The following is a 57,118-nucleotide window of genomic DNA, read 5'->3' on the forward strand; positions in this document are numbered from 1 at the left end:
AGGAAAAGCCGGAGCAGCCGCCGCCTTCGACGGAGATGCGCAGCGAATCGGCGTCGGCGTTCTTCGCCAGGATCGCGGCGATCCGCCGGGCTGCGGCTTCGGAAACGGTCACGGTGTGATCTGTGGTGTCGCTCATCTGGCCGTTCGGCGCGTCGTCGAGGCGCACCGCTCCTTGTTCGAGGGCTGACACTTAAGTATGGACGCCGGGTTGGCCGGTCAATCGGAACGGATCGTTTCGCGATGGATGAAACCCAGGGAGCACGCGACACGGCCTTCGCGCGGATCGGCATGGGCGGGATTTCGCGCGCGCCCTATGCGGTGCAGCCGGAGGACACGCGCGGCCGCCTCTACCCCGAACCGGCCAGCCGCACGCGCACCCCGTTCCAGCGGGACCGCGACCGGATCGTCCATTCCACCGCCTTTCGCCGGCTGAAGCACAAGACCCAGGTGTTCGTCGCGGACGAGGGCGACCATTTCCGCACCCGGCTGACCCACACGATCGAGGTTTCGCAGATCGCCCGCGCCTTTGCCCGGGCGCTGCGCCTCGACGAGGACCTGACCGAGGCGATCGCTCTCGTCCACGATTTCGGGCACACGCCCTTCGGTCATGCCGGCGAGCGGGCGCTCGACCGGCGCATGGCGGCCTACGGCGGCTTCGACCACAACGCCCAGTCGCTGCGGATCGTCACCACGCTCGAACATCGCTACGCCGAATTCGACGGACTGAATCTGGCCTGGGAGACGCTGGAGGGGCTGGTCAAGCACAATGGACCGCTGATCGGGCCGCGGGCCGAGCACGGCACGCTGCTGCCCAGGCCCATCGCCGATTTCGACGCGCTGTTCCCGCTCGACCTCGACGGCTTCGCCAGCCTGGAGGCCCAGGCGGCGGCGATCTCCGACGACATCGCCTACAATACCCACGATCTGGACGATGGACTGCGCGCCGGGTTAATCGACGTGGAGGATTTGCGCGAGCTGCGGCTGGCGGGCGCGATCCTGGAGGAGGTGGAGGCGGCCTATCCCGGCCTCGACCGCACCCGCACCGGCCACGAGATCCTGCGCCGTCACATCACCCGCATGGTCGAGGACGTGATCGGCACGGCGCTCGCCGGCATTGCCGAGATCAATCCGGCGAGCGCCGCCGATATCCGCATGGCGGACCGGCCGATCGTCCTGTTTTCGCCGGCGATGCGCGAGGCGGTCGACGAGACGCGGCGCTTCCTGTTCGAGCGGGTCTATCGCAACGAGAGCATCATGCAGGTGATGCGCACCGCCGAGGGGATCGTCGACGCGCTGTTCAACCGGCTGATCGCGCGCCCGGACCTGATGCCGGGCGACTGGAGCCGCGACGCCGACGGGCTGCAGCCCGAGAAGCTTGCGCGGCGCGTGGCGGATTACCTCTCCGGCATGACCGACACATTCGCCATGGCCGAGCATCGCCGCCTGTTTGACGTCACCCCGCAATTGCGCTAGCCGGCTTTCCTTCTTCAAGGCACGCAGCATGCGTGACGCCCGGCCGTCAGAGCGTCCGGGGCGCGCCGCCACGGCGGCCGCCGGAACCAGTCGAGGTCCAGGATGAACATCTTCGCCGATTTCGAATCGCGCGTGAAGGCCGCCGTGGAAGCCGTTCTTTCCGATGGCGAAACGGGCGTTCCGGATCTGGCGCGCGTCACCGTCGAGCCGCCACGGGATGCCGCCCATGGCGATCTGGCCACCAATGCGGCGATGGTGCTGGCCAAGCCGCTGGGCATGAAGCCGCGAGACCTGGCGACGCGCATCGCGGCGCATCTTGCCCGCGACCCTGACGTGGAAACCGCCGAGGTCGCGGGACCGGGCTTCATCAATCTCAGGCTCCGACAGCCCTTCTGGATCGCGCATCTGGCGGACATTCTTGCCGCTGGCGGCGATTTCGGCCGCGCGCCGGCCACCGGACGGCGGGTGAACGTCGAATATGTCTCGGCGAACCCGACCGGGCCCATGCATGTCGGTCATTGCCGCGGAGCCGTGGTGGGCGATGCGGTCGCCAGCATCATGGCCTTCGGCGGTGACGCGGTGACCACCGAATACTACATCAACGATGCGGGCGAGCAGGTAAACGTCCTGGCCCGCTCGGCCTTCCTGCGCTACCGCGAGGCGCTGGGCGAGACCATCGCCGAGATCCCGCCGGGCCTGTATCCCGGCGAATATCTGAAGCCCGTCGGCGCGGCGCTGAAGGCCGAGTTCGGCGACCGGCTCCTGGCGATGGACGAGGCGGAGTGGCTGCCGCTGGTGCGCGAGCGCGCGATCGACGCGATGATGGGAATGATCCGCGCGGATCTGAAGCTCCTCGGCATCGAGCAGGACGTGTTCTTCTCCGAACGCAGCCTGCATGCCGACAATGGCGGCAAGATCGCCGCGGCGATCGCCGACCTGCGCGCGCGCGGCTACGTCTACCAGGGCTCGCTGCCGCCGCCCAAGGGCCAGGCGCCGGAGGATTGGGAGGATCGCGAGCAGACGCTGCTGCGCTCGGCCGACGTCGGCGACGACCAGGACCGGCCGCTGGTGAAGTCCGACGGCCGCTACACCTATTTCGCCGCCGACGTCGCCTATTTCCGCGACAAGTTCGAGCGTGGCTTCGAGGAGATGGTCTACGTCCTGGGCGCCGACCATGGCGGCTACGTCAAGCGGCTGGAGGCGGTGGCCAAGGCCGTGTCCGGCGGCACGGCGAGGGCGGAGGTGCTGCTCTGCCAGCTCGTGAAGCTCTACCGGAACGGCGAGCCGGTCACGATGTCCAAGCGCTCGGGCAATTTCGTCACGCTGGCGGACGTCGTCGAGGAAGTGGGCCGCGATCCGGTCCGCTTCATGATGCTGTTCCGCAAGAGCGACGCGCCGCTCGACTTCGACTTCCAGAAAGTGACCGAGCAGTCGAAGGACAATCCGGTCTTCTACGTGCAGTATGCCCATGCGCGTGCCGCGGCGGTCTTCCGCCAGGCGGTGGAGGCTGGTCTGACGCTGCCGGAATTTGCGGGAATGGACGCGGAGGCCCTGAACTGCCTGACCGACGAGGGCGAGATCGGCCTGATTCGCAAGCTCGCGGAGTTCCCGCGGCTGATCAAGTCGGCCGCCGATGCCAAGGAGCCGCATCGGCTGGCCTTCTATCTCTACGATCTCGCATCCTCGTTCCACGCCCAGTACAACCGTGGCAAGGACCTGCCGGAATTACGGTTTGTTAACGCTGATGAGAGCAATATCACCTTTGCCCGACTGGCCCTGCTGAAGGCCGTGGCGCTGGTCCTGGCAACCGGACTCGGCCTGATCGGGGTCGACGCTCCGGAAGAAATGCGCTGACCGATCACGCTTTGGTCAAGTTCGTCCCCTAGCGCTCGATCAGGGGCCGGACGCCTCCGGAGCATGGAAACAGGCGGGGGTGTGGATGTCGACGGGGGACATGAAGGGTGCTGGTTCGAAGGCGGACCAGCTGACGACGACGCCTGACGACGATCCGTTCGCGGATCTGGCGCGGCTGATCGACGAGCCTTGGGGCAGTGGGCTGGCGGTTCGCGCCGAGCGCGACCCTGTTGCCGCTCCGATCGGCGAATCGACCGTCTTCGACGAAGAGGCGCTCGCCGGCGTTCTCGACGAGGAATTCCACCGCAGCTTCGAGATGCATGACGACGTCGCCACGCCGGCGACCCCTGCGGATCCATTGCCCCGCGAGGCCGATACCGCCGCCAATTCCTACGCGAATTGGCTGGCACCGCGCTCTGCATCCGCGGCGACCGCCACATCCACCGCATCGGCGCGCACACCGGCATCACCTACTGCGGCCGAGGCGCCTCTCGACGACGCGATCGACAACGAGCTCGAAGTGGCGCTGCGCGGGCTGTCGGCCCCGGCCAATCCCCGTGGCACGCCGCTGCATCAGAGCGAGGCCTTCGTCCCGGCACGCATCGAGCCACTGCCGGTTCCGCAGCCCAGGACCAAGCCACTCGACGATTTCGACGAACTCATCGCCAGCGAACTCGCTGCGATGACAACGGCGCCGCAGGTCCAGCGCGTCAACGAAGCGTGGGACGGCGCCGATTCGCGTCCGGCCGCGGCCGCACCACAGTATCATCATGCCGGGCTTGCCCAGGACGACAGCCAGGCGTTCGGCGTCGAGCCCGTCGGCCATCAGTCCGGCGAGCGCCGTCGCGGCGCAGCGCATCGAGCCACCGCCGGCATGCTGGCGGCCGGGCAGGGACGGTACTCGCCCCGCTCGTTCGGCTTTGGCGCCAGCGTGCTGGTCATCGCGCTTCTGGGCGGAGCCGGTGCCTATTACGTCTTCGGCAACGGCGGGGTCGCCGGCTCCGACGAAGTGCTGATCGTGCGCGCCGATACCGAACCGGTGAAGGTCGCGCCGAAGGATCCGGGCGGCCGCGCCGTGCCGAACCAGAACAAGGCCGTCTACGAACGCGTCCAGAGCGCGGACGTCGACGTCAAGCCATCCCAGACGACGCTCCTGTCGGCGGCCGAAGAGCCGCTGGAATTGCCCTCGCAGCAGGCGCCCAACGATCTGCCTGGCGTCGATCTCAGCCCGATCGGCACGGCACGGGCCGCGGCGAACGGTGCCGGCGAGGAATCCGTGCGCGTCGCCGACGCCTCGGCTGCCGCCGAGCCGATCGCCGTCCTGACGCCGCGCCGGGTGCGCACGCTGACCGTCCGGCCGGACGGAACGCTGGTCACCGAGGAGACCGTCCCCGAGACTTCCATGGCGGATCTGCGCGGCGAAAATCCCGCCATGATCCCCGCGGTCTCCCGGCCGGTCGATCTGGCGGCCGGCACAGCCGACACGGCGGCCGCCGATGCTGCGGCCGAAACGGCCGCGGCCGGGCAGCCCGCGCCGGGCATGCCGGTTCCCGCACTCAAGCCTGTTCGCGCAACACCGGAACCGGTTCGCACTGCAGCGCTGGCGACCGCGCAGCCCGAGCCGCAGGCGCCTCCGGCCGCCGTCGCGCCCGAGCCAGCCATCGCGCCCGAACCGTCCGTCGATCCCGTGACCGAGACGGCGAGCATCGCGCCTCCTCCACCCCCGGCCCAGGCAGCGCCCGCGGCACCCGCTGCCGGCGGCTACTACGTCCAGATCTCCTCGCAGCCCAGCGAGGCGGCGGCGCAGGAATCGTCGCAGGCCCTCGGTCAGCGTTATGCGAGCGTGATCGGTGGACGGAACCTCGTCATCCAGTCGGCCGACATCCCGGGCAAGGGCACCTATTACCGGGTGCGCGTCGCAGCGGGATCCAAGGACGAGGCGGCGAGCCTGTGTTCACAGCTGAAATCAGCCGGCGGCAGCTGCTTCGTGGCGCGCTGAGCGCCGCGGGTTTCGCCAGCGTCGCATCGATGAGCCGGTCCTCCAGCGGACCGGCTCCTTTTCCCCATCACGCAGGCCAACGTCCCGGTTCCGACGCGGGACCATCCGTGCCTGCACAGGAGACCCGAATGAGCGGATCGAAGGCGTGGATTGCCGCGCCGGCCGGGCTACGCCTGACCGCCGACGAAATCGCCTTCTTTGCCGATGAGCGTCCCTGGGGCTTCATCGTCTTCGGCCGCAACATCTCAGACGCGTCGCAACTCACTGACCTGACTGCGCAATTGCGCGAAGTCGGTGGCCGCGCCTCGACCCCGATCTTCATCGACCAGGAAGGCGGGCGGATCAACCGCCTCAAGCCGCCCATGGCGCCGGCCTATCCGACGCCGGCCGATCTCGGGCGCCTGCATGCCATCGACCCGGAGGCCGGTGCGCGCGCGGCCTGGCTGCAAGGGCGACTGCTGGCCGCCGACGTCATGGTCTACGGCATCAATGCCGACTGCGTGCCGTGCCTGGACGTGCCGGTGCCAAGGGCCGATTCGGTGATCGGCGACCGGGCCTATGGCCGCGATGCCGAAACCGTTGCGATTCTCGGCCGGGCCGTGGCCGACGGGTTCATGGCGGGTGGCGGACTGCCAGTGATGAAGCACGTGCCCGGCCATGGCCGCGGCAATGCCGACAGCCATTACCGCCTGCCGGTGGTCACGACCGGCCGCGCCGAACTGTCGCGGACCGACTTCGCGCCCTTCAAGGCGCTGAACAGCCTGCCGGCGGCAATGACCGCGCATATCCTCTACACCGACATCGATGCCGAGCGACCCGCGACCCTGTCACCGGTGGTGATCGACGACGTCATCCGGGGCGAGATCGGCTTCGACGGCCTCCTGATGAGTGACGACATCTCGATGAAGGCGCTGCAGGGCGATCTCGGCGATCTCGGCCGCGCGTGTCTCGGTGCCGGCTGCGACGTCGTGCTCCACTGCAATGGCGACATGGCCGAGATGCGTCAGGTCGCCGGCGCCGCGCAGCCGCTGGCTGGCGAGGCCCTGCGCCGCGCGGCTGCCGCGGAAGCCTGTATCGCACCGGTCGTGCCTGCCGACGAGGTCGCGCTGCGCGGCGAATACGGCGCACTGTTGGCCCGCGTCGTCTGAAGCGGTTGCCGTCGCAGCGGCAAAGGGTTAGCCAGAGCGCAGAAGGTGTGGCGCCTGCGCCCGCCGACCAGACTGACGGGCTGTCCCACGTGCATAACCGGACCCGCGACGCCGTCGCGCCATCTCGACACTCCTCGGCCAGGACCAGCGCCGGCGTCAGCTTCGCTGCACGGCTGGCTTTCGAGAACGTGTCCCATGCGGTCGGCCATACGCAGATCCTGAGCGACATCAATCTCGCCGCCGAGCCCGGCGAAATCCTGTGCCTCCTTGGCCCCTCGGGCTCCGGCAAGACCACGCTGCTGCGGATCGCCGCAGGTATCGAGCGGCAGACCGCCGGGCGTCTGATCCTCAACGGGCGCGAGATCGCGGGCGAGGGCACATTCGTGCCGCCCGAGAAGCGCGGCATCGGCCTGATGTTCCAGGACTTCGCGCTGTTTCCGCACATGACCATCGCCGAGAATGTCCGCTTCGGCCTGACCGCGCTGTCGGGCGACGCGGCCAAGAAGGAAGCGATGGCGGCGCTGGAGCGGGTCGGCCTGAGCGACGCGGCCGGGCTTTATCCGCACACCTTGTCGGGCGGCGAGCAGCAGCGCGTGGCGCTGGCGCGCGCCATGACGCCGCGCCCGACGGTGCTGTTGATGGACGAGCCGTTCTCGGGCCTCGACAGCCGGCTGAAGGACGTGGTGCGCACCGATACGCTGCAGATCCTGCGCGAGAGCCGGGCGACGGCGATCATCGTCACCCACGACGCGGAGGAGGCAATGCGGATGGGCGACCGGATCGCGCTGTTGCGCGACGGCCGCCTCGTCCAGCTCGGCACGGCCGCCGAACTCTACAGCCGGCCGGCGAGCCTGTTCGCCGCAGGGTTCTTTTCCGAGCTGAACGTGATCGATGGATCGGTGCGGGGCGGCCGGGTCGTCACGTCGCTCGGTCCCGTCGCGGATTCCCTTCTGCCGGACGGCACGGCGGTGACAGTGGCCCTGCGCCTGACGGGGCTGAGGCTCCAGGAACGCACCGAAGGCGTGTTCGGCCGCATCGTCGCGCGGCGCTTTCTCGGCAGCGTGGACCTGATGACCGTGGCCATCGAAGGGCTCGATTATCCGCTGCGCTCGCGCATGCGGGCAGGAATCGTCGAGCCGGGACGGAAGGACGTCGTTGTTTCCGTTGATCCGCAAGACGTTATCGTGTTTGAAAAGTCGGCGGACGATCGCTAGCTTGGGTATGGGCGAACGCCTCACGCGTTCCAGGGAGAATTTATAATGGGTAGCTTCAGCATCTGGCATTGGCTCATCGTCCTTGCGGTCGTGCTGCTGCTCTTCGGTCGCGGCAAGATTCCGGAACTGATGGGTGACGTGGCCAAGGGCATCAAGAGCTTCAAGAAGGGCATGTCCGAGGACGAGACCGAGACGGCAGCGCAGGAACGGCGCTCGCTGGACCACGCCGAAGGCGACGTGGTGGCCCGCGACGTCAAGCGGGAGAAGACGGTCAACTGATCGCCTGCATATGAGGTCATCGATGACGACGGTGCGCCGTCGTCATCAGGTCGGTTCGCTGTTTCCGAGACGCTGAAATGTTAGATATCGGCTGGTCCGAACTCATGGTCGTGGCGATCGTTCTGGTGATCGTCGTGGGGCCAAAGGATTTGCCGCGCATGCTGCGGACCTTCGGCCGCACCAGCAAGCAATTGCGTTCGATGGCCGGCGATTTCCGCCGGCAGTTCGACGACGCGCTGCGCGAGGCCGAACTTGACGAGGTCAAGAACACGGTCAGCAAGGTGCGCGATCTCGATCCCACCAAGGACGTTCGCGCGGCGATGAACCCGATGAAGGCGGTCGGGGACGAAATCCGCTCGTCCCTCAAGGCAGCGACGAAGGCGCCCGAACCGAAGGTTCCCAGTGCCTCGGGCGCCGCGGTAGCGGCCGCACCGGACAAGGTCGGAGTGACCCAGAGCCCCGCGACTGCCGAAGAGCCGGCCCCGAGTGCGGCGGCATCGGCCGGCAAACCCGCTGAAGCGAAAGAAAAGAAGAGCGAGGACGCGGCGTGAGTCGGAAGGACACCGAGATCGAGGCTTCCTCGGCTCCGCTGATCGAACATCTCATCGAGCTGCGGACACGGCTGATGTGGAGCATCGGCGGCTTTCTCCTCGCTTTCATCTTCTGCTTCTTCTTCGCCAAGCAGATCTTCAATTTCCTCGTCGTGCCGTACCAGACGGCGACGATGTGGGCCGGCGTGCACAACAAGCAGGTCGAGCTGATCTACACCGCGCCGCAGGAATTCTTCTTCACCCAGGTGAAGATCGCCGCCTTCGGTGGTTTCTTCCTGGCCTTCCCGCTGATTGCCACGCAGATCTACAAATTCGTCGCACCGGGCCTCTACCGCGAGGAAAAAGGCGCGTTCCTTCCCTTCCTGGTGGCCACGCCGCTGCTGTTCCTGCTCGGCGCTGCGCTGGTCTACTATTTCTTCACCCCGATGGTGATGTGGTTCTTCCTGTCGATGGAGCAGACGGGAACCGGTGGCCAGGCGGCGATCCAGCTCCTGCCACGCGTGTCGGAATACCTGTCGCTGATCATGACGCTGATCTTCGCCTTCGGCCTGGTGTTCCAGCTGCCGGTGGTGGCGACGCTTCTGGTGCGCGCCGGGATCACCTCCTCCGTGGGACTGGCGGAGAAGCGCAAATACGCCATCGTGCTGGCTTTCATCGCTGCGGCCATCCTGACGCCGCCCGATCCGCTGTCGCAGATCGGTCTTGCCCTGCCGACGATCCTTCTCTACGAGGTGTCGATCATTGCGGCACGGATGATCGAACGCAAGCGGGCCCAGCGGCAGCGCGAAAGCGAGGCGCAGGCCGAAAGCTGACGGCATGACCTCGATCCGCCGCTCGTCGGTCGGGAACGGGGAATCAATGCTCGACATCAAATGGATACGTGACAATCCGGACAAGCTGGATGCGGCCCTCGCACGGCGGGGCGCAGCGCCGCTGGCCGACCAGCTGCTGAAGCTCGACGAGGAACGCCGGGCCCATCTGACCCGGCTGCAGACGCTGCAGGGACGCCGCAACGAGGCGTCCAAGGCGATCGGCAAGGCCAAGGGCACTGGCGACGAGAGGGGCGCCGAGGCGCTGATCCGCGAGATCGGCGAAATCAAGGAAGCCATCCAGGACGGCGAGGAGACCGAGCGGCGCATCGACAAGTCGCTCGAGGACACGCTCGCCCGAATTCCCAACGTGCCCCTCGACGACGTGCCGGACGGTGCGGACGAGGCGGACAATGTCGAGATCCGCCGGCACGGCGAGGCGCCGACTTTTGGGTTCGAGGCGAAGGAGCATTACGAGCTCGGCGAGGCGCTCGGCCTGATGGATTTCGAGCAGGCCGCCAAGATCTCCGGTTCGCGCTTTACCATCCTGAAGGGCCAGCTTGCCCGGCTGGAGCGGGCACTCGGCCAGTTCATGCTCGACCTGCACACCGGCGAACACGGCTATCAGGAGACGGCGGCCCCGCTGCTGGTCCGCGACGAGGCGCTGTTCGGCACCGGCCAGCTGCCGAAGTTCAGCGAGGATCTGTTCCATACCAATGAGGGTCGCTGGCTGATCCCCACCGCCGAGGTGCCGCTGACCAATCTCGTGCGCGAGCAGGTGCTGAACGGAGCCGAACTGCCGCTGCGCTTCACGGCGCTGACGCCGTGTTTCCGCTCGGAAGCCGGCTCGGCCGGGCGCGACACGCGCGGCATGCTGCGCCAGCACCAGTTCTACAAGGTCGAACTCGTCTCGGTGACCGACGAGGACTCGTCGATCACCGAGCATGAGCGGATGACGGCGGCCGCCGAAGAGGTGCTGAAGCGTCTCGGCCTGTCCTACCGGGTCGTCACCCTGTGTGCCGGCGACATGGGCTTCGGCGCGCGCAAGACCTACGACATCGAGGTGTGGCTGCCGGGGCAGGGCGCCTTCCGCGAGATTTCGAGCTGCTCGGTCTGCGGCGACTTCCAGTCGCGCCGCATGGGCACGCGCTATCGCACCGAGGGCGAGAAGGCCGCGCGCTACGTTCACACGCTGAACGGCTCCGGCGTCGCCGTCGGCCGGGCGCTGATCGCGGTGATGGAAAACTACCAAAACGAAGACGGCTCGATCACCGTGCCGCAGGTCCTGCAGCCCTATATGGGCGGGATCGAACGGATCGAGAGGGCTGCCTGATGCGTCTGCTGCTGACCAATGACGACGGCATCCATGCCGAAGGGCTGGCGGTGCTGGAGCGGATCGCGCGGACCCTGACCGACGATGTCTGGGTGGTGGCGCCCGAAACCGACCAGAGCGGGCTGTCGCATTCGCTGACGCTGTCGTCGCCGCTCCGCCTGCGCAAGATCGACGAGCGCCGCTACGCCCTGTCCGGCACGCCGACCGACTGCGTCATCATGGCGGTCAAGCAGCTGATGGATTCGCCGCCGGACCTCGTCCTGTCGGGGGTCAATGCCGGGCAGAACATCTGCGACGACGTCACCTATTCGGGCACCGTCGCTGGCGCCATGGAAGGCACGATGCTGGGGCTGCGCTCGATCGCCCTCAGCCAGGCGTTTCGTCCCGGCGGCCACCGCGAGGCGCTATGGAAGACAGCCGAGACCCACGCGCCGGCCTTGATCGAGCAGCTGGCCGGCTTCGCCATTCCGCCGGGCCACCTGATCAACGTCAACTTCCCGGCGGTCCCTGCCGACGAGGTGCAGGGCATCGAAGTCACGCGGCAGGGCAAGCTCGACTATTCGCTGGGCATGGAAGAGCGCCACGACGGGCGGGGCTTTCCGTATTTCTGGCTGACGTTCGGACGCCAGGCCGGCGCTGAAGTCGAACAATCCGACGTCTCGGCCCTGTCGGCCGGGCGGATCTCGGTGACGCCGCTGCAGCTCGACTTGACCGCCCATGCGCTGCGGGACGAGCTGCGCACGCTGCTCAGCTGATGGCGACGGACGTCCAAAGCGCGACACGCGACCGGGAAGACCTGGCGGCGTTCCTGCTGGCGCTTCGGTCCGAACGGATCACCGATCCCCGTCTGCTGGAGGCGGTGGAATCGGTGCCGCGGCGGCTGTTCCTGCCCGAAGGCGTCGTCAACGCCTATGAGAACCGCTCGGCGCCCATCGCCTGCGGCGAGACCATGCACGGGGCGCTGGCCTCGGTGCGGCTGGTGGCGGCGCTGGAGGTGCAGCCCTCGCATCGTGTCCTGGAGATCGGCACCGGCAGCGGCTACGTCACGGCGCTGCTGGCGCGCCTGGGCGCCCATGTCAGTTCCTTCGATCGCTATCGCGGGCTCGTCGACGCGGCGGGCCGACGCCTCCGCGACATCGGGATCACGAACATCTCGCTGTTCTTCGAGGACGGGCGCGACGGCTTTGCCGGCGGGGCGCCATTCGACCGGGTGATCGTGCATGCGGCCTTCGCCTCGGTGCCGCGGCAGTTCCTGGACCAGCTCGGCGCGCATGCCACGATGATCTGTGCCATCGGGCCCGGTGACGGCGCGCAGGAACTGCTGCGCCTGCGCAAGGTGGGCAGCCGGTTCGAGCGCGAGCCGCTCGGCACGGTGCGCTACCAGCCGCTGGCCTTCGGCAAGGCGGACGTTCTCTAGCGCCGGCGACACAACCGGCCGCCATGCCGACGTCCAGATTACCAAGAAATGTCGTTTTTACCCCGCCACTTAACCGTGCAGTAAGATTAACGCGCTTCTATGGGTCCAAGAGTAAACTGCGTACTCAAGGGACGGCGATGCGTATCAATGTGCTGAAATCCGTGCGGCTCAGGATGGTGCGCTCCGTCGCGATGGTGGGATTGGCCGGCCTCGCGGCGGGTTGCAGCTCCGATGTGGTGCGGTTCGACGACGGTTTCTACACCGGCGCGGTGCCTCAGGCACCCGTCAGCAACCAGATGGCGGCCACCCAGCCCTATCCGGGGGATGTCGATGCCATGAACACGGGCAGTGTCGCCCGCGGACCGGGTGCCGGCTATCCCGCCCAGAATCCGGGTTCGTATCAGACCGCGGCGAACACCTATCCGCAGGGCGGCGTCGGTACGTCGGGCGCTGTCCAGACCAGCCAGCTGCCACCCCCGCCGCCGCCGAACTACACGACAGCATCCCAGCCTGCGGCCTCGGCCGCCCCCGTCTCGTCCCTGCCGGCCAGCCGCGGCGCGCCGCCGTCGACGCTTGGCGAGCAGGCGGCCCGCGTGGCGTCCCCGCAGGGCCGTCCGATGCAGTCGCCCCAGGCCGCACCGACCCGTACCGCGGCGGCCAGCGGCAGCGTCACGGTGGAAAGTGGCGATTCGCTGCTCGGCATCTCGCGCCGCACCGGTGTCTCGGTGGCCGAGATCAAGCGAGCCAACGGCCTGAGCGACGACAAGATCCGCATCGGCCAGACGCTGACGCTGCCGGGCGGTGCCTCGGCACCGGCGAAGGTCGCGAGCGCCGAGCCGAATTCGACACCCGAGCCGCAGCACCCGGCCGCGCCGCAGACGGCCCAGGCCGACAGCGGCACGCCGAATTCCTATTCGCCGCCGCGGACCGCCGAGAAGTCGGGGCGCCCTTCGGCAGCCGAGACGCCCAAAGCGGCCGATCCCGCGACGACGGTGAGTGCCGAGGTCGAAACCGAGGTTGCGGCGGTCGCGCCGAACTCGACCGGCATCAGCCAGTTGCGCTGGCCGGTCCAGGGCCGCGTCGTCAACCGCTTCGGCGAGAAGGTCGGCTCGCGCCGCAATGACGGCCTGAACCTGTCCGTGCCGCGCGGCACGCCGATCAAGGCCGCCGAGAACGGCGTCGTGATCTATGCCGGCGACGGGCTGAAGGAATTCGGCAACACGGTCCTCGTCAAGCACGACAACGGCCTCGTCACCGTCTACGGCCATGCCGACTCGATCGACGTCGCTCGCGGCGCCAAGGTGAAGCGTGGCCAGCAGATCGCCAAGTCCGGCATGTCGGGCGATACCGACGTGCCGCTGCTCCACTTCGAGGTACGCAAGGATTCGGCCCCGGTCGATCCGACCAAGTACCTCCAGTAGACGCCGACCTCCAGGCGTGACCGGCCCGGCCCTGCGGACAGCAGCAGGGTCGGGCCTTTTCGCGTCGGGCCCGTGGAATCAGGCGCCGGCAGCTGGCGTCAGCGTGCGCCCGAGGCGGCCGGCGAGATCCTGGACGAACTGGAACGCGACGCGGCCGGAGCGGCTGCCGCGGGTGGTCGCCCATTCCAGCGCCTCGTGCCGGACCTGGTCGCGATCGACGTCGAGATCGTAGGCCGCCAGATAGCCGTCGATCATCGCCAGGTAATCGTCCTGGCTGCAGCGGTGGAAGCCGAGCCACAGGCCGAAGCGGTCGGACAGCGAGACCTTCTCCTCGACCGCCTCGCCGGGGTTGATCGCCGTCGAGCGCTCGTTCTCGATCATGTCGCGCGGCAGGAGATGGCGGCGATTGGAGGTCGCGTAGAACAGGACATTGGTCGGCCGGCCCTCGACGCCGCCTTCCAGCGCCGCCTTCAGCGACTTGTAGGCCGAATCGCCCATGTCGAAGGACAGATCATCGCAGAACAGCAGGAACGGGTAGGGCGCGGCCCGCACGATGCCCATGAGCCGTGGCAGGTGGTCGATGTCCTCGCGGTGGATCTCGATCAGCTTGACCGGCGCGGCACCGGGTGCGAGCGCGGCATTGACGGCGCCGTGGGCTGCCTTGACCAGTGACGACTTGCCCATGCCGCGGGCGCCCCACAGGAGCGCATTGTTGGCCGGCAGGCCGCGGGCGAAGCGGTCGGTGTTCTCCACCAGGATGTCGCGCGAGCGTTCGATGCCCTTGAGAAGGTCGATGGGCACGCGGTTCACCGAAGGAACCGGGTTCAGCGCAGCCGGCGGTTCGAAGACGAAGCAGTCCGCCGCCGTAAAGTCAGGCGCCGGGGCAGGGGCAGGCGCCAGACGTTCCAGCGCCCCCGCGATCCGCTCCATCGTGTGCTTCAGGCTGGCGAGTTCTGCGGCATCCATGGCGGGTCTTTCGTCTTGCAGGCGGTCCGGACGTTCGGTCGGGCCCCACGCTTGTTGCATTCGGGGCGACCGATCGTATATTCCGCGCACATCGTAAAGGCCCTGGTGTCGGCGCTGATTGGCGCGAGGCATGATCGTGTGCCGATTTTCTGAGAGGTTCTTCCAATGTTCGTGTCCGAGGCTTTCGCCCAAACGGGTTCCGTTGCGGGGGGAAGCGATCTCCTGATCAGCGTGCTGCCGTTCGTGGCCGTGTTCGCGATCATGTATTTCCTGATCATCCGGCCGCAGCGCACCGCGATGAAGAAGCGCGAGGAAATGCTGAAGAACATCCGCCGCGGCGATACGGTCGTCACCGGCGGTGGCATCATCGGGAAGGTCACCAAGGTTCACGACAGCGGCGAACTGGAGGTCCAGATCTCCGAACAGACCCGCGTGCGCGTCATGCAGGGCACGATCGCTGACGTTCGCGTGAAGGGCGAGCCGACGGCCGCCAACACCAAATAGCCGTGTTGGCGCGGCAGACAGCGCCACTGGACGAAAATATCGTCGCTGCCCGCCCCGTCTGAGGGGTCGGGCGCGACGATGCAACGCTTGCACAACGGAGCGCCGAGGCCGGCGCAGCCGTCGACCCTGTCGGGACCCCCATGCTCTATTTCTCGCGCTGGAAGACGTTTCTGATCTGGCTGACGGTCGCCATCGGCGTTCTTTACGCCGTGCCGAACGTGCTGCCGCAGCAGGCTCTCGACAAGTTGCCGTCCTTCTTCCCAAAGGAGACAGTCACCCTGGGGCTCGACCTGCAGGGCGGCTCCTACATCCTGCTCGAAGTCGATTCCCCGTCGCTGGTCGGCGACCGCGTACAGACCCTGCGGGATGACGCGCGCCAGACGCTGCGGACCGAGCGCATCGGCTATGCCGGCCTGACGGACAGCGGCCGCACGGTGACCATCCGCCTGCGCGAGCCGGGCCAGGCCGAAGCTGCCCGCGAGGCGCTGTCGTCGATGACCGACCCGATCTCCAGCGGCGGCATGCTGGGCGGCGGCGCGGTGACGGAAGTGGCCATCACGGAGCCGGAGCCGGGTGTCCTGACCCTGTCGCTGACCGACGAGGGCGTCGCCTACCGCACCTCCGCGGCGGTGACCCAGTCGATCGAGGTGGTGCGCCGCCGCGTCGACGAACTCGGCACGACGGAGCCGGTGATCCAGCGCCAGGGCACCGACCGCATCATGGTCCAGGTGCCGGGCCTCGGCGACCCGCAGCGGCTGAAGTCGCTGCTCAACCAGACCGCCAAGCTCACCTTCCGCCTGGTCGACCAGACCGCCTCGGCAGAAGAGGTGGCGCGTGGCAGCCGTCCGCCCGCCGGCTCGGAGCTCCTCTATACCAACGACCCGACGCCTGCGCCGGTCCTGGTCCAGCGGCAGGTCATGGTCTCGGGCGAGAACCTGACCGATGCCCAGGCCGGCTTCGACAGCCAGACCAACGAGCCGGTCGTCAACATCCGGTTCGATACCCAGGGTGCCCAGCGCTTCGGTTCGGTCACCCAGCAGAACGTCGGACGGCCCTTCGCCATCGTCCTCGACGAGCAGGTCCTGTCGGCGCCCAACATCCGCGAGGCGATCCTGGGCGGCCAGGCGCAGATCAGCGGCAGTTTCAGCGTTCAGAGCGCCAACGATCTGGCGGTCCTGCTGCGGGCCGGCGCGCTGCCCGCGACGCTGAACATCATCGAGGAACGAACGGTCGGACCGGGCCTCGGTGCCGATTCGATCGCCGCCGGCGAGATGGCCGGCGTGATCGGCGCGCTTCTCGTGGTCGTCTTCATGCTGGCAGCCTACGGTTTCCTCGGCATCCTCGCCAATATCGCGCTGATCGCGAACCTGGTGCTGCTCTTTGCGATCCTCACCGTGATCGGCGCGACGCTGACGCTGCCCGGAATCGCCGGCATCGTGCTGACGCTCGGCATGGCCGTCGATTCCAACGTGCTGATCTACGAGCGCATCCGCGACGAGCGCCGGCAGGGCCGATCGGTGGTCCAGTCGATCGACAGCGGCTTCCAGAAGGCGCTGGCGACGATCCTCGACGCCAACATCACCACGCTGATCGCCGCGGTGGTCCTGTTCTTCCTGGGGTCGGGCCCGGTGCGCGGCTTTGCGGTCACGCTGGCGATCGGTATCATCACCACCGTCTTCACCGCCTTCACCCTGACGCGCTGGCTCGCGGCTGCCTGGGTGCGCCGCAGCCGGCCGAAGGAATTGCCGCGCGGCTTCATCCGGCTGGTGCCCGAAGTGACCCGGATCCCGTTCATGAAGGTCCGGATCCAGGCCTTCTTCCTGTCCATGTTCCTGTGCGTCGTGTCGATCGGCGGCCTGTTCGCCGTCGGCCTCAATCTCGGTATTGACTTCACCGGCGGTACGCTGATCGAGGTGCAGTCGAAAAACGGCAACGCCGATATCGGCGATATTCGTGAGCGGCTGAACGAGGTCGGGGTGGCCGATGCCCAGGTGCAGGAGTTCGGCACCACGACCGAAGCGCTGATCCGTATCGGCTCGCAGGGCGGCGACGCCTCGCAGGTTGCGGTGGTCGAATCGGCCCAGGAAGCCCTGGCGGCCGATTACGATTTCCGCCGGACGGAGGTCGTCGGACCCACCGTGTCGGGCGAACTGGCCTGGGCGGCGGTGATCGGCGTGCTCGCATCACTCGTCGCGATCTTGATCTATGTCTGGATCCGGTTCGAGTGGCAGTTCGCGCTGGGATCGATCATAGCGACCGTCAACGACGTGTTCCTGACGCTCGGATTCCTCGTCGTCACGCAATTGGAGTTCAGCCTCGCCAGCGTCGCGGCCATCCTGACCATCGTCGGCTATTCGCTGAACGACACGGTCGTCATCTACGACAAGGTCCGCGAGAATCTGCGGCGCTTCAAGAAGATGCCGATCGGCCAGCTTCTCGATCTGTCGGACAACGAGATGCTGTCGCGCACGATGATGACGTCGACAACCACGTTGCTGGCGCTGACAGCCCTGTTCATCTTCGGCGGCGAGGTGATCCGATCCTTCGTGGCCTCGATGCTGTTCGGCGTGGCGATCGGTACGTTCTCGTCGATCTTCGTCGCGGCGCCGGCGCTGATCTTCTTCAACCTCCGGGCCTCCGACTTTGCGGCCAAGAAGGAAGAGGAGGAGGCGGCGCGCGAGGGCGGATCTACGCCGCGCGAGGCCTGACATGGCGAAGGGCATCGAGATCCGCGCGGCGCATTTTCCCGGCCGCGCGCCCATCGAGGCCTATGGCAATGGTGGCTTCCGCTTTGCCTCCATGTCGCATCGCGGCTCGATCCTGTGCCTGCCGTCGGGCATCTACGGCTGGGACGGCACGGCGGACGCGCCGTTTACCGGCGAGCGGCTCGGCATGGTGTTCGAGGAAGCCGAGGAGATCGGCTTCCTCCTGTTCGGAACGGGCAGGGACATCAGGCGGCTGCCGCCGGCGCTTGGCGACCGCATGCGCCAGGCCGGCATCGCCTGCGACCCGATGTCGACCGGTGCGGCAGTGCGGACATTCAACATCATGCTGTCCGAAGGGCGGCCGGTGGCCGCCGCCCTCGTCGCCGTCGACTGAACATCGTCTCGGCGAGCTCTGCGGTACGCTGACGCCCGGAACAGCCGTCGCCGAGCCTGCCACCCGACGCCATCTCCCATTGCGGGCAGTTGACCCGCGATCGCAGCCGAGGCTCTGACGGACGGCCATGACGGATCTGAACGAGACCTATGCCGAGTGCCTGCGCCTGGTCGAGACGGCCGATCGCGACAGGGCGATATCGCTGGCCTTCGTCCCGGCCGACAGACGCAATGCCATCGCCGCGCTCTACGCCTTCAACATCGAGACCGCGCGGGTGCGCGATTCGGTGAGCGAGCCGATGCCGGGCGAGATTCGCCTGCAATGGTGGCGCGACGCGCTGGCGGCGCCCGACCAGGGGGCTGCCGGGCATCCGGTGGCCGCGGCGCTGGCGGACACGATAGAACGGCATGAGCTGCCGCGCGCCGCCTTCGACCGGTTGCTGGAAGCGCGCATCTTCGATCTCTACGACGATCCCATGCCGTCCAGCGAGGCGCTGGAAGCCTATGCCGGCGAGACCGCGTCGACGCTGATCATGGTCGCAGCCATGGTGCTGTCCCGCGAGGAGGCCGAGACGCAGGCCGACGCGGCGGGGCATGCGGGTGTCGCGCAGACGATCGCCGGCGTCCTGCGGCTTCTGCCCCAGCACCGGGCGCGCCGACAGGTGTTCGTGCCGGCGGACATCCTTTCGGCCGCCGGATGCTCGGCCGAAGAGCTGATCCGCGGCGAACGCGAGCCGGCAGGCCGCGCCATCGCGGCGATGGCCGCCTTCGGCCGCCAGCACGTGGGAGCCTGGGCACCGGGGATCGGGACTATTCCAAAGGCGCTGCGCCCGGCATTCCTGCCCGCGGCCTTCGCGAGCCGCTACCTCGATCGCATCGCGCGCGATGGGGCTGCGACGCTGGACCGACCCGCGGAGATCGGGCCGCTGCGCAAGGCTTATATCGCCTGGCGGACCATGCGGCGCTGACGGCAGGGATCGACGGCCAAGGCCATCCGGGGTTACATCGCCTCCTGCCGATCAGGTGTCCGAGCCGCGATCAGACTTTCCCACCGATCCGAAAGCCGGCCGAGCGATGGCACTGCGTACAATGAGATCCGCTCCCCGCCATGTCGGGCATTTCTCCCGATCGCTGGCCGAGGGCGCCGGCATCGCGGCTGTCCGCTTTCCCCTTGCGACCCTGCTGATCCTTGCGATCGCGATTCTGTCCAATCTCGCCCTCCGCGGCGTCTATCCCGTTGCAGAGGATGATCTCGCCTGGCTGCTGGCGGCCTTCTACGGGGCGGCGGCGTCCTCGGTGGGCATGACGCTGGCAATGGAGGCGAGGGGAGCGTCTGCGACAGCGCGACACGGCGGTTCACTGCTCGTCGGCCTCGTCGTGGGGCTGGGTATCTGGTTCGGCCCGAGCCTGTCGGTGTTTCCCCCGCCGCTGATCGCAGCCGCGACATTCGCCGTGCCGCTGGCCGGTTTCGTCGGCCTGCGCGATTCGGAGCGGTTCTGGGTCTTCACCTTCTGGACGGGGATCGGCGCGAGCCTGGCCTTCGTGTCCGTGCTGCTTTTCGTCCTCGGCCTGTCGGCGATCCTGGAAATGATCCGCTACCTCTTCGACGTCGGCCTGCCGAGCGACGCCTATGAGCACATCTTTGCCACCGCCTTCGCGCTGGTGGGGCCGCTCTTTGCCCTTGGGCGCATTCCTCGCAGCTTCGACGAGACGATGCCAACGGGCCCTGACGAACGGCTGGTGTCCGGCTTGCGCATCCTGTTCGATTGGGTCGCGGTGCCGCTGGTTCTGGCCACCGCGCTGGTTCTGCACCTGTACGCCGCGAAGATCCTCGTCACCGGCGAGGTGCCGAAGGGCGAGATCGGCTGGATCGTCACCTTCTTCGCATTGTTCGTGCTGACGCTGCGCATCGCCGTCGATCCCTTCCGCTCCGGCGCGGCGGCGGCCACACGGCTGTTCACGCGCTTCTTTGCCTTCGCCATCCTCGTGCCGCTGGCGCTGCTGGCCTATGCCATCTGGCTGCGGATCGGGGCGCAGGGCTTCACGCTCGAACGCTATTACCTGCTTCTGGGCGCGCTGGCGGCGGCGCTGGTCGTGGCGCTGCAGCTTCCGCGGCCGACCCGCGGCGACCTGCGCTGGATGGCCGCCGTGCCGATCCTGCTTCTCGCAGTCTCCGCCTTCGGCCCATGGGGTGCCTACGACACGGTCGGCCGCAGCCAGGCAGGGCGCATCATCGACCGGTTCGTGGAAGACGGGGCGGGCGGCCGCCGGCTGACCGGCGCGGACCGGCTGGAGCGTTACGCGGCCGAATTGCGCTCGCGTCTTTATGTGCTCGACGAGGTGGACCAGCTCGACCGCCTGGCGGGGCTGCTGCCGTCCGACATTTTGGAAGACAACACTGCGGACCGGCTCTCACGGATCTTCGCTGCGCTGGAGCTCTCCGGGCCGGTCGGCGTGCAGGAACTGCGCAGCTTCACGGCCAATGCGCCGACCACCCTCGACATGGCCGGCTTCGACCGCATCATTCTCGAGCGTGCCGTGGGTGCGGCCGAACCGGCGGTTTCCGACGATCGGCCGCTTACGGCGGATCAGCCGGCGCTGCGTCTCGAGGGCGGTGATCTGCTGCTGCGAATCGGCGCCGCCGAAGACCGATTCGACCTGGGCGGGGCGGTCGATGCCTTGCCCGAGACGGTGTTCTCGACGCTGCCGGACCAATTGCCAATGCAGATCGTGGACCTGACAGGCGCGAATGGACGGACGGTGCGGCTCGCCCTGCGCCAGATCGTGCGTGATCGGGCCGACGGCACGATCCTGTCAACGCTCATGAGCGTCTCTTACCGCACCGCGGAATGGCAGGAGCGCCCGGGCGGGTAAGCCCGCATCCGAGCGCCCGGCGCAGCCCGGCGGGCGCTACTCCGCCGCTTCGGCGATCGCCGGACGGCCGAGCCAGGTGGCAAAGTCGGCGAGCGCACGCGCCGATAGCGCCTTCTTCTTGGCGATCGCCTTGTCCTTGCCGCGGAAGCGCGTGACGCCTTCCGGCCGCTGGATGGCGCCCGGTTCGAGCGGCGGGAACAGGCCGAAATTGATGTTCATCGGCTGGAAGGACCGCTTGCCGCTCTCTTCCTCATGGGCGAGATGGCCACCGGTGATATGCGCAGCCAGGGCGCCCATGGCCGTCGTCTGCGGCGGCGGTGCCGCCGCTTCGCCCAGACGCTCGGCGGCGGCGAAGCGGCCGGTCATCAGCCCGACCGCAGCCGATTCCACATAGCCCTCGCAGCCGGTGATCTGCCCGGCGAATCGGATATGCGGCCGGACCTTCAGCCGCAGCGTCGAATCGAGCAGCGTCGGCGAGTTGAGATAGGTGTTGCGATGCAGGCCGCCGAGCCGGGCGAACTCGGCGTTCTCGAGGCCCGGGATCATTCGCAGCACGGCTGCCTGGGCGCCGTATTTCAGCTTCGTCTGGAAACCGACAATGTTGTAGAGCGTGCCCAGGGCGTTGTCCTGGCGCAGCTGCACGACGGCATAGGCCTTCACGTCCGGCTGGTGGGCGTTGGTCAGGCCCATCGGCTTCATCGGGCCGTGGCGCAGCGTCTCGGGCCCGCGCTCGGCCATGATCTCGATCGGCAGGCAGCCGTCGAAATAGGGCGTGCCCTCCCATTCCTTGAACTCGGCGCGATCGCCTTCGACGAGGGCGGCGACGAAGCGCTCGTAGGTATCCTTGTCGAGGGGGCAGTTGATGTAGTCCTTGCCCGTCCCGCCGGGGCCGACCTTGTCGTAGCGCGACTGGAACCAGGCCTTGTCCATGTCGATGGAATCGAAATGGACAATGGGCGCGATGGCGTCGAAGAAGGCGAGAGCGTCGGTGCCGGTCGCCGCGCTGATCGACTCGGCGAGCGCGGGGGCAGTCAGCGGCCCCGTCGCGACGATGCTGGGCCCCCATTCCTGGGGCGGCAGGCCCTCGACCTCGCCGCGTTCGACCGTGATCAGCGGATGGCCTGCAATCGCCTGCGAGACCGCGCCGGCAAAGCCCTCGCGATCGACCGCGAGCGCGCTTCCGGCCGGAACCTGGTGGGCATCGGCGCAGCGCATGATCAGCGAATTGGCGAGCCGCATCTCGGCATGGAGGACGCCGACGGCATTGCTTTCACTGTCGTCCGAGCGGAACGAGTTGGAGCAGACGAGTTCGGCGAGCTGGTCGGTCTTGTGGGCCTCGGTTCCGCGCCCGGGCCGCATCTCGTGCAGCACCACGGGCAGCCCACGCTCGGCGATCTGCCAGGCGGCTTCTGAACCGGCGAGCCCGCCGCCGACGACATGAATGGGGTGTTTCGACATGGACCGAATCTAGCAGCGGCATGCGGCGATCGAAAGGCCCCACAGCCGAGGCGCGGCGATCTGCGTGCCCGCCGGAAGATTTTCCGGCCCCAAACGACAACACCCGCCGGGGGGAGGACCCGACGGGTGTCGCATTGGGACCCGCGCTGGGAGGAGGATGCGCAGGTCGTATCCGCTTCAGGCCCGGGAGGAGGTGGACCCTACGCGAAACCGGGGTGCTCTGATCGCCCGACGGGGGGAGGACCCGACGGGCGACTGAGAGATGCCCGCGCTGGGAGGAGGATGCGCAGGCACTTTTTCCGCCTCGGGCCTGGGAGGAGGAGTGGCCCTTGGCGAAGCTCTGTTATTTCGTGGCGCCCGCCGGGGGGAGGACCCGGCGGGCGACTAACTGAGATCTGCCTGGGAGGAGGAGTGGCAGATCTCGATCCGCTTGGGTCCTGGGAGGAGGACGGACCCTTGCGAAAGGCTTGGTGCGCCGGCTGTCAGCCGATGGCGCGGCGCGCGACCAGATTGATGTCGCTGCGGGCGATGCCCAGATCGGCGAGTTCGCGCTGCGACAGACGGCTCAGTTCGTTGACGGTATCGCGGTAGCGGCGCCAGTTGTTGTAGGAGCGGACCAGGTTCATCGGACTATCCTGCGGGTCACTTAAATCGATTGAAGCGGCGGGGTGTTTCGTGTCTGCGTCGCTTCGATGATTGGAAGTTAGGCGGCCGGGCAGGCAGCCGGTAGAGCCTTCGTTGCATGGCAGCCTTGCGATTTGTGCAACGCAACACGCCGCCGCGCGCCACGATGCGTGGCGGATCCGCGCCGACGGGGGTGGGTGCGTCGCGGCAGGATCGTCCGGTCGTTCGGCACCCAATCGACGGAAATGGCGCAATCGTCGGCGAAAAAGCCATGCAATCATGCCGATTGCGCCCCATATAGGCCTTTCGTGGCCGCTAGGCCGGTGATATAGAGGCGCGCGCCTCGCGTCGCCCACCGTACGGCGCTTCATGCGGGTGTGGCGGAATTGGCAGACGCACTTGGTTTAGGTCCAAGCGCCGAGAGGCATGGGGGTTCAAGTCCCTCCACCCGCACCAGGCGGCCGCTTTCACGGAATTCATCTCGGGTCGGCCTGAATGATCGGTCGGTTCGAGCACATCAAGAAGGTATCCAGAATGCAGGTAACGGAAACCAAGGCCGAGGGCCTGAAGCGCGAGATCGAGATCGTCGTGCCGGCCTCGGATCTTGAAGCGCGGCTCCAGACGCGGCTCTACGAAGCCAAGGACCGGGTGCAGCTGAAAGGTTTCCGGCCGGGCAAGGTGCCGGTTGGCCATCTGCGCAAGATGTACGGCAAGTCGCTGATGGCGGAGATCGTCAACGAGATCCTGACCGAGACCCCCCGCAATGTCATCGCCGAGCGCAACGAGCGTTCCGCCATGCAGCCCGAGATCGGCATGTCCGAGGACGAGGGCGAGGCCGAGAAGGTGCTGAGCGGCGGGGCGGACTTCAAGTTCACCCTCAGCTACGAGACGCTGCCCTCCTTCGAGATCAAGGGCACCGACGGCATCAAGATCGAACGCCCGATCGTCGAGGTAGCCGACGAGGAGATCGACGAGCAGGTGAAGCGTATCGCCGAGAACGCCCGGACCTACGCTGCCAAGAATGGCGCGGCGGCCGAGGGTGATCGGGTCACCATGGACTTTGTGGGCAAGGTCGACGGCGAGCCCTTCGAGGGCGGCGCGGCGACCGATTCCAATCTCGTGATCGGCTCCAAGCAGTTCATTCCCGGCTTCGAGGACCAGCTGGTCGGCGTGAAGGCCGGCGACCAGAAGACCGTCGAGCTGACCTTCCCCGAGGATTACGGTGCAGCGCATCTGGCCGGCAAGGCGGCGACCTTCGACGTCACCATCAAGGAAGTCGCGGCTCCCGAGGAGACCGCGATCGACGACGAGTTCGCTACCAAGCTCGGTGTCGAATCGCTCGATCGCCTGAAGACCGTCGTACGCGAACAGATCGAGAGCCAGTACGGCCAGGCGACGCGCCAGAAGGTCAAGCGCCAGCTCCTCGACGCCCTCGACGAAGCCTATGATTTCGACCTGCCGGAGAAGCTGGTCGAGGCCGAGTTCACCAACATCTGGAACCAGGTGCAGAGCGAACTGACCAACAGCGGCAAGAGCTTCGAGGACGAGGACACGACCGAGGAGAAGGCGCGCGCCGAATATCGCCGCCTTGCCGAGCGTCGGGTTCGTCTCGGCCTCGTCCTGTCGGAGATCGGCGAGAACGCCGGCGTGCAGATTACCGACGAGGAGCTGCAGCGCGCCATGTTCGAGCAGCTGCGCCGCTATCCGGGCCAGGAAAAGGAAGTCTACGAGTACTTCCAGAAGAATCCGGACGCCGTCGCCAGCCTGCGCGCGCCGCTCTACGAGGAGAAGGTCGTCGACCATCTCCTGAGCGAGGTGGACGTGACCGACAAGACCGTCAGCAAGGAAGAGCTGATGGCCGAGGACGAAGACGACAAGGATGCCGCGCTCGCCTCGTAAGGCGCAGCGTCGCCGTGACGTTCGTCACCACGCAATCTGCGAAAGGGCCGACGCGAGTCGGCCCTTTCGCTTATGTGGCCGCAGGAGCGGGGTTTCGTCCCGCCCAAGTCTGGTCAAAGCTCTCGCCGACAGAGACGGGCCGCCGCGCGGACGCCTCGCGTCGGCATCTCGCCAGCAGCCGGTCCGTCGGCGCGGCTGGCGCGCCATCATCCGGCCCGACCACAGAACAGGCATAACCCCGGCATGCTTCGATTCCCGACGACTGGCATTTTCGCGTTTCTCTTCGGCCTCCTGCTGTTTACCGGAGCGAGCCTGGCCCAGATTCCAGGACTGGCGATCGGCGGCTCTACGGAGACCGAGGCGAGTACCGCCGCCGACCCGTCGCTGGACGATCTGATCGGGATCCTGGAGAACGACGATACCCGCGCCAAGCTGATCGAATCGCTGAAGGCGGCGGCCTACAGGGCGCCAGAATCGGCAGAGGCAGCCGATGCCGCCGCCGCTGGCGCCCCGCTGACGCTGCCCGGAGAGATCGCCCTGTGGACGCGTTCCATGGCGGGGGGGCTCTTGGAAACCTGGGACCAGGTCTCGGAGAGTGTTTCGTCGGCGTCGCAGATGCTGTCGGGCGCCAGCCGGATCGACCTGCCCGTTCTAATCGAGGCGATCCTGCCGGTGGCGCTGGTGGCGCTCGTCGTCTTCGGCGTGCTGTTCGCCAGCCGGCTCATCAAATATCCGATCTTCCGGCGGCTCGCGGATACGGCGGAGCGGAGCGGCCCGATCAACAAGCTGCTCCTGCTGATCGTCTCCTCGGTCGTCGATGCCCTGTCGGTGGTCGTCGGCTGGGCCGCAGGCTACGTCGCCGCAGTGCTCTTCTTTGGCGGGAAACCTGGCATCAACCAGGCCCTGTTCCTGAACGCCTTCCTGTTGATCGAGATGGTCAAGGTCGGGCTGGCGAGCTTCGTGTCGCCGTCCTTCCCGCAATTGCGGCTGACGCCCTTCTCGAACCGGCAGGCGAGCTACTGGTATTTCTGGATCTCGCGGCTGATCTCGATCCTCGGCTACACCTTCATGTTCGTCGCGCCGATCGTCCAGCAATCGTCGAGCATCGCGGCGGCCGAGGCGGTGCGCTTCATCGTGGTGGTGCTCAGCCTCCTGTTGACCATCGGGCTGATCCTGAAGAATCGCGGCGTCGTGCGCGAGCGCCTGAAGCGCCGCAAGCAGGCCGGCAATCGTTCGGTCGGCGCCTGGGTCTACGCATTTCTCGGCCAGATCTGGTGGGCCCTGGCGATCGGCTTCGTGGTGTCGCTGTTCGTCGTCTGGGTCCGCAGTCCCGTATCCGGGCTCGCCTTCATGACCGAGGCCACCCTGAAATCCATTGCCGCCATGGCGGTCGGGGGGCTGATCGTGTCGGTGCTGTCGCGCATGATCGCCCGCGGCATCCCGATCCCGCAGAACATCAATGATCGGCTGCCGCTGCTGGAGCGCCGGGTGAACTCCTTCATTCCCAATGCGCTGACCGTCCTGCGCGGGATCGTCATAGTGGTGGTGCTGGGGGTGATCCTGGAAGCCTGGAACATCCTGTCCTTCAGCGACTGGCTGGCGAGCCCACTGGGGCAGCGATTTGCCGGTGGGCTCCTCGGCGCGGGCATCATCCTCGCCGTCGGCGTGTCGATCTATATCGGCGTGTCGTCCTGGGTGGAGTACCGCCTCAACCCCAATTACGGCAGCGTCCCCACAGCGCGGGAGCGCACGCTCCTGTCGCTGTTCCGCAATGCCTTCACGATCACCATGATCGTGCTGGTGGCGATGCTGGTGCTGTCGCAGATCGGCATCGATATCGCACCGCTCCTCGCCGGTGCCGGTGTCGTCGGCCTCGCCATCGGTTTCGGTGCGCAGAAATTCGTCCAGGACATCATCACCGGCGCCTTCATCCAGATCCAGAACGCCATGAACGAGGGCGACATCGTCGAATTGAACGGCGTTTCCGGCGTGGTCGAGGAACTGACGGTCCGCTCGGTCGGCCTGCGCACCCTGGAAGGAACCTGGTATCTGATCCCGTTCTCCTCGGTCGATCAGGTGGCGAACTTCTCGAAGGACTTTGCCTACTATCTCGCCGATATCGGCGTGGCTTATCGCGAGAATGTCGACGACGTGAAGCAGATGATGTTCGACGCCTTCGACGAGTTGAAAACCACCGCAGTGGGCGAGAACCTCCTCAGCGAGCTCGACATGTGGGGCGTCAACGAACTGGCCGATTCGGCCGTGGTCGTGCGTGCCCGGGTGATGACCAAGCCGAGCACCCAGTGGGGGGTCGGACGGGCCTATCGCGAGATCATCAAGCGCATGTCCGACGAGCGCGGCATCGAGATACCGTTCCCGCACATGACCCTTTGGTTCGGCGAGGACCGCGCGGGCAATGCGCCGCCCGTGCGGGTGCGAAAGGATCTGGAGAAGGGTGTCGAGCGGCCCGAGATCGAAGCCAGCGCCAGTCCGAGCCCGCCGCACGCCGGCGACTACGGGACACGTGATTCCGACCACAAGCCGATTCCGCCCGGCGAGGGCGACATCGACAGTGCCGGCGAGGGCAGGGGCTGATTGCGTTCGGCCCCACCGGGGACCATATACACCGTGTTGTCAGATCCCTTGCGGTTCACGGCATTCGGCGGGGCAGACGCCTTGCATCGGCGCGCGGCCGAGTCCTATCTACTGAACGAGACGAATCCCTTCGCTATTCCCGCGGCACCGAGCGGTGCTGCTCCTCAGACAAGCAGCGAGACGACGACCGATGACACATCCCGTGGAAACCGCGATCAACCTCGTCCCCATGGTGGTCGAGCAGACCAATCGCGGCGAGCGCGCCTACGACATCTTCTCGCGGCTCCTCAAGGAGCGGGTGATCTTCATCACCGGGCCCATCGAGGATTCGATGGCCACGCTGGTCTGCGCCCAGCTCCTCTTCCTGGAGGCCGAGAATCCGAAGAAGGAGATCGCCCTCTACATCAACTCTCCCGGCGGTATCGTCACGAGCGGCATGGCGATCTACGACACGATGCAGTTCATTCGGCCCGCCGTCTCGACCCTGTGCATCGGCCAGGCTGCGTCGATGGGCTCGCTGCTCCTGTGCGCCGGTCACAAGGACATGCGCTTCGCCACGCCGAATGCTCGCATCATGGTGCACCAGCCGTCCGGCGGCTTCTCCGGCCAGGCCTCGGACATCGAGCGCCATGCCCAGGACATCATCAAGCTGAAGCGCCGTCTCAACGAGGTGTATGTCGAGCACACCGGTCAGGACTACGAGACGGTTGAACGCACGCTCGATCGTGACCATTTCATGACGGCCGAGGAGTCCCGCGAGTTCGGCCTGATCGACAAGGTCTATTCCTCGCGCGCGGCTCTCGAGGTCGAGGCAACTAAATAGGGCTGCGTCGTCACGCCGCGGCCACACTTGCACACCGATAGTGGCGGCGCCGCTGTTAAGCGCCGCTCAAGCAATCGACGCTACGCTGAACGATGTGCAAGAATGGCCGATGGTATCGGGTCGGGGCTTTCGGATGAAAGTCGCTTTGCCGAACGGCCCACAGGGCACTAGGTTCGGTAGACCAAACGAGAAACGGATCCCTGGAGGGGACCGGATCGGAAGGAAGGACGCATGAGCAAAACGAGCGGCGGCGACTCCAAGAACACGCTCTACTGCTCTTTCTGCGGGAAGAGCCAGCACGAAGTCCGTAAGCTGATCGCCGGGCCGACGGTCTTCATTTGCGACGAGTGCGTCGAGTTGTGCATGGACATCATCCGGGAGGAAAACAAATCCTCCATGGTGAAGTCGCGCGAGGGGGTGCCCACCCCGCAGGAAATCATCGCGGTGCTAGACGACTACGTGATCGGCCAGTCCTTCGCCAAGAAGGTCCTGTCGGTTGCGGTTCACAACCACTACAAGCGGCTGGCCCACGCGGCCAAGAGCAACGACGTCGAACTGGCCAAGTCCAACATCCTGCTGATCGGTCCGACCGGTTGCGGCAAGACGCTGCTTGCGCAGACGCTGGCCCGCATCCTCGACGTGCCGTTCACGATGGCGGACGCGACCACGCTGACGGAAGCCGGTTATGTCGGCGAGGATGTCGAGAACATCATCCTGAAGCTGCTGCAGTCGGCCGACTACAATGTCGAGCGGGCCCAGCGTGGCATCGTCTATATCGACGAGATCGACAAGATCAGCCGCAAGTCCGACAACCCGTCGATCACGCGGGACGTGTCGGGCGAGGGTGTCCAGCAGGCATTGCTGAAGATCATGGAAGGCACCGTCGCGTCGGTGCCGCCGCAGGGCGGTCGCAAGCATCCCCAGCAGGAGTTCCTGCAGGTGGATACCGCGAACATCCTGTTCATCTGTGGCGGCGCCTTTGCCGGTCTGGACAAGATCATCTCGGATCGCGGCCGCAAGACCTCGATCGGCTTTGCCGCCAACGTGGCGGGTCCGGACGAGCGGCGCACGGGCGACGTGTTCCGCCAGGTCGAGCCTGAGGATCTGCTGAAGTTCGGCCTCATCCCCGAATTCGTCGGTCGTCTGCCGGTTCTGGCGACGCTCGAGGATCTCGACGAGGCGGCGCTGGTCCAGATCCTGGAGGAGCCCAAGAACGCGCTGGTCAAGCAGTATCAGCGGCTGTTCGAGATGGAGAATGTCGAGCTGTCCTTCCACGAGGACGCCCTGCGCGCCATCGCCCGGAAGGCCATCGATCGCAAGACCGGTGCCCGTGGCCTGCGCTCGATCATGGAATCGATGCTGCTGGACACGATGTTCGACCTGCCGACGCTGGAAGGCGTGCAGGAGGTCGTCATCTCCGAGGACGTGATCGAGGGCAACGCCCGGCCGCTCTACATCTACTCCGAACGGAACGGGGAGAAGGAAAACGTCAGCGCCTGACGTCACCCTCAACTGGACGCAATGACGGTTTTGAAGCCCGTCCCGGCTTTGCGCCGGGGCGGTTTTTTTGTGCCAAGCGACACGAGTCTGCGCCATCGGCGAGCATCAGCAAAGCGCGCCGAATCGCTTGAATAGCAGGCTTGCGAAGCCCACATTACGGTCGTGATGGCGCTGGGCCGGCGTGCTTCGATGAAGGCGCAGGACCGGTGGCCGAAGACGGCGAATCTGCCGTAGAAAGGAATACCATGTCTGATACGCAAGAACCCCAGGGTGCCGGCGGGCCGGCTCTGTACCCGGTTCTGCCGCTGCGCGACATCGTCGTGTTTCCGCACATGATCGTGCCGCTCTTCGTCGGACGCGAGAAGTCGATCAAGGCTCTCGAAGAGGTAATGGGCGCCGACAAGCAGATCCTGCTCGCGACCCAGAAGAATGCCAGCGACGAGGACCCGACCGCTGACGCGATCTACGAGATCGGAACCGTCGCCAATGTCCTGCAGCTCCTGAAGCTTCCCGACGGGACGGTGAAGGTCCTGGTTGAGGGCATGGGACGGGCGCGCATCGAGAGCTTCTCGCCGCGCACCGAATGGCACGAGGCCTCGGCCAGCCTGATCGAGGAGGTCGAGGAAGACCCCGTCGAGATCGAGGCCCTCGCCCGCTCGGTGGTCTCGGAGTTCGAGAACTACGTCAAGCTGAACAAGAAGATCTCGCCCGAAGTGGTGGGGGCGGCCGGCCAGATCGAGGACTACTCGAAGCTCGCCGACACCGTCGCCTCGCATCTGGCGATCAAGATTCCCGAGAAGCAGGACATGCTGACCATGGTCAGCGTGCGCGAGCGGCTGGAAAAGGCCCTCGGCTTCATGGAGGCCGAGATCTCGGTGCTCCAGGTGGAGAAGCGCATCCGCTCTCGCGTCAAGCGCCAGATGGAGAAGACCCAGCGCGAGTACTACCTGAACGAGCAGATGAAGGCGATCCAGAAGGAGCTCGGCGACGGCGAGGACGGTCGCGACGAGATGGCCGAGCTGGAAGAGCGCATCAAGAAGACCAAGCTCTCGAAGGAGGCCCGCGAAAAGGTCTCCGCCGAGATGAAGAAGCTCAAGCAGATGTCGCCGATGTCTGCCGAGTCGACGGTCGTGCGCAATTATCTCGACTGGATCCTCGGGCTGCCCTGGGGCGTGAAGTCGCGCGTCAAGGTCGACCTGAAGAAGGCCGAGGAGATCCTCGAAGCGGATCATTTCGGTCTGGAGAAGGTCAAGGAGCGGATCGTCGAGTATCTCGCCGTCCAGAGCCGCCAGTCCAAGCTGAAGGGGCCGATCTTGTGTCTCGTCGGCCCTCCGGGCGTCGGCAAGACCTCGCTCGCCAAGTCGATCGCCAAGGCGACCGGTCGCGAATATGTCCGCATGGCGCTCGGCGGCGTGCGTGACGAGGCCGAGATCCGGGGCCACCGGCGGACCTATATCGGTTCGATGCCCGGCAAGGTCATCCAGTCGATGAAGAAGGCCAAGAAGACCAACCCGCTGTTCCTGCTCGATGAGATCGACAAGATGGGCCAGGACTTCCGCGGCGATCCGTCGTCGGCGCTGCTCGAGGTGCTAGATCCCGAGCAGAACTCCAGCTTCGTGGACCATTATCTGGAGGTCGAGTACGACCTGTCGTCGACCATGTTCGTCACGACGGCTAACACGCTGAACATCCCGGCGCCGCTGATGGACCGGATGGAGATCATCCGGATCGCCGGCTACACCGAGGATGAGAAGGTCGAGATCGCATCGCGGCATCTGCTGCCGAAGGCGATCCGCGACCACGCCCTGAAGCCCGAGGAGTTCTCCGTCAGCGCCGACGCGCTGCAGGAGATCGCCCGTCGCTACACCCGCGAGGCCGGGGTGCGGAACTTCGAGCGCGAACTGATGACGCTCGCCCGCAAGGCCGTCACCCAGATCCTCAAGGGCGAGGTGACCAAGATCGAGGTCACGGCGGCGAACCTGTCGGACTATCTCGGTGTCCCGCGTTATCGCTACGGCGAGGCGGAAACCGAGGATCAGGTCGGCGTGGTCACCGGGCTGGCATGGACCGAGGTCGGCGGCGAGTTGCTGACGATCGAAGGCGTGATGATGCCGGGCAAGGGCAAGATGACGGTGACCGGCAACCTCAAGGAGGTGATGAAGGAGTCGATCTCGGCTGCTGCCTCCTATGTGCGGTCGCGGGCACTCGACTACGGCATCAAGCCGCCGCTGTTCGAGAAGCGGGACATCCACGTCCACGTGCCCGAGGGTGCAACACCCAAGGACGGTCCGTCCGCCGGTGTCGGCATGGCCACGGCCATCGTCTCGGTGCTGACGGGGATTCCCGTGCGCCGTGACATCGCCATGACCGGCGAGATCACCCTGCGCGGGCGGGTCCTGCCGATCGGCGGCCTCAAGGAGAAGCTGCTGGCCGCATTGCGGGGCGGCATCAAGAAGGTGCTGATCCCGCAGGAGAATGCCAAGGACCTGGCGGACATCCCGGACAACGTGAAGAACGGGCTCGAAATCGTGCCTGTGTCACGGATGGGCGAGGTGCTTCGGCATGCGCTGGTCGAGATGCCGACGCCTGTCGAGTGGTCGGAGATCGATGAACCGATGTCCGGCCAGCCGCTGGTAGAAAATGGCGCCACGGCTGTTGCCCACTAGGCTCACTTGCATAATTTGTTAAGGATGCCGCCGCTCGTCGGCGGCATTTTTTTGATCGAAAGCCCTGAAAACAGGGGGGTTGGCGTTGCAGAAAGCGGTGTCATCCGCGAAAGTCGCGGCCGTACTCACGGATCGCTAAGATGCGCGAATAAACAAGGAGGGTATCCATGAACAAGAACGAACTGGTCGCTGCCGTGTCCGAGAAGGCCGAATTGTCCAAGCAGGATGCGAGCTCCGCGGTCGATGCGGTGTTCGAGACGATCCAGGCGACCATGTCGAAGGGCGACGATATTCGCCTCGTCGGCTTCGGCACGTTCTCGGTGTCGCATCGTGCAGCCTCGAAGGGCCGCAATCCTTCGACGGGCGCCGAGGTCGACATTCCGGCTCGCAACGTGCCGAAGTTCGCTGCCGGCAAGGGCCTCAAGGACGCCGTCAACAACAAGTAGGCACGGCGACGACGAAGACGGTATCAGACACCGGTCGGGCGGAATGCTCGGTCGGTGTTTTGCGTTGTGGGGCCTGTGTCGCGGCTGGTCGTTCGCTACGCCCTGCGCATCCGACAGGACGCACGAGGGACACTCCAATTTCCTGAAACGCAGCGTGCCGTCCGAAATCGCAATCCGATGTCGGGCTGATGCGGGGAGTCTGAAAAAGCGCAGGGGAACGTGCGGCCGCTGTGTCGCGTCGCCGCTGCGGGCAGGGACTGCCGGCATATCGTGTCGCCCAAGCCGCTGTGGGCTGGGAAGCGCGCGGGGCAGGCGACCGGCCCGCCCCGCGGCAGCGACCTTGTCAGTCGGCGCTCAGGGTGCGGGCTTCGGGGCCCTTGTTGCCCTGCACGAAGCGGACGGTAACCTTCTGCCCGTCGGCCAGCGTGGTGAGGCCGGAGCGGTTGAGGGCCGTTGCATGGACGAAGACGTCCTTGCCGGCGCCGTCGTCGAGACCGATGAAGCCGAAGCCCTTCTCGGCATTGTACCATTTGACCGTGCCGGTGGCCTCTTCCTCCGGCCCGCCAGGCGCACCGCCGGGTGCACCGCCACGCTGGGGCGCGCGCGGCGCCCGTGCTGCCGGCGAGGGCGCGCCCGAGCCTGCTGCGACCGAGAGCACCTCGGTAACCTGCATGCCCTTCTGGCCCTGGTCGATCCGTACCGTGAGCTTGGTGCCTTCGGTGACAGCGTCGGCGCTGGCGCCAGCCGCTTCGAGCGCGCGCACATGGAGGAAGGCCTCCGTGCCGTCGACCGCCTTGACGAAACCGAAGCCCTTGGTGGCGTTGAACCACATCACTTCGGCGTCGGCGGGCATCGATCCACCGGACGCCGGCGAGCGCTGGAAATAGCTCGGCTCGGCTTCCCGATCCGGGGGAAAGGCGCCATCATCGTCGAATCCGCGGCGGCGCGTGTCGCGGTGGTCTCGGTATTTACCCATGGGTGGTCTCAGTCTGGACTGTTCGGATCGCGGAATATGTAAAGGAAACAACATTTCGTGCAAGCCATGCAGCACGCGTTTCCTGCCCCGCAGCCATGCGAAGTTTGTTTTCTTCAAAAGATCGAACGGCTGAAGCCCGATAAAGAGCGCTTGGAATTCTTCCGTCAGGCCCGTTCGGCGGCATCGGCAATGACGGCGAGGAACGTCTCGCCGTAGCGCTCCAGCTTGGCGAGGCCGACGCCGGGGACCGCATGGAGCGCGTCGCTGTCGCGCGGGCGCAGTTCGGCCATGGTACGCAGCGTGGCGTCGGAAAACACCATGTAGGGTGGGACCTGCTGCTCTCTGGCGAGGCGAAGCCGTTCCTGGCGAAGCGCCTCGAACAGGGTGGCCGCGGTCTCGTCCATCCCTTCGGTCGCATGGTCGCTGCGCCGGAACTGCGTGGCCTTGCGGACGCGGTCCTTGCGCAGGATCACCTTGCGCTCGCCGCGAAAGACCGCGCGCGCGTCCTCGCCCAGCTTCAGGGCGCCGAACGCGGCATGGTCGATGGTCAGGAGCCCCGATGCGGTCAGCTGGCGGGCGACGGACTGCCAGACCCGCTGCTCGGTCTCCTTGCCGGCGCCGAAGACCGGGATCGCGTCCTGGCCGGCGCGCACCACCTTGTCGGTGGCCTTGCCGGTGAGGACGTCGATCACATGGCCCGAGCCGAAGCGTTCGCCGGTGCGGTAGACGGCGGCGAGCAGCTTGACCGCGGCCTCGGTGCCGTCCCAGGTCTCGACCGGCGACAGGCAGGTGTCGCAATTGCCGCAGCGCCCCGCATGATGTTCGCCGAAATGGGCGAGGATGGCGGCGCGGCGGCAATCGGCGGTCTCGCAGATGGCAAGAAGCGCGTCGAGCTTGGCCCGCTCCACCCGCTTGATGGTCTCCTCGGAGCCCCCCTGGTCGATCATGCGCCGGCGCTGGACGACGTCCTGCATGCCATAGGCCATCCAGGCATCGCTCGGCTGGCTGTCGCGACCGGCGCGGCCGGTCTCCTGGTAGTAGGCCTCCACCGACGACGGCAGGTCGAGATGGGCGACGAAGCGCACGTCGGGCTTGTCGATCCCCATGCCGAAGGCGACCGTCGCGACGAGGCAGAGATTGTCCTCGTTCAGGAAGGCGGCCTGGTTAGCGGACCGGATGCTGTTGTCGAGGCCGGCATGATAGGGCAGGGCGCGGATGCCCTGGGTGTTCAGCCAGGCGGCGGTCTCATCGACCTTGCGACGCGACAGGCAATAGACGATGCCGCTGGCGCCCTTGTGCCGCTCCAGGAACGAGAGCAGCTGCTTCCTGGGGTTGTCGCGTTCGACGATGGCGTAGCGGATGTTCGGCCGGTCGAAGCTGGTCATGAAGACCGGCGCGTCGGTGAGGCGCAGGCGCTCGATGATGTCGGCGCGCGTCGTCGGATCCGCCGTCGCTGTCAGCGCGATCCGCGGCACGGCGGGGAAATCGTCGGCCAGCGCCTCCAGCGCCCGGTATTCGGGCCGGAAGTCATGGCCCCAGGCACTGACGCAATGGGCCTCGTCGATGGCGAAGAGCGCAATGCGCACCCGCGCCAGCATGCGGCGGAAGCCCTCGCTGACGATGCGTTCGGGCGTCACGTAGAGAAGGTCTAGACGACCCGCGAGAAGATCGGCGCGCACGGCGTCGCGCGCTTCGTCGCTCATCGCCGAATTCAGCGATGCCGCGTTGACGCCGGCCTGGCGCAGCCCCTCGACCTGATCGTGCATCAGCGCGATCAGCGGCGAGACCACGATGCCGACGCCAGGACGGCACAGGGCCGGGATCTGGTAGCAGACCGATTTGCCGGCGCCGGTCGGGAACAGGACAACCGCGTCGCCGCCCGAGACGATCTGGTCGACCACCGCCTCCTGCTGGCCGCGAAAGGCCGGATGCCCGAAAACCGAGCGCAGCATCTCGCGCGGATCGGCGCCACCGGCCGCGTTGCCTGCGGTCGTAGGGCCGTTCCTGTCGAACAGGGCATCGGTCGTGGCCGGCCCGTCGGACCGGCGTCCTGGTTGCTGCATCATCGTCTCCGGGAATCGCCGAGCAAGGGTCGGCCATTGCGCGGCGCAACGCAACTTGCAGCGCGAGCGACGATCGGGTGCGAACGGTCGCGTCGTGAGTTGGCTGGTCGGTTTGCTCGAGGCCGGGGCTGGTTCATGGGCGGGCGGAGCGCGGTTCGCCCGGAAAGCGGGCGCTGACAAAGCGCGAGCCGGCGAGGCCGAAGCGCCACGGCGTGTCGGCCCCGCGGGTGATGCCGATCCGCGGACCCACCGCGATTTCGACAGGCCCTTCTGCCGGCATCAGACGGAACGGCGGTGCGTCGAGGGGCCGCCCGTCATGAGCCCCGGTGATGCCGAGCGCCTGGGTCAGGCGACCCGGACCGGCGCAAAGCTTGTGCACATCGCCCAGCCCGCGTCGCGCCGCCATCAGGTCGAGGCCGATCGTCGGCTCGATCGCCCGGATCAGGACGGCGCTGGCATTGCCCGGTGCCTCGCAGACGACATTGAGGCACCAGTGGATGCCATAGGAGCGATAGACATAGGCGCGGCCGGGTTCGCCGAACATCGCCGCATTGCGCGCGGTCTGTCCGTTGAAGCTGTGGGAGGCCGGGTCCTGCTGGTCGTAGGCCTCGGTCTCGACGATCCTGCCACCGGCGGTGCCGTCGACGACGAGCGTCGCGCCGATCAGGTCGCGCGCCACGCAGACAACGTTGCGGTCGAAGAAGCCTGGCTGGATCATCGATAGTCCCGAATGGATGGCTGTCCGGCGGTCGCGCCGCGGTCCTTCGGGGACGCGTGGCTCGGCGTTTCGTTCCGCTTCGTTCTGTACGGTGGACGCTTCGCAGGACGGGGGGAGATCTTGGGCAAGCTATGGCCCAGCCGAGAGGCATGTCCGGAACGCGGGAAGGGCGGTGACGTTTGACGACGAATGCAACCGGGGAGGCATCCATGCCCGCACAGTCCAAGTCACAGCAGAAGGCTGCCGGCGCAGCCCTGTCGGCCAAGCGCGGCGACACCAAGGTGTCCGATCTCCAGGGCGCCTCGAAAAGCATGTACGAAACGATGAGCGAGAAACAGCTCGACGAGATGGCGTCCACCGAACGCAAGGGCAAGCCGGAGCATAAAACCGACTAGTGCTGCTCTTTCACGGATCGGCAGCCGGCAGCAACCGGTTGCCGCGCGGTGGCCTGTCGCCCGGAGCGGCGAGGGAGCGTGGCATCGCCGGCCTGCATTTATTACCCATGACCTCAATGGGATAGCCATTTGGCAACACGGCGGGGACCGACCCGTCGGCAACGCCTCCCGAAGGATGCGCAGCGACGCACATGTGCTAAGGCCGCCCGACGCCATGCGACGGAGCCGCTCCCAGGAATGCCGAAAAGTGCCCTCGACAAGGACCTGAAGAAGGTCGCTTCGCTGGAAACCGCCACCTATGGCTCGGCCCGTTCGGTGGCGGCCCCCGGCATGGCGGTGCTGTTCCTGCTTGGCGCCTCCGTGCTGGCCAGCCTCTTCGTCGCTGACGGCCCGCTCACCTATCTCGTCGTCATCGCCGCGATGATCGCAGGCTACATGGCGCTGAATGTCGGCGCCAACGACGTCGCCAACAATATGGGCCCGGCGGTAGGCTCGAAGGCACTGACCCTGGCCGGCGCGCTGGCGATCGCCGCGGTCTGCGAGGGCGCCGGCGCCATCATCGCCGGCGGCGACGTGGTCAGCACGATCTCGCGCGATCTCCTGCGCCCGCACGAGGCGATGGAGGCGGTCGACTACATCCTGGTGATGATGGCGGCGTTTCTCGCAGCCGGAATGTGGATCCATCTGGCGACCGTCTTCGGCGCGCCGATCTCCACCACCCACGCGATCGTCGGCGGCGTGGTGGGCTCCGGCGTCGCGGCGTCGGGCGCGGGGATCGTCGAATGGCCGATGCTCGGGGCGATCGTCGCCAGCTGGGTCGTCTCGCCGGCGCTGGGGGGTGGCATTGCCGCGCTGCTGCTGGCGGCCATCGAATTCGCCATCCTCAACCGCCACGACCGGCTCGATGCCGCCCGGCGCTGGGTGCCGGTGCTGGTGGCGCTGATGAGCGGCATCTTCGCCATGTATCTGATGACCAAGGGTCTGAAGCGGTTGTGGCAGCCGGACCTGTCCCATGTGCTCGCGGCCGGCCTCGGCTTCGCGCTGATCGGCTGGCTGGCCGCGCGGCCATGGATCCGGCGGCGCTCTGCCGGCATGGACGGCCGCGTGAAGACGATCAGCAGGCTCTTCGTGCCGCCGCTGATCTTCGCCACGGCGCTCCTCTCCTTTGCCCATGGCGCGAACGACGTGGCCAATGCGGTGGGCCCGCTGGCGGCCATCGTGGCGGCGGCGTCGTCCGGGTCGAGCGATGGCGGCGAGGTAGTCCTGCCGCTCTGGGTGCTGATGATCGGTGCGGTCGGGATCGCGGTCGGTCTGGCGCTGTTCGGCCCGCGGGTCATCCGGACCGTGGGCGAGAAGATCACCAAGATGAACGAGATCCGGGCCTATTGCGTCGCGCTCTCGGCGGCGATCACGGTCCTGCTGGCCTCTGGGCTCGGCCTGCCGGTCTCCTCCACCCACATCGCGGTCGGCGCGATCTTCGGGGTGGGGTTCCTGCGCGAGTTCCAGTCGAACAAGGGATTGACGAATCCCGGGGTCCAGCCGCAGACACTGTTCCTGAAGACGTCGCGGCTGAACGCCACGCCGGAGGAGGCGGTAGCCAACTTCCGCAAGCGCGAACGCCGCCGTCTCGTCCGGCGCCAGCACCTCTTCGGCATCGTTGCCGCATGGGTGGTGACGGTCCCTTTCGCCGCGGTGCTGTCGGCGGTGCTTTACCTGGCGATGGCCGCGATCATCGTCAGCTAGCGGCGAGTTGCCGGCTGAGCTTCTCGGTGAGGTCGGCGACCGGGCGCTCGGTCAGCAGGCGCCGCGTTTCCGCAAAGGTGGCCCAGTGCCGATAGCGCTGGCGCATCTCCTGCCATTGGTCATGCTGGCGCTCGACCCGCAGCGGATACAGCGTGACGTCAAGAACCTTGGTTCGGCGCAGCCCGCGCTTCAGCGTGCGATAGGTGCCGAGCGGCGTCGGGTCGACCTGGCCTTCGACGCCAGCTTCCTCAAGGGCTTCCTGCGCGGCGCTCTCCCATGGGGACAGGCCATCCATCAGCGAACCCTTGGGAAAGATCCAGCGGCCAGTCCGCCGGGAGGTGATCAGCAGGAAGACCGGCTGGTCGTCGATCACGGCATACGGAATCGCTCCGGTCTGGGTACCGGAGGGGTCACTGCCGCGCAGCAGCGACCGCTCGGCCAGTCGTTCGCGCAGCACTTCCATCATGGACCGGTTCCTCTGTCTTCTGCTCGGCGCTCAGGCCGCGCGACGCGCCCGATGCAGATCGTTCCGCACTATCAACGTCATTGAACTTGCCCGGGTCTGATGGCGGCAAGTTGCGTGTGAAACTTTCCGCAGGTGCAGGGCCGCGCTGGCAACAGGCCGGGCGAATCGATGCACGTTGCGCTACGATAAGCCTGTCGAATTACATATAGAACGCACGTGGTGCGCTTTCCAGTGACGATTGTGCGACAAGCCGGAAATTCACGTGCGCGGCCAAATATTTGGCGTCACGCAGATGTGAGGAGGACGGCGTGCCGAACGCCGTCTTCGCGCAGCCGGTGAGACACGCCGGTACGGCGGCGCACCGCGGGCGCGGTTTCATGCTTTGGCCATATTGGAATGCGTTACGAACTGGTAACGCGTGGTCAGCGGGGCGGATGCGGCGGCAGACGTCAGCTTCTGTTTACCATGCCGCGGTAGTTTCCGGCAGGGACGTGCATATCCACGAGGAGTTCCAATGACGATTTCCCACGACGCGCCCAAGGGCAAGCGGCTCAGCCGCCGCCGCTTCGTGCTTGGCACGGCGGCCGCCAGTGCCGCATTGCTGCCAGGCGCAGCCTTTGCGCAGAACGCCCTCGGCGAACTGCTGCAGGCCCCGACGCGCGGCAATTGGGACGACCAGTTCGACACCCGTGGCTCCAGCGTCCGCGAGGTCGCCTCGAACTCCCCGGTCCTGTCCGAAAACACCGTCTACTCGCTGCAGGAAGCGATCAACAACTACGTCGCCATCGTGCAGCGCGGTGGCTGGCCAATGGTGCCGCAGGGCGAGACGTTGAAGCTCGGCATGCAGTCGCAGGCGGTGCCCGTCCTGCGCCAGCGCCTGGCCATTGCCGGCGACATGGCCAGCAGCGCCGGCGCGTCCCCGGCTTTCGACACCTATGTCGACGCGGGCGTCAAGCGCTTCCAGGCCCGCCATGGGCTGCCGGCCGACGGCGTCGTGTCGGACCACACCTACAAGGCGATGAACGTCGCGGCGGACCTGCGTCTGGGCCAGTTGCAGACCAATCTGCAGCGCCTGAGCGAGAAACTCGGCACCGAGCTCGGCCAGCGCTTCGTGATGGTCAACATACCCGCTGCTTCCATCGAGGCCGCCGAGAACGGCCGCATCGTCCAGCGCCACACCGCGGTCGTCGGCAAGGTCGACCGGCAGACGCCGATCCTCGACTCGCGCATCACCAACCTTAACCTCAATCCATACTGGCATGCGCCGGCGTCGATCGTCCGCAAGGACATCATCCCGCTGATGCAGAAGGACCCGACCTATCTGGAGCGGAACGCCATCCGCATCTTCGATGGCAACGGCCAGGAAATCCCGCCGCAGACCATCGACTGGAACACGGAAGAGGCGGTGAAGTACCTGTTCCGCCAGGACCCGGGCAAGATCAATGCAATGGCATCGGTGAAGATCAACTTCCCGAACCCGCATGCGGTCTACATGCACGACACACCCCAGCAGAGCCTGTTCTCGGAGCTGATGCGCTTCGAATCGTCGGGCTGCGTGCGGGTTCAGAATGTGCGCGACCTGATCGTCTGGCTCGCCCGCGACGTGCCGGGCTGGGATCGTCAGCGCATCGAACAGGTCATCGCGGCCCGCGAGCGCCAGGACATCGACCTTTTGAACCCCGTGCCGGTGCATTTCATCTACATGACCGCCTGGGCGACGGATCCGACGGTCGTGCAGTTCCGCGACGACATCTATCACCGGGACGGCAGCGAGCAGCTCGCCATGAGCGAACTGACCGCGACCGCCTACGCGCCGGACCAGCAGAATCCATATGCCCGCGGTGACGACGGCTACTGAGGCCTCGCCGGCGTTGAACGACATTCAGGCCGGGTGCAGCGATGCATCCGGCTTTTTCATGCGCGGCCTTTCGCCGTTGGTGCTGGGCCAGCGCCTGTGGTATTTGGCGCAACTATCTCGTGGCAGGACCCCGCCGGGTCGCTGCGCCGCCCGAAGGAGACCATCATGAGCCAGGCCATTCGCAACGATGCCTCACGCGAGTTCAGCGACTTCTTCACCGCTGGGTTGGCTGACCGCGATCCCGAGATCTTCGGTGCCGTGGGCAGCGAACTGTCCCGCCAGCGCCACGAGATCGAGCTCATCGCCTCGGAAAACATCGTGTCGCGCGCGGTGCTCGAGGCCCAGGGTTCGGTGCTCACCAACAAATATGCCGAGGGCTATCCGGGCCGGCGCTATTACGGCGGCTGCGAGTTCGTCGATGTCGTCGAGACGCTGGCGATCGATCGGGTCAAGGAACTGTTCGGCTGCGAATACGCCAATGTGCAGCCCAATTCCGGCAGCCAGGCGAACCAGGCGGTGCTTCTGGCCCTGTCCAAGCCGGGCGACACGCTGCTTGGCATGAGCCTGGACGCCGGCGGTCACTTGACCCATGGCGCCAAGCCCAACCTGTCGGGCCGCTGGTTCAACGCCGTGCAGTACGGTCTCGATCTGGAGACCGGCCTGATCGACTACGACCAGGTCGAGGCGCTGGCCGTCGAGCACAAGCCGGCGGTCATCGTCGCCGGTGGCTCGGCCTATTCGCGGCAGATCGACTTCGCCCGCTTCCGGGCCATCGCCGACAAGGTCGGCGCCTATCTTTGGATCGACATGGCCCATTTCGCCGGCATCGTGGCGGCCGGTCACCATCCGAGCCCGTTCCCGCACGCCCATGTTGCCACCTCGACGACCCACAAGACCCTGCGCGGCCCGCGCGGCGGCATCGTCCTGACCAATGACGAGACCATCGCCAAGAAGATCAATTCGGCGGTCTTCCCGGGTCTGCAGGGCGGCCCGCTGATGCATGTGATCGCCGGCAAGGCCGTGGCCTTCGGCGAGGCGCTGACGCCGGGGTTCCGCTCCTATATCGGCGCGGTCTGCGAGAACGCCAAGGCGCTGGCGGAGACCCTGCGCGAAGGCGGCGTGGACATCGTGTCCGGCGGCACCGACACCCATCTGATGCTCGTCGACCTGCGGCCCAAGGGCCTGACCGGCAAGGCGTCGGAACTGGCGCTCGGCCGCGCCAACATCACCTGCAACAAGAACGGCGTTCCGAACGATCCGGAAAAGCCGATGGTCACGTCCGGCATCCGCCTCGGCACCCCCGCAGCCACCAGCCGCGGCTTCGGCGTGCCGGAGTTCCAGGCGGTCGGCCGCATGATCGTCGAGGTGCTGGACGGCCTGAAGTCGGCCAATTCCGACGAGGGCAATGCCGCCGTCGAGGCAGCGGTGAAGGAAAAGGTCATCGCGCTGACCGACCGTTTCCCGATCTACGACGGTCTTTGATCCCGACCTGAGGCCGCAAGGGCCCGGTCTTTCGCCGTGCGCGCTGGCAGAAGCCACGCGCGCGGCTCTGTTTCGATGATCGAAGAGGTGCCATGCGCTGCCCCTATTGCGGCTCGCAGGACAGCCAGGTGAAGGATTCACGCCCCGCCGAGGATGGCGGCGCGATCCGGCGCCGGCGGGTCTGCCCCGATTGCAACGGTCGCTTCACGACCTTCGAGCGGATCCAGTTGCGCGAACTCCAGGTNATGGCGGCGCGATCCGGCGCCGGCGGGTCTGCCCCGATTGCAACGGTCGCTTCACGACCTTCGAGCGGATCCAGTTGCGCGAACTCCAGGTGCTGAAGAAATCCGGCCGCAAGGTGCCGTTCGACCGTGACAAGCTGGCGCGCTCCGTCGAGGTGGCGCTGCGCAAGCGGTCGGTCGACCCCGATCGTGTGGAGCGGCTGATCTCGGGCATCGTGCGCCGCCTCGAACAGTCCGGCGAACAGGAAGTGCGTTCGGAGGCACTTGGCGAAATGGTCATGGAAGCGCTCAAGGGGCTCGACGACGTCGCCTATGTGCGCTTCGCCTCGGTCTACCGCGATTTCCGCGAGGCGCGTGATTTCGAGTCGCTGATCGGCGAACTGGGCCGCGGCGACGCGCCGGCTGCTGCCACGGACGAGGCCGCGCCGGACGAGACATCGTCGTGAGCGGCCTCGAGAGGCCGATCCCGGATGCACAGGCCACCACCGACGATCGGCGGTTCATGGCCGCCGCCATCCGCTATGCCCAGCGCCATGTCGGGCGGACGGCGACCAATCCCTCGGTCGCCACCCTGATCGTGCGCAACGATGGTGCAGGACCGCGCATCGTCGGCCGCGGCGTCACGGCGGTGGGCGGCCGGCCCCATGCCGAAACCGTGGCGCTGGCCGAGGCGGGGGAACTGGCCCGCGGCGCAACCGCCTACGTCACGCTCGAACCCTGCGCCCATCACGGCCGCACCCCACCCTGCGCCGAGGCGCTGGTGGTGGCCGGGATCGCCCGGGTCGTGTCGGCGGCGGGCGATCCCGACCCGCGCGTCGACGGCCGCGGCCACGCGATCCTGCGCGCCGGCGGATTGGCGGTGACGCCGCGCGTCATGGCGGCCGAGGCCGCCGCACCGATCTCGGGCTATCTCACAAGGCATCGCGACAACCGCCCGGAAATCCTGCTGAAAATGGCTGTTTCCACCGACGGAAAGATCGGTATCCGGGGTGGCGGCCAGGTCAAGATCACCGGGCAGGTGGCCGATGCGCAGACCCATCTGGAGCGTGCCCGCCACGACATGATTCTCGTCGGTGCCGGGACGGCGCAGGAGGACGATCCGCGGCTCGATTGCCGGCTGCCGGGAATGGCCGACCGCTCGCCCAACCGGATCGTGCTCGATCCGCGACTGCGCACGCGGCCGGAGCAGACCCTTGCTCGGACCGCGGCGGACACGCCGACGCTGATCGCCACGCTCTCCAGCGCCGATCCGGCGAGCCGGGCGGAACTGGCCCGTCAGGGTGTCCAGTTCATCGCCTGCGAGGCGGATCCGGCAACCGGCCGCATTGCGCTCCCCGAGCTCCTGGAAGACCTGGCCGCGACGGGCATTTCCAGCGTCCTGGTGGAGGGCGGCGCCGAGACCGGTGCCAGCTTCCTCGACGGCGACCTGGTCGACCGGCTGATCCTGGTGCAGGGGCCGGTCGAGATCGGCGAGACCGGCGTCAGCGCGCCGATCGACGTCGCGACCGCGCGCCAGCGCTTCCGGCTGGTGCGCGAATATCGCTTCGGCGAGGACCACTGGTTCGAATTCGAGAGAAGGACTGCCTGATGTTCACCGGGATCGTCACCGATGTCGGGCGGATCGTCCGCACGGACAAGCTCGATGCAGGCCGACGCTTTCGCATCGCCACGGCCTACGATCCGGCGGGCATCGATCTGGGCGCATCGATCGCCTGTTCCGGCGTCTGCCTGACGGTGACCGCGCTGTCGCAGCCGGGCGAACGAGAGCCTTGGTTCGAGGTGGAGGCCTGGGAGGAGGCGCTGCGCCTGACCACCGCCGGCACGTGGGAGGAGGGCACCGCCATCAATCTGGAGCGGTCCCTGAAGATCGGCGACGAGATCGGCGGACATCTCGTTTCCGGCCATGTGGACGGGCTGGCCGAGATCGTCTCTATGACGGACGAGGGAGAGGCGGTTCGCTTCACGCTGCGCGCGCCCAAAGACCTCAAGCGGTTCATCGCCCGCAAGGGCTCGGTCTGCCTCGACGGGACCTCGCTGACGGTCAACGGCGTCGACGACGATCGCTTCGATGTGCTGCTGATCCGCCATTCGCTGGCCGTCACGACCTGGGGCGAGCGGAAATCCGGTGACAGGGTGAATCTCGAGGTCGACCAGATCGCGCGCTACGCCGAACGCCTGTTCGGGGACCGGTCCGCGGCCGCCTGACATCTTGGTTGGTCCGCACTACTCGTGCTTTCACGCCGGTCGAAACGGTTTTCGCCGGGTGCCGACACGCTTTCGCCGCCTCGATCCTGTTGCGTGCGGCGCGCGCGAGGGGTAACCCACGCCATCGCTTCTCCGAAGGATACCGCAATGGCTGCCAGGCTGAATCTCCTCGTCGTCGAGGCCCGCTTCTATGACCCCATCGCAGACCTTCTGCTGGAGGGCGCGAAGGCGGCATTGACGCAAGCCGGCGCCGATTTCGACGTGGTCACCGTTCCCGGCGCACTCGAAGTGCCGGCCGCGATCGGCTTCGCGCTCGGTGCCGCGGATGAGGCCGGCACCGACTATGACGGCTTTGTCGCGCTGGGCTGCGTGATTCGCGGCGAGACCTATCATTTCGAGCTGGTGTCGAATGAATCGGCGCGCGCACTGACCGATCTGTCGGTCCAGGAGTCGATCGCGCTGGGCAACGGTATCCTGACCGTCGAGAACGAGGCACAGGCGCTGGAACGGGCCGACCCCAAGCGCAAGGACAAGGGCGGCGCGGCCGCGCGCACGGCGCTGGCGATGATCGCCCTGCGCGAGCGGATGGGAGCCTGATCCATGGCGAAGTCCGAACCGCAGGGCCGTCCCGTCAAGCAGGCCAACAAGCGCGGTGCCGCGCGGCTCGCCGCGGTGCAGGCGCTCTACCAGATGGAGGTCGGCGGCACGGCCCTGATGGAGACCGTCGCCGAGTACGAGAATTTCCGGCTGGGCGGCGAGATCGACGGCGAGACCTATCGCGATGCCGATGCCGCGTGGTTCCGCGACGTGGTTTCCGGCGTCGTGCGCAGCCAGACGGAGATCGACCCGAAGATCCACGCCGCGCTACCCACCGACTGGCCGCTGTCGCGTATCGACACGACGCTGCGGGCGATCCTGCGGGCAGGCACCTACGAGTTGTCGCACCGCAAGGATGTGCCGGTCGCGGTGATCGTCTCGGAATATATCGATGTCGCCAAGGCCTTCTACACGGGTGACGAGCCGGGGCTGGTCAATGCCGTGCTCGACCGCGTGGCGCGCAGCGTGCGCGGGGAAAAGGGCGGGGACGTCGGCCCCCGCCGCGGCGAAGCCGGCGGTGAACCTTCGGCGTGAGCGCCGCGGCCGATAGGTCCCCGGCGGCGGGCGCCGTGCTCGGCGAGAAGACCGTCCGGCGCAACGCCATCATCCTGGGCGCCGCACAGGCGCTGTGCGGCGCCGCCGGCCCCGTCGCCATCTCCATCGGCGGGCTTGCCGGTTCGTGGCTGCTGCTGGCCGACAAGTCGCTCGCGACGCTGCCGGTGACCGGCTACAATCTCGGCGTGGCGATCGGCGCGCTGCCGGCAGCGGCGCTGATGCGTGCGGTCGGCCGGCGATATGGCTTCATTTCCGGCGCCCTCGTCACCTCGACCGGCGGGCTTGTCGCCGCGATGGCGTTGTTCCAGGAAAGCTTCTGGCTGTTCGCCCTGGCGCTGATGCTGGTGGGGGTTGGCGGCTCGTTCGTCCAGCAATATCGCTTCGCCGCCACCGATGGCGCGCGTCGGTCCTACCAGTCGCGGGCCATCTCGATCGTCCTTGCCGGTGGCATCTTCGCCGCGGTGATCGGCCCGCAGACGGTGCGTTATTCGGCCGATCTGTTCCTGCCGGTCGAATTTGCCGGCGCCTTCATCGGCCTCGTCTTTCTGGGTCTCGCCGGTGCCGCGGTCCTGACCTTCCTGCGCATCCCCGACAGTCCGGAGGAGGGCCATCCGGCCGATCTGCTGCCGGCGCGGCCGCTTGCGCAGGTGGCGCTGCAGCCCCGGTTCCTGGCCGGGCTGTTCTGCGGCGTCGGCAGTTATGCCATGATGAGCTTCGTGATGACCGGAGCGCCGCTGGCGATGGTCGGCTGCGGCCTGTCCAAGGACATCAGCACGCTGGGCATCCAGTGGCATGTTCTGGCCATGTTCGGCCCGAGCTTCTTCACGGGCCGGCTGATCCAGCGCTTTGGCAAGGAGCGCATCGTCGCGACGGGGCTGCTGCTGCTGGCAGCCAGCGCGGCCGTGTCCCTGTCGGGCCTTGCGGTCTGGCAGTTCTGGACCGGGCTGGTGCTTCTCGGCCTCGGCTGGAATTTCGGCTTCATCGGTTCGACCGCCATCGTCGCCGAGACCTACCGACCGTCGGAGAAGAACAAGACCCAAGGGCTGCACGACTTCATCCTGTTCTCGTCGGTTTCCCTGGCCTCGTTCCTGTCGGGGCGCACATTCGTCGCCGCCGGCTGGGAGACGATGAACATGGTCGTCTTCCCGGTGGTCTTCCTCTGCCTCGTCGTGCTCGTCCTCCAGGCGAAATTCGCGCCGCTCGATCCAGCCGCCGAGTGAGACGCTTCCGCTCTGTGCCTTGCGCGCCGCGTGATCCCGCGGGGCCGGCCATTCCGGCCATGCCTGCTTGCTGGCGTGGCTGACGATCAGGGCGCTTGACGACTTGCCGACTCCATATAACCTCGGCTCCGCTAGGCAAGGCGGGGGAGCCCCGTCTTCGGCGCAATAATCGAAGATTGCCGGACCAAACCGGCACGAATCCGAGGGGACAGCATGCCGACAACACTCATAGTGGTGGCCCTTTGCGGGCTGCTGGCTCTTGCCTATGCGGCCTGGGCTACGCGATCGGTCCTGGCGGCCGACCAGGGCAACGCCCGTATGCAGGAAATCGCCGGGGCAATCCGCGAAGGCGCCCAGGCCTATCTCGCCCGCCAATACACGACGATCGCCATCGTCGGCGTCGTCGTGGCGATCATCACCGGTCTCCTGCTGTCGGCCTACGCCGCCGCCGGCTTCGTGATCGGTGCGGTTTTATCCGGCCTGGCGGGCTTCATCGGCATGAATGTCTCGGTGCGGGCCAATGTGCGCACCGCCCAGGCCTGCTCGCGCTCGCTCAGCCTCGGGCTTGGCATCGCCTTCAAGTCCGGCGCGATCACCGGCCTTCTGGTGGCCGGACTCGCGCTCCTGGGCGTTACCCTGTATTTCCTGTTCCTGACCGTCTGGCTCGGCCTCGACGTGTCCGACCGCACGGTGATCGACTCGCTGGTGTCGCTCGGCTTCGGCGCCTCGCTGATCTCCATCTTCGCCCGTCTCGGCGGCGGCATCTTCACCAAGGGTGCCGATGTGGGCGGCGATCTCGTCGGCAAGGTTGAGGCCGGCATTCCCGAGGACGACCCGCGCAATCCGGCCACTATCGCCGACAATGTCGGCGACAATGTCGGTGACTGCGCCGGCATGGCGGCGGATCTCTTCGAGACCTATGCGGTGACCATCGTCGCGACCATGGTGCTCGGCGCGATCTTCTTTGCCGGGACCGACATCATCGAAAGCGTCATGATCTATCCGCTGGCCATCGGCGGCGCCTGCATCCTGACCTCGATCGTCGGTACCTTCTTCGTGCGCCTCGGCACCAATGGCTCGATCATGGGGGCGCTCTACAAGGGCCTGTGGGCGACGACGCTGCTGTCGATCGTCGGCATCGCCGTCGCCACCTGGGCAACCATCGGTTTCGGCGATATCGGCGAATCGACCCGCGGCGTGGTGATCAACGGTCTCAACCTGTTCGTCTGCGGCATCATCGGCCTCGTGGTGACCGGCCTGATCGTCTGGATCACCGAATACTACACGGGCGTCGGCTTCCGGCCGGTCCGCTCGATCAGCGAGGCGTCGGTCTCCGGCCACGGCACCAATGTCATCCAGGGACTCGCCATCTCCCTGGAATCGACGGCGCTGCCGACGATCGTCATCGTCGCCGGCATCATCTCGACCTTCCAGCTTGCCGGCCTCTACGGCACCGGCATCGCGGTGACGGCCATGCTGGGCATTGCCGGCATGATCGTGGCGCTCGACGCCTTCGGGCCGGTCACCGACAATGCCGGTGGCATTGCCGAGATGGCCGGCCTGCCGGCGGATGTCAGGCGGTCCACCGACGCTCTCGACGCCGTCGGCAACACCACCAAGGCGGTCACCAAGGGCTATGCGATCGGCTCGGCCGGTCTCGGCGCCCTGGTGCTGTTTGCGGCCTACAATTACGACCTGGCCTATTTCGTCGAGCAGGCGAATGCCGGCAACGGCTTCGAGTATTTTCGGGGTGTCGAACCGGACTTCGCGCTGACCAATCCCTTCGTGGTGGTCGGCCTTCTGCTGGGAGGGCTCATCCCCTTCCTGTTCGGCGGCATCGCCATGACGGCCGTCGGCCGGGCGGCGAGCTCGGTGGTGGACGAGGTGCGTCGCCAGTTCCGGGAGAAGCCGGGCATCATGGCCGGCACCGAACGGCCGGACTATGCCCGTGCCGTCGACCTGCTGACCAAGGCGGCCATCCGCGAGATGATCGTGCCGTCGCTGCTGCCGGTGCTGGCACCGATCGTGGTGTATTTCGGCGTGCTGCTGATCGCCGACAAGAGCCAGGCCTTCTCGGCGGTCGGTGCGATGCTGCTCGGCGTCATCGTCACGGGCATCTTCGTCGCCATCTCGATGACGTCCGGCGGCGGTGCCTGGGACAATGCGAAGAAGTCCTTCGAGGACGGCTTCGTGGACAGTGCCGGCGTGCGCCACGTGAAGGGGTCGGACGCGCACAAGGCTTCGGTTACCGGCGATACGGTGGGCGATCCCTACAAGGACACCGCCGGTCCGGCGGTCAATCCGGCGATCAAGATCACCAACATCGTCGCCCTGCTGCTGCTGGCGGTGCTGGCGCACAACTGATCGCCAGCCGACGACTGAATGCGAAAGGCCCCGCGGGTTGCAGAACCCGCGGGGCCTTTTTGTATCGCCGGAGCTTCGGGCAGGCGCCCTTAGAGGTTCGGGCCGGGGCTGCCGCTGCCGGTATCGGTCAGGATCTGGCCGAGGAAGGTACGGTCCTGGCCGCCCGTCGGCGTCGTGCGGGAGATGAAGTCGAAGAGCTGGCCGTCCTGCAGGCCGTAATTGGCGATGCGCTCGACCCGGCCTTCGCCGTTGAAATAGACGGCCAGGACTCTCTGGTCGACGAGCTGCGGCTTCATGAAGGCGACCGGCCGGACCCGCTTCTGGGAGATGTAGTAGAACACTTCGCTATCGAAGGTCGCGGTCGTGGAGGGCGACCCCAGCGCCAGCAGCACCTGTTCGCGGCTCGAGCCGACTGGGACCAGCTCGACGGTCTTTTCGTCGATCACATAGCCCTGGGTCAGCACCTCGCTGGTCGTGCAGTTCGACAGGGCCAGGACGCCCAGAATGGCGGCCGAGGCGAGGAGAGGGCGCTTGAGTCGGACGGAAGGCTTCACGCTGGCTTACTCCTTGAGGCCATCGCCGATACGCGGCTGGCAGGTCCGTTGCCGCCTTTCCTGGCGCCGACCGGCCGGATACCCGCGAGAGCAGGCACCTCCGGCTGGCGCGCGAGCGCGGCGGGTGGGTTTTGGTAAAGCACCTTCGGGAACGTTGCAATCGATCCGGCGGTGTGGCACCGCCCTCGCAGTGCAGCCATCGATCGGCCCAGCAATGTTTCAACGCTTCAGAGCCAACCGGCGCCACCGGGCGCGCAATCGCGAGGTCGTCGACGATCTCTATACTGCGCTGGTGAACCGCTCGCGCCAGGACGATCTCTATCTGGCCTGCGCCGTACCCGACACAGTGATGGGTCGGTTCGAGGCGCTGACGGTCCATGTCTTCCTGTTCCTGCGCCGCTGCCGCGACGAGCCCTCGCTGAAGCCGCTGGCGCAGGAGGTGGTCGACCGGTTCATCACCGATGTGGAGGATTCGATCCGCGAATTGGGGGTCGGCGATCCGTCGGTGCCCAAGCGCATGCGCAAGCTGGCCGGCATCTTCTACGAGCGCGTCGCCGCCTATGATCCGGCGCTCGACGCCGGCGACGAGGCGGCGCTGGCGGGCGCATTGAAGGGACGGGCCGTTCCCGCGGACGCGCCGCAGGATGCAACGGCGCGCCTTGCGTCCTACATGGTGGCCGAACACACGCGATTTGAGGCGATTGCGGCGGAGACGATCCTGGCCGGCACGCTTCAGCCGAGGACCCTGCCATGAAAGATCCCCAGACCGGACCGGACCCCATCCGCCTGCATATCGCCGCCGAGAGGCTGCCGCGCGACGGCCTCGAGATCCGCTACGAGGCGAACGCGGCCGAGCGGGCTGCGCTGGCGCGGCATCTGGAGATCGTCGAGGTGAGCGAGCTCAGGGCGGACCTGACGGCATCGCGCTGGCGCGGCGAGGGCGTCAGGGTCAAGGGCCGGCTCCGGGCCGTCGTCGTGCAGGAGAGCGTGGTGACGCTCGACCCGCTGCGCCAGAGCATCGACGAGCCGTTCGAGACCAGTTTCGTTCCCGAGGGCTCGCGCCTGGCGCCCGTGCTCCAGACCGGCGAGAACGAGATCCATGTCGACCCCGAGGGCGAGGATCCGCCCGAGACCTTCCGCGGGCCGCAGATCGATGTCGGGCCGTTCCTGGTGGAAGCGCTCTCGCTGGCGCTCGACCCCTATCCACGCGAATCCGGCGCGAGCTTCGAAGCCATCGACACCGATCCCGATCCCAAGGCCGGCGTGCGGTCGGCCTTCGACGTGCTTACCAATCTGGTGCCGGCGAACAGGAAGGACGGCGAGGGGACATGACAGTTTCAATTCGGCGGTTGCTGTTCACGCGTAAACCGATATCTTCGCGCCGCGCCGCCAGGATGCCGCGCGCAAAGGCGAGAGACCATTGATTTCAAACACTGGTATCACGATTTCGGTCGACGCCATGGGCGGCGACCACGGCCCCTCCGTGGTCGTTCCCGGCGCCGCCATCGCGCTCGAACGCCATCCCGGCACACGGTTCGTCCTGTTCGGGCAGAGCGACGCCGTGCTGCCGGTGCTCGATCAGTATCCGGAGCTGAAGGCGGCCTCGACCTTCCATCATTGCGACATCGCCATCCGCATGGACGACAAGCCGTCCCAGGCGCTGCGCCAGGGGCGGTACAAATCGTCCATGTGGCGCGCCATCGAGGCGGTGAAGACGCATGAGGCGGACGTCGCGGTCTCGGCCGGCAACACCGGCGCGCTGATGGCGATGGCGAAGTTCTGCCTGCGCACCATGGCCAATATCGAGCGCCCGGCGATCGCGGCGATCTGGCCGACCCTGCGCGGCGAGAGCATCGTCCTCGACGTGGGCGCCACCATCGGCGCCGACGCCCAGCAGCTCATCGACTTCTCGATGATGGGCGGCGCCATGGCCCGCGCCCTGTTCGGCGTGGAGCGGCCGACGGTCGGGCTCCTCAATATCGGCGTCGAGGAAGTGAAGGGGCAGGACGAGATCCGCGAGGCGGGCCGCCTGCTCAAGGAAACGCCGATCCCGGGGATCGAGTATCGCGGCTTCGTCGAGGGCGACGATCTGGGCCAAGGCACCGTCGACGTGGTGGTGACCGAGGGCTTCACGGGCAACATCGCCCTGAAGACCGCCGAGGGCACCGCCCGGCAGATCGCGGCCTATCTGAAGGCGGCGATGAGCCGGACCTGGATGGCCCGTGCCGGCTACGTCTTGGCGCGCAGCGCCTTCGAGCGTCTGCGCGACAAGATGGATCCGCGCAAGGTCAATGGCGGCGTCTTCCTCGGCCTCAACGGCATCGTCATCAAGAGCCATGGCGGGACCGACGCCGAGGGCATCGCCGCGGCGATCGACCTGGCGCATGCGATGGCCCGCCACGGCCTGCGCGAGAAGATCGAAGCCGATCTCGAAAACTTCCATCTGCGTGTGTCTGAAGACGTGCCGGCAATTCCCGAGAGCAGCAGCCCATGACGACATCCATCCGATCCGTGATTCGCGGAACCGGTTCGGTCCTGCCGGAGCGGGTGATGCGCAATCAGGATTTCGCCGGCATCGTCGAGACGTCGGACGAGTGGATCCGCCAGCGCACCGGCATCGAGGCGCGGCATGTTGCGGGCGAGAACGAGACCACGGTGTCGCTCGCCGAGGGCGCTGCCCGCAAGGCGCTGGACGCGGCCGGGCTGACCCCGGCGGATGTCGACGTGATCATCCTGGCGACGGCGACGCCGAACAACACCTTTCCCGCCTCCGCCGTCCAGGTGCAGCACAAGCTCGGCATCACCCACGGCTTTGCCTTCGACATTCATGCGGTGTGCAGCGGCTTCGTCTATGCGCTGACCACGGCCGACCTCTATCTGAAGGGCGGCGTTGCCAAACGGGCGCTGGTGATCGGCGCCGAAACCTTCTCGCGCATCCTCGACTGGGACGACCGCTCCACCTGCGTGCTGTTCGGCGACGGGGCCGGAGCCGTGGTCCTGGAAGCAGTGACCAGCGAGACGGACGATGCGATCTCGGCCCAGGGGATCATCACCTCCCGGCTGCGTTCGGACGGCTCGCACCAGAGCAAGCTCTATGTGGACGGCGGGCCCTCGACGACCGGCACGGTCGGCAAGCTGCGCATGGAGGGCCGCGAGGTCTTCAAGCATGCCGTCGGCATGATCACCGACGTCATCGAGGATTCCTTTGCCGCCGCCGGCATCGGACCCGACGACGTCGACTGGTTCGTGCCGCATCAGGCCAATCGCCGGATCATCGACGCCTCGGCGCGCAAGCTCGGCATCGCGCCGGAGAAAGTGGTGATCACCGTCGACCGGCACGGCAACACGTCTGCCGCGTCGATCCCGCTGGCGCTCGACGCGGCCGTGCGCGACGGCCGGATCAAGCGCGGGGACCTCGTGCTTCTGGAGGCGATGGGCGGCGGGTTTACCTGGGGGGCGGTTCTGGTCCGTTGGTAGACATCGATCCTTGATTCACAGACCGATTTCGTTAATGTTCGCAACGAAGAAGGCGCTGCCCGCACGTTTCGCCCTGCGGTCTTCCGGCAAAGTTAGGGGACATTGATGGGAGACAGAACCCTCACCAGAGCGGATCTTTCGGAAGCCGTCTTCCGCAAGATCGGGTTATCGCGGACCGAGTCGGCGCAATTGGTGGAGATGGTTCTCGACGAGATGTGCTCGACGATCGCCAGCGGGGAATCGGTCAAGATCTCGTCCTTCGGATCGTTCCTCGTGCGCGAGAAGAACGAGCGGATCGGGCGCAATCCCAAGACCGGCGAGGAAGTGCCGATCCTGCCGCGCCGCGTCGCCGTGTTCAAGCCGTCCAACGTCCTCAAGGACCGGATCGTCGAGGCGCATGTCGGGCGCCAGGCCGGTTCCACCGCGAGCGATACCGAGCTCGACGCCGACAAGGAGCCTGCGGGCATGCTGAGCGCGGCCGCCGAATAGCCCGACTGGCCGGACGGTTTTCACCATGAGCGACAAGAGCGCCGACGCCTTCCGGACCATCAGCGAGGTTGCCGAAGACCTCGACCTGCCGCAGCATGTCCTGCGCTTCTGGGAAACGCGGTTCCAGCAGATCAAGCCGTTGAAGCGGGGCGGCGGGCGTCGGTACTACCGGCCCGACGACGTCGAGCTTCTGCGCGGCATCCGCTACCTGTTGTACGTGAAGGGCTTCACGATCAAGGGCGTGCAGCGCATCCTGAAGGAGAACGGGCCGCGCTTCGTCGTGGCCGTCGGCACGGGCGACATGGCGGCGCTGGCGCAGATCCAGGCCGGCCGCACCAATCTGCCGGCCGCTGCGCCTGAAGACCAGCCAAAACTGCACGATCTCGACCTGATCGCCACGGACCCGCTGCCCGAGCCGAAACCGGCAGTGGTCGAGCCGGTGCCGTCCGCCGAGCCGGAAACGCGCGAGACCGACGAGCCGGCCAAACCACGCGGCGGCTTCCTGAGGCGCTATCGCGAGCCGGCGCAAGAGGCAGGGGCGCTGCCGGCCGAGAGCATTGCCGCCCTCGACGACGTGATTCTCGAACTTCTCGAATGCAAGCGCCTGCTGGATCAGGTGCGCTGACACCCGGATGGCAGGCCTCCCGGCGCGCCGCCGACGGGGAGGCGCTCGGCGTCTTATTCGGTGGCTGGAACCACGGCAAATGGATCGCGTACCGCCGCCGATTTTCTGTTGCACCGAAGGCGTCCGGCCTCTAGGAGTGGCGGTGTCGGAGCGTAGCGCAGCCTGGTAGCGCACTTGGATGGGGTCCAAGGGGTCGGAGGTTCGAATCCTCTCGCTCCGACCATTTTCTGAAAAATGACAGCCTTTCGGTGACGGACCTGCGACCAGGGCCGTGCCTGCCGCTGTCCGATCGCCCTGGATTCGATCGGCTTGCAATCGGCTGCGGGAATCCCGGCGTCAGAAATGTACGCCAATCCGGAACGGGCCGTGACGGGTGGAGGCCGCGACGAGATAGGCGGTCGACCATCCGATCAGGATGAACCCGCCGATCCCCTCCAGCGCGCCCAGCAACCGCCATTCCTGCTGCAGCACTACGTCGCCATAGCCGACGGTCGAAAAGGTCGACGTCGAGAAATACAGCGCCTCCTCGAAACTCTGATGGGCTCCCAGCAGGAGATAGGCGAAGGCCCACAGCCAGATCTCGATCGTGTGCAGCGCGAACAGGCCGAGGACGGTTCCGAGCATCGAGAAGGACCGTGCGAGCGCGTGCCGGCCCAGCTTCAGCCCGCGGATCACCGCGGCCATCGCGCGGGACAGCGCGACGAGACCGAGCGTGTGGACCAGCACGGTCAGTGCGATGACGAGGGTGCCGATGGTGAGGTTCAGCAGCAAGAAAGCCTCCATTTCTTCGTTTCGGCCCGGGAGCGGGACCCAGTCCGAGCCGACCGAGCCTTCGAGCAGCAGCATTCCCCGGCCTTGCCGGGACCTGCAAGCTCCATCCCGCAGCCAGGAGACAGGCGCCCTCATGCCCAAGCATGAATGATCGCGCAGAGGGCTTGCGCCAGATCAATCCCGTCCGGCCGATCGTCCCGCATGGTGAGGCGACCGGCGATGCATCGTGAAACTCGGAGCCGGCGAGGAAGGAGGCTCCCATGGCCACAACCGATCTGAAGACGTTCCTGGCCCGGTGCGAGGCCGCTGCAGGGCCGGACGCCACTCTGGAGGCGGAGTTCCGCACGGCCCTGCAGGAGCACGTCCCGGCGGTGGAGAACGCCGCGGATGCGGACCGGGCGCTGGGTTCGGCGGACGGGGCACTCGCGATGACGGCGAAGGCGCTGCCGAACTGGGACATCGTCCTGCGGGGCGGCACCGGGCCGGGCGCACAATGGCACTGCATGCTGCGCGAAGGCGAAGGCCACCACGACGACCAGACCGTGGCGGCGGGGCGCGGCAGCACCCCGGCGATGGCCATCTCGACGGCGACGCTGAAGGTGCTCTCCGGCTTCGAATCCGGATATCGCTGAACAGATCCCGCTTCGAACTGCGAGGCTGCACGACCCCCCCGATCATCCTCCGGCCAAACTGCGGAACGGCCGGTCGGGCACGAACGCGCAAGGCCGGCGACGCTGCCGGGAATTGAAGGAGACGGGCTCATGGCCGACAAGGAAATCCTCTGGTTCGAAGTGATCGGCCGCGGCGACGTGGCGCGGGTCGGCGGCAAGAATGCCTCGCTCGGCGAAATGGTGGCGACGCTGGCCCCGGCCGGCGTTTCGGTCCCACCGGGATTTGCCACCACTGCCGACGCCTACTGGCGCTTTGTAGCGGCCAACGGCCTCGACGCGGTGGTGCGCCGGACGCTGGACGAGCGCGCGGCCGGCAAGATCACCCTGGCCGAAGCCGGCAGCACGATCCGCGCTGCCTTCGTGCGTGGGGACTGGCCGGCCGACACCGCGGCCGCGATCGGCAGTGCCTATCGGGAGTTGTCGCGCCGCTCGTCGATCGACGCCGTCGACGTGGCGGTGCGCTCGAGCGCAACGGCGGAAGACCTGCCGGATGCCAGCTTCGCCGGGCAGCAGGAGACCTTCCTGAACGTGTCCGGTCCGTCGGCCGTGCTGGACGCCTGTCGCCGCTGCTATGCCTCGCTGTTCACCGACCGGGCGATTTCCTACCGCGAGGCCAAGGGGTTCGACCATTTCAAGGTGGCGCTGTCCGTCGGCGTCCAGCGGATGGTGCGGTCCGATCTGTGCGGGTCCGGCGTG

General features: G+C 66.9%; 51 protein-coding genes, 2 tRNA genes and 1 pseudogene (2 of these 54 only partly in view). 44 read left to right on the forward strand and 10 right to left on the reverse strand.

Annotation, left to right across the window (positions count from 1 at the left end):
* Positions 1–136: the 5' end (the start) of an iron-sulfur cluster insertion protein ErpA gene (erpA, locus tag VQ042_RS01505; RefSeq protein ID WP_331814690.1), read on the reverse strand. 206 nt of this gene lie to the left of the window's left edge; the window shows 136 of its 342 coding nt (coding positions 1–136); it begins with the start codon at positions 134–136; its stop codon lies off the left edge, out of view.
* Between the two features lie 104 nt (positions 137–240).
* Here erpA and VQ042_RS01510 point away from each other — a divergent pair, with 104 nt between their 5' ends.
* From VQ042_RS01510 to VQ042_RS01565, 12 genes are all read left to right on the forward strand, one after another.
* A complete protein-coding gene (locus VQ042_RS01510) occupies positions 241–1,473 on the forward strand; it encodes a deoxyguanosinetriphosphate triphosphohydrolase (protein WP_442880002.1) in 1,233 nt (410 codons plus the stop codon).
* A 102-nt stretch (positions 1,474–1,575) separates the two neighbouring features.
* Positions 1,576–3,327, forward strand: a complete 1,752-nt coding sequence (gene argS, locus VQ042_RS01515) for an arginine--tRNA ligase (RefSeq protein ID WP_331814692.1) — start codon at positions 1,576–1,578, stop codon at positions 3,325–3,327.
* 85 nt (positions 3,328–3,412) lie between these two features.
* On the forward strand, positions 3,413–5,326 hold the full coding sequence (locus VQ042_RS01520; RefSeq protein WP_331814694.1) for an SPOR domain-containing protein: 1,914 nt from the start codon (positions 3,413–3,415) through the stop codon (positions 5,324–5,326).
* 128 nt (positions 5,327–5,454) lie between these two features.
* Entirely contained in the window at positions 5,455–6,474 is a 1,020-nt protein-coding gene (nagZ, locus tag VQ042_RS01525; protein ID WP_331814696.1) for a beta-N-acetylhexosaminidase, read from the forward strand.
* Positions 6,475–6,563: 89 nt separating this feature from the next.
* Entirely contained in the window at positions 6,564–7,688 is a 1,125-nt protein-coding gene (locus tag VQ042_RS01530; protein WP_442880005.1) for an ABC transporter ATP-binding protein, read from the forward strand.
* Between the two features lie 45 nt (positions 7,689–7,733).
* Positions 7,734–7,967, forward strand: coding sequence for a twin-arginine translocase TatA/TatE family subunit (locus tag VQ042_RS01535; protein ID WP_331814698.1), 234 nt, complete (start codon positions 7,734–7,736; stop codon positions 7,965–7,967).
* A 77-nt stretch (positions 7,968–8,044) separates the two neighbouring features.
* Positions 8,045–8,518, forward strand: a complete 474-nt coding sequence (gene tatB, locus VQ042_RS01540) for a Sec-independent protein translocase protein TatB (RefSeq protein ID WP_331814700.1) — start codon at positions 8,045–8,047, stop codon at positions 8,516–8,518.
* The gene (tatC, locus tag VQ042_RS01545) at positions 8,515–9,330 is read left to right on the forward strand and encodes a twin-arginine translocase subunit TatC (RefSeq protein ID WP_331814702.1); all 816 of its coding nucleotides are present in this window, start codon (positions 8,515–8,517) and stop codon (positions 9,328–9,330) included. The genes tatB and tatC overlap by 4 nt, the downstream gene beginning before the upstream one ends.
* 46 nt (positions 9,331–9,376) lie before the next feature.
* On the forward strand, positions 9,377–10,660 hold the full coding sequence (gene serS / locus VQ042_RS01550) for a serine--tRNA ligase (protein WP_331814704.1): 1,284 nt from the start codon (positions 9,377–9,379) through the stop codon (positions 10,658–10,660).
* On the forward strand, positions 10,660–11,415 hold the full coding sequence (surE, locus tag VQ042_RS01555) for a 5'/3'-nucleotidase SurE (RefSeq protein WP_331814706.1): 756 nt from the start codon (positions 10,660–10,662) through the stop codon (positions 11,413–11,415). Before serS ends, surE begins: the two co-directional genes overlap by 1 nt.
* Positions 11,415–12,077 (forward strand): protein-L-isoaspartate(D-aspartate) O-methyltransferase, encoded by a 663-nt coding sequence (locus VQ042_RS01560; protein ID WP_331814708.1) that lies wholly within the window; start codon positions 11,415–11,417, stop codon positions 12,075–12,077. The genes surE and VQ042_RS01560 overlap by 1 nt, the downstream gene beginning before the upstream one ends.
* A 137-nt stretch (positions 12,078–12,214) precedes the next feature.
* Positions 12,215–13,498, forward strand: coding sequence for a peptidoglycan DD-metalloendopeptidase family protein (locus VQ042_RS01565; RefSeq protein WP_331814710.1), 1,284 nt, complete (start codon positions 12,215–12,217; stop codon positions 13,496–13,498).
* A 78-nt stretch (positions 13,499–13,576) separates the two neighbouring features.
* Here the strand turns inward: VQ042_RS01565 and VQ042_RS01570 are convergent, their stop codons facing one another.
* Positions 13,577–14,464, reverse strand: a complete 888-nt coding sequence (locus tag VQ042_RS01570) for an ATP-binding protein (RefSeq protein WP_331814712.1) — start codon at positions 14,462–14,464, stop codon at positions 13,577–13,579.
* 165 nt (positions 14,465–14,629) lie between these two features.
* Between VQ042_RS01570 and yajC the strand changes: the two genes are divergently transcribed.
* From yajC to VQ042_RS01595, 5 genes are all read left to right on the forward strand, one after another.
* Complete coding sequence (yajC, locus tag VQ042_RS01575; protein ID WP_331814715.1) at positions 14,630–14,968, forward strand: preprotein translocase subunit YajC; 339 nt, start codon at positions 14,630–14,632, stop codon at positions 14,966–14,968.
* Positions 14,969–15,108: 140 nt separating this feature from the next.
* Positions 15,109–17,676 (forward strand): protein translocase subunit SecDF, encoded by a 2,568-nt coding sequence (gene secDF / locus VQ042_RS01580; RefSeq protein ID WP_331814717.1) that lies wholly within the window; start codon positions 15,109–15,111, stop codon positions 17,674–17,676.
* 1 nt (position 17,677) lies between these two features.
* Positions 17,678–18,067, forward strand: coding sequence for an Mth938-like domain-containing protein (locus tag VQ042_RS01585; protein ID WP_331814719.1), 390 nt, complete (start codon positions 17,678–17,680; stop codon positions 18,065–18,067).
* 136 nt (positions 18,068–18,203) lie between these two features.
* Positions 18,204–19,034, forward strand: coding sequence for a phytoene/squalene synthase family protein (locus tag VQ042_RS01590; protein WP_442880006.1), 831 nt, complete (start codon positions 18,204–18,206; stop codon positions 19,032–19,034).
* A 121-nt stretch (positions 19,035–19,155) separates the two neighbouring features.
* Complete coding sequence (locus tag VQ042_RS01595; RefSeq protein WP_331814724.1) at positions 19,156–20,940, forward strand: DUF4153 domain-containing protein; 1,785 nt, start codon at positions 19,156–19,158, stop codon at positions 20,938–20,940.
* 36 nt (positions 20,941–20,976) lie between these two features.
* Here VQ042_RS01595 and trmFO read toward each other — a convergent pair whose 3' ends face one another.
* Both trmFO and VQ042_RS01605 read right to left on the reverse strand, forming a co-directional pair.
* The gene (trmFO, locus tag VQ042_RS01600; RefSeq protein ID WP_331814727.1) at positions 20,977–22,398 is read right to left on the reverse strand and encodes a methylenetetrahydrofolate--tRNA-(uracil(54)-C(5))-methyltransferase (FADH(2)-oxidizing) TrmFO; all 1,422 of its coding nucleotides are present in this window, start codon (positions 22,396–22,398) and stop codon (positions 20,977–20,979) included.
* Positions 22,399–22,880: 482 nt separating this feature from the next.
* Positions 22,881–23,024: a DUF1127 domain-containing protein gene (locus VQ042_RS01605; protein ID WP_331814730.1), complete on the reverse strand. Its 144-nt coding sequence runs from the start codon at positions 23,022–23,024 to the stop codon at positions 22,881–22,883.
* A gap of 369 nt (positions 23,025–23,393) precedes the next feature.
* Between VQ042_RS01605 and VQ042_RS01610 the strand changes: the two genes are divergently transcribed.
* From VQ042_RS01610 to hupB, 7 genes are all read left to right on the forward strand, one after another.
* Positions 23,394–23,478, forward strand: a tRNA-Leu gene (locus VQ042_RS01610).
* Positions 23,479–23,556: 78 nt separating this feature from the next.
* Positions 23,557–24,921: a trigger factor gene (gene tig / locus VQ042_RS01615; protein WP_331814733.1), complete on the forward strand. Its 1,365-nt coding sequence runs from the start codon at positions 23,557–23,559 to the stop codon at positions 24,919–24,921.
* A gap of 243 nt (positions 24,922–25,164) precedes the next feature.
* Complete coding sequence (locus tag VQ042_RS01620) at positions 25,165–27,516, forward strand: mechanosensitive ion channel domain-containing protein (RefSeq protein WP_331814736.1); 2,352 nt, start codon at positions 25,165–25,167, stop codon at positions 27,514–27,516.
* A 190-nt stretch (positions 27,517–27,706) separates the two neighbouring features.
* On the forward strand, positions 27,707–28,339 hold the full coding sequence (locus tag VQ042_RS01625; RefSeq protein ID WP_331814739.1) for an ATP-dependent Clp protease proteolytic subunit: 633 nt from the start codon (positions 27,707–27,709) through the stop codon (positions 28,337–28,339).
* Between the two features lie 231 nt (positions 28,340–28,570).
* A complete protein-coding gene (clpX, locus tag VQ042_RS01630; protein WP_331814742.1) occupies positions 28,571–29,839 on the forward strand; it encodes an ATP-dependent Clp protease ATP-binding subunit ClpX in 1,269 nt (422 codons plus the stop codon).
* A 245-nt stretch (positions 29,840–30,084) separates the two neighbouring features.
* Complete coding sequence (gene lon, locus VQ042_RS01635) at positions 30,085–32,505, forward strand: endopeptidase La (RefSeq protein WP_331814745.1); 2,421 nt, start codon at positions 30,085–30,087, stop codon at positions 32,503–32,505.
* A 167-nt stretch (positions 32,506–32,672) separates the two neighbouring features.
* A complete protein-coding gene (gene hupB / locus VQ042_RS01640) occupies positions 32,673–32,951 on the forward strand; it encodes a DNA-binding protein HupB (protein WP_331814748.1) in 279 nt (92 codons plus the stop codon).
* A gap of 343 nt (positions 32,952–33,294) precedes the next feature.
* Here hupB and VQ042_RS01645 read toward each other — a convergent pair whose 3' ends face one another.
* From VQ042_RS01645 to VQ042_RS01655, 3 genes are all read right to left on the reverse strand, one after another.
* Positions 33,295–33,927, reverse strand: coding sequence for a cold-shock protein (locus tag VQ042_RS01645; RefSeq protein WP_331814751.1), 633 nt, complete (start codon positions 33,925–33,927; stop codon positions 33,295–33,297).
* A gap of 164 nt (positions 33,928–34,091) precedes the next feature.
* A complete protein-coding gene (gene recQ, locus VQ042_RS01650; protein WP_442880003.1) occupies positions 34,092–35,990 on the reverse strand; it encodes a DNA helicase RecQ in 1,899 nt (632 codons plus the stop codon).
* A gap of 133 nt (positions 35,991–36,123) precedes the next feature.
* A complete protein-coding gene (locus tag VQ042_RS01655; protein WP_331814754.1) occupies positions 36,124–36,708 on the reverse strand; it encodes a DNA-3-methyladenine glycosylase in 585 nt (194 codons plus the stop codon).
* 209 nt (positions 36,709–36,917) lie between these two features.
* On the opposite strand from VQ042_RS01655, the gene VQ042_RS01660 reads away from it, so the two are divergent.
* Together VQ042_RS01660 and VQ042_RS01665 are read left to right on the forward strand one after the other, a co-directional pair.
* Positions 36,918–37,103: a DUF3008 family protein gene (locus VQ042_RS01660; protein ID WP_331814756.1), complete on the forward strand. Its 186-nt coding sequence runs from the start codon at positions 36,918–36,920 to the stop codon at positions 37,101–37,103.
* Between the two features lie 237 nt (positions 37,104–37,340).
* Complete coding sequence (locus tag VQ042_RS01665) at positions 37,341–38,846, forward strand: inorganic phosphate transporter (RefSeq protein ID WP_331814758.1); 1,506 nt, start codon at positions 37,341–37,343, stop codon at positions 38,844–38,846.
* Here the strand turns inward: VQ042_RS01665 and VQ042_RS01670 are convergent.
* Entirely contained in the window at positions 38,839–39,309 is a 471-nt protein-coding gene (locus VQ042_RS01670) for an NUDIX hydrolase (protein ID WP_331814760.1), read from the reverse strand. The genes VQ042_RS01665 and VQ042_RS01670 overlap by 8 nt on opposite strands.
* A gap of 517 nt (positions 39,310–39,826) precedes the next feature.
* Between VQ042_RS01670 and VQ042_RS01675 the strand changes: the two genes are divergently transcribed.
* The 9 genes and pseudogenes from VQ042_RS01675 (at position 39,827) to VQ042_RS01720 (ending at position 49,835) form a co-directional block, all read left to right on the forward strand.
* Positions 39,827–41,170 carry a L,D-transpeptidase family protein gene (locus VQ042_RS01675; RefSeq protein WP_331814762.1) on the forward strand — a complete coding sequence of 448 codons (1,344 nt, stop codon included), beginning with the start codon at positions 39,827–39,829 and terminating at the stop codon, positions 41,168–41,170.
* A 165-nt stretch (positions 41,171–41,335) separates the two neighbouring features.
* Positions 41,336–42,652, forward strand: coding sequence for a serine hydroxymethyltransferase (glyA, locus tag VQ042_RS01680; protein ID WP_331814765.1), 1,317 nt, complete (start codon positions 41,336–41,338; stop codon positions 42,650–42,652).
* Positions 42,653–42,744: 92 nt separating this feature from the next.
* A pseudogene (gene nrdR / locus VQ042_RS01690) lies at positions 42,745–43,340 on the forward strand (transcriptional regulator NrdR).
* Positions 43,337–44,482, forward strand: coding sequence for a bifunctional diaminohydroxyphosphoribosylaminopyrimidine deaminase/5-amino-6-(5-phosphoribosylamino)uracil reductase RibD (gene ribD, locus VQ042_RS01695; RefSeq protein WP_442880004.1), 1,146 nt, complete (start codon positions 43,337–43,339; stop codon positions 44,480–44,482). The pseudogene nrdR and the gene ribD overlap by 4 nt, the downstream one beginning before the upstream one ends.
* Positions 44,482–45,099 carry a riboflavin synthase gene (locus tag VQ042_RS01700; protein ID WP_331814768.1) on the forward strand — a complete coding sequence of 206 codons (618 nt, stop codon included), beginning with the start codon at positions 44,482–44,484 and terminating at the stop codon, positions 45,097–45,099. The genes ribD and VQ042_RS01700 overlap by 1 nt, the downstream gene beginning before the upstream one ends.
* A 147-nt stretch (positions 45,100–45,246) precedes the next feature.
* The gene (locus VQ042_RS01705; RefSeq protein ID WP_331814771.1) at positions 45,247–45,696 is read left to right on the forward strand and encodes a 6,7-dimethyl-8-ribityllumazine synthase; all 450 of its coding nucleotides are present in this window, start codon (positions 45,247–45,249) and stop codon (positions 45,694–45,696) included.
* A 3-nt stretch (positions 45,697–45,699) separates the two neighbouring features.
* Entirely contained in the window at positions 45,700–46,230 is a 531-nt protein-coding gene (nusB, locus tag VQ042_RS01710) for a transcription antitermination factor NusB (protein WP_331814773.1), read from the forward strand.
* Positions 46,227–47,471, forward strand: coding sequence for an MFS transporter (locus VQ042_RS01715; protein WP_331814775.1), 1,245 nt, complete (start codon positions 46,227–46,229; stop codon positions 47,469–47,471). The genes nusB and VQ042_RS01715 overlap by 4 nt, the downstream gene beginning before the upstream one ends.
* A 213-nt stretch (positions 47,472–47,684) precedes the next feature.
* Positions 47,685–49,835 (forward strand): sodium-translocating pyrophosphatase, encoded by a 2,151-nt coding sequence (locus VQ042_RS01720; protein WP_331814776.1) that lies wholly within the window; start codon positions 47,685–47,687, stop codon positions 49,833–49,835.
* 89 nt (positions 49,836–49,924) lie between these two features.
* Here VQ042_RS01720 and VQ042_RS01725 read toward each other — a convergent pair whose 3' ends face one another.
* Positions 49,925–50,389 (reverse strand): outer membrane protein assembly factor BamE, encoded by a 465-nt coding sequence (locus VQ042_RS01725; RefSeq protein ID WP_331814777.1) that lies wholly within the window; start codon positions 50,387–50,389, stop codon positions 49,925–49,927.
* A 214-nt stretch (positions 50,390–50,603) separates the two neighbouring features.
* Here VQ042_RS01725 and VQ042_RS01730 point away from each other — a divergent pair, with 214 nt between their 5' ends.
* From VQ042_RS01730 to VQ042_RS01760, 7 genes are all read left to right on the forward strand, one after another.
* Positions 50,604–51,143: a ubiquinol-cytochrome C chaperone family protein gene (locus VQ042_RS01730; protein WP_331814778.1), complete on the forward strand. Its 540-nt coding sequence runs from the start codon at positions 50,604–50,606 to the stop codon at positions 51,141–51,143.
* Positions 51,140–51,721 carry a YceD family protein gene (locus VQ042_RS01735; RefSeq protein WP_331814779.1) on the forward strand — a complete coding sequence of 194 codons (582 nt, stop codon included), beginning with the start codon at positions 51,140–51,142 and terminating at the stop codon, positions 51,719–51,721. Before VQ042_RS01730 ends, VQ042_RS01735 begins: the two co-directional genes overlap by 4 nt.
* 88 nt (positions 51,722–51,809) lie before the next feature.
* A complete protein-coding gene (gene plsX, locus VQ042_RS01740; RefSeq protein WP_331814781.1) occupies positions 51,810–52,883 on the forward strand; it encodes a phosphate acyltransferase PlsX in 1,074 nt (357 codons plus the stop codon).
* Complete coding sequence (locus VQ042_RS01745) at positions 52,880–53,866, forward strand: beta-ketoacyl-ACP synthase III (protein ID WP_331814785.1); 987 nt, start codon at positions 52,880–52,882, stop codon at positions 53,864–53,866. Before plsX ends, VQ042_RS01745 begins: the two co-directional genes overlap by 4 nt.
* Positions 53,867–53,971: 105 nt before the next feature.
* On the forward strand, positions 53,972–54,355 hold the full coding sequence (locus VQ042_RS01750) for an integration host factor subunit alpha (RefSeq protein ID WP_331814788.1): 384 nt from the start codon (positions 53,972–53,974) through the stop codon (positions 54,353–54,355).
* Between the two features lie 25 nt (positions 54,356–54,380).
* Positions 54,381–54,980, forward strand: coding sequence for a MerR family transcriptional regulator (locus tag VQ042_RS01755; protein WP_331814791.1), 600 nt, complete (start codon positions 54,381–54,383; stop codon positions 54,978–54,980).
* A 146-nt stretch (positions 54,981–55,126) separates the two neighbouring features.
* Positions 55,127–55,203, forward strand: a tRNA-Pro gene (locus VQ042_RS01760).
* 113 nt (positions 55,204–55,316) lie between these two features.
* Here VQ042_RS01760 and VQ042_RS01765 read toward each other — a convergent pair.
* The gene (locus VQ042_RS01765) at positions 55,317–55,751 is read right to left on the reverse strand and encodes a potassium channel family protein (protein ID WP_331814793.1); all 435 of its coding nucleotides are present in this window, start codon (positions 55,749–55,751) and stop codon (positions 55,317–55,319) included.
* A gap of 260 nt (positions 55,752–56,011) precedes the next feature.
* Here VQ042_RS01765 and VQ042_RS01770 point away from each other — a divergent pair, with 260 nt between their 5' ends.
* A complete protein-coding gene (locus VQ042_RS01770; protein WP_331814794.1) occupies positions 56,012–56,383 on the forward strand; it encodes a hypothetical protein in 372 nt (123 codons plus the stop codon).
* 129 nt (positions 56,384–56,512) lie between these two features.
* A protein-coding gene (gene ppsA, locus VQ042_RS01775; protein WP_331814796.1) for a phosphoenolpyruvate synthase crosses the window boundary here: on the forward strand, positions 56,513–57,118 show its beginning. The gene runs 1,812 nt beyond the window's last position; 606 of the gene's 2,418 nt are visible here — the first part of the coding sequence; its start codon is at positions 56,513–56,515; its stop codon lies off the right edge, out of view.

This window comes from Aurantimonas sp. A2-1-M11 (assembly GCF_036549475.1).
Classification (GTDB): Bacteria; Pseudomonadota; Alphaproteobacteria; order Rhizobiales; family Rhizobiaceae; genus Aurantimonas.

What these genes read in the sequence shown, in the direction of transcription:
- VQ042_RS01510 (WP_442880002.1), top strand. Translation starts at nt 241, where the DNA reads ATGGATGAAACCCAGGGAGCACGCGACACGGCCTTCGCGCGGATCGGC.
- argS (WP_331814692.1), top strand. Translation starts at nt 1,576, where the DNA reads ATGAACATCTTCGCCGATTTCGAATCGCGCGTGAAGGCCGCCGTGGAA.
- VQ042_RS01520 (WP_331814694.1), top strand. Translation starts at nt 3,413, where the DNA reads ATGTCGACGGGGGACATGAAGGGTGCTGGTTCGAAGGCGGACCAGCTG.
- nagZ (WP_331814696.1), top strand. Translation starts at nt 5,455, where the DNA reads ATGAGCGGATCGAAGGCGTGGATTGCCGCGCCGGCCGGGCTACGCCTG.
- VQ042_RS01535 (WP_331814698.1), top strand. Translation starts at nt 7,734, where the DNA reads ATGGGTAGCTTCAGCATCTGGCATTGGCTCATCGTCCTTGCGGTCGTG.
- tatB (WP_331814700.1), top strand. Translation starts at nt 8,045, where the DNA reads ATGTTAGATATCGGCTGGTCCGAACTCATGGTCGTGGCGATCGTTCTG.
- serS (WP_331814704.1), top strand. Translation starts at nt 9,377, where the DNA reads ATGCTCGACATCAAATGGATACGTGACAATCCGGACAAGCTGGATGCG.
- surE (WP_331814706.1), top strand. Translation starts at nt 10,660, where the DNA reads ATGCGTCTGCTGCTGACCAATGACGACGGCATCCATGCCGAAGGGCTG.
- VQ042_RS01560 (WP_331814708.1), top strand. Translation starts at nt 11,415, where the DNA reads ATGGCGACGGACGTCCAAAGCGCGACACGCGACCGGGAAGACCTGGCG.
- VQ042_RS01565 (WP_331814710.1), top strand. Translation starts at nt 12,215, where the DNA reads ATGCGTATCAATGTGCTGAAATCCGTGCGGCTCAGGATGGTGCGCTCC.
- VQ042_RS01570 (WP_331814712.1), bottom strand. Translation starts at nt 14,464, where the DNA reads ATGGATGCCGCAGAACTCGCCAGCCTGAAGCACACGATGGAGCGGATC.
- yajC (WP_331814715.1), top strand. Translation starts at nt 14,630, where the DNA reads ATGTTCGTGTCCGAGGCTTTCGCCCAAACGGGTTCCGTTGCGGGGGGA.
- secDF (WP_331814717.1), top strand. Translation starts at nt 15,109, where the DNA reads ATGCTCTATTTCTCGCGCTGGAAGACGTTTCTGATCTGGCTGACGGTC.
- VQ042_RS01585 (WP_331814719.1), top strand. Translation starts at nt 17,678, where the DNA reads ATGGCGAAGGGCATCGAGATCCGCGCGGCGCATTTTCCCGGCCGCGCG.
- VQ042_RS01595 (WP_331814724.1), top strand. Translation starts at nt 19,156, where the DNA reads ATGAGATCCGCTCCCCGCCATGTCGGGCATTTCTCCCGATCGCTGGCC.
- trmFO (WP_331814727.1), bottom strand. Translation starts at nt 22,398, where the DNA reads ATGTCGAAACACCCCATTCATGTCGTCGGCGGCGGGCTCGCCGGTTCA.
- VQ042_RS01605 (WP_331814730.1), bottom strand. Translation starts at nt 23,024, where the DNA reads ATGAACCTGGTCCGCTCCTACAACAACTGGCGCCGCTACCGCGATACC.
- tig (WP_331814733.1), top strand. Translation starts at nt 23,557, where the DNA reads ATGCAGGTAACGGAAACCAAGGCCGAGGGCCTGAAGCGCGAGATCGAG.
- VQ042_RS01620 (WP_331814736.1), top strand. Translation starts at nt 25,165, where the DNA reads ATGCTTCGATTCCCGACGACTGGCATTTTCGCGTTTCTCTTCGGCCTC.
- VQ042_RS01625 (WP_331814739.1), top strand. Translation starts at nt 27,707, where the DNA reads ATGACACATCCCGTGGAAACCGCGATCAACCTCGTCCCCATGGTGGTC.
- clpX (WP_331814742.1), top strand. Translation starts at nt 28,571, where the DNA reads ATGAGCAAAACGAGCGGCGGCGACTCCAAGAACACGCTCTACTGCTCT.
- lon (WP_331814745.1), top strand. Translation starts at nt 30,085, where the DNA reads ATGTCTGATACGCAAGAACCCCAGGGTGCCGGCGGGCCGGCTCTGTAC.
- hupB (WP_331814748.1), top strand. Translation starts at nt 32,673, where the DNA reads ATGAACAAGAACGAACTGGTCGCTGCCGTGTCCGAGAAGGCCGAATTG.
- VQ042_RS01645 (WP_331814751.1), bottom strand. Translation starts at nt 33,927, where the DNA reads ATGGGTAAATACCGAGACCACCGCGACACGCGCCGCCGCGGATTCGAC.
- recQ (WP_442880003.1), bottom strand. Translation starts at nt 35,990, where the DNA reads ATGCAGCAACCAGGACGCCGGTCCGACGGGCCGGCCACGACCGATGCC.
- VQ042_RS01655 (WP_331814754.1), bottom strand. Translation starts at nt 36,708, where the DNA reads ATGATCCAGCCAGGCTTCTTCGACCGCAACGTTGTCTGCGTGGCGCGC.
- VQ042_RS01660 (WP_331814756.1), top strand. Translation starts at nt 36,918, where the DNA reads ATGCCCGCACAGTCCAAGTCACAGCAGAAGGCTGCCGGCGCAGCCCTG.
- VQ042_RS01665 (WP_331814758.1), top strand. Translation starts at nt 37,341, where the DNA reads ATGCCGAAAAGTGCCCTCGACAAGGACCTGAAGAAGGTCGCTTCGCTG.
- VQ042_RS01670 (WP_331814760.1), bottom strand. Translation starts at nt 39,309, where the DNA reads ATGGAAGTGCTGCGCGAACGACTGGCCGAGCGGTCGCTGCTGCGCGGC.
- VQ042_RS01675 (WP_331814762.1), top strand. Translation starts at nt 39,827, where the DNA reads ATGACGATTTCCCACGACGCGCCCAAGGGCAAGCGGCTCAGCCGCCGC.
- glyA (WP_331814765.1), top strand. Translation starts at nt 41,336, where the DNA reads ATGAGCCAGGCCATTCGCAACGATGCCTCACGCGAGTTCAGCGACTTC.
- VQ042_RS01700 (WP_331814768.1), top strand. Translation starts at nt 44,482, where the DNA reads ATGTTCACCGGGATCGTCACCGATGTCGGGCGGATCGTCCGCACGGAC.
- VQ042_RS01705 (WP_331814771.1), top strand. Translation starts at nt 45,247, where the DNA reads ATGGCTGCCAGGCTGAATCTCCTCGTCGTCGAGGCCCGCTTCTATGAC.
- nusB (WP_331814773.1), top strand. Translation starts at nt 45,700, where the DNA reads ATGGCGAAGTCCGAACCGCAGGGCCGTCCCGTCAAGCAGGCCAACAAG.
- VQ042_RS01720 (WP_331814776.1), top strand. Translation starts at nt 47,685, where the DNA reads ATGCCGACAACACTCATAGTGGTGGCCCTTTGCGGGCTGCTGGCTCTT.
- VQ042_RS01730 (WP_331814778.1), top strand. Translation starts at nt 50,604, where the DNA reads ATGTTTCAACGCTTCAGAGCCAACCGGCGCCACCGGGCGCGCAATCGC.
- VQ042_RS01735 (WP_331814779.1), top strand. Translation starts at nt 51,140, where the DNA reads ATGAAAGATCCCCAGACCGGACCGGACCCCATCCGCCTGCATATCGCC.
- VQ042_RS01745 (WP_331814785.1), top strand. Translation starts at nt 52,880, where the DNA reads ATGACGACATCCATCCGATCCGTGATTCGCGGAACCGGTTCGGTCCTG.
- VQ042_RS01750 (WP_331814788.1), top strand. Translation starts at nt 53,972, where the DNA reads ATGGGAGACAGAACCCTCACCAGAGCGGATCTTTCGGAAGCCGTCTTC.
- VQ042_RS01755 (WP_331814791.1), top strand. Translation starts at nt 54,381, where the DNA reads ATGAGCGACAAGAGCGCCGACGCCTTCCGGACCATCAGCGAGGTTGCC.
- VQ042_RS01770 (WP_331814794.1), top strand. Translation starts at nt 56,012, where the DNA reads ATGGCCACAACCGATCTGAAGACGTTCCTGGCCCGGTGCGAGGCCGCT.